Genomic DNA, 56,681 nt, shown 5'->3' on the forward strand with positions numbered 1-56,681 from the left:
GTCGACCGATGGCAAACCGCCACCCACTTCGAGCGTTTTCAAGACGACTTCGCTCACCAGTACCGCGAACTCGATCAAAAACTCGAAGGAATCAGCACCTCCGAAAGGAAAATCGGGGTGTTTTCAACCATCGATCCCATCTAACTCGTTTAGAAAGACGATTTTGCCCCTAACCCCAATGGGTAGACGATTTTACAGCCACTCCCGCCGTAACCCCAATAGAAAGACGATTTTAGAAAAATAGGGGGGAGGGGGGTACCCCACCCCGGCGTGTCGTAGGAAGACACTTCTGAAACGTCTCAGAGAACTGCTAGGATGTTCGCGCCATGCGATTCGCTTCCACCGCGCTGCTGATCCTCCTTGCCGCTCCTCTTCTCCACGCGCAGGGTCGCGGCGGTGACGACGACCACAAACCCGTCAACGACACCGCGACGATCCACTACACCTGCGCGGTCGACGGCGTGCAGATCGTCTCGGACAGTGATTCCGGCCAGCACTACACGGACACATCGCCCAAGGTGAAGTACATCCTGCCCATTGAAGGCGCACGCGCACGCGGCGAATGGAACGAGGTGGAGCGCCTCGCGCAGATGTCCATGGTCGCCGCGCCCAAGTGCTATCGACCCTACTTCAGCCACGCGCAATACCTCATGCACCAGTGCAAGCTGCCGGAGGCAAAGGTAGCCCTGGAAGACTTCCTCCAGAAGGCCGAACACGCGCCAGGATATGAGCAGTACGTGACCGTAGCGAAGAGCGCCATGGAGACGATCGACAGCGGCCGCGACCCAACTGGCTGCACTGCTCCGCCGAAGTAGGCCTTACTTCCGCCGCAGCTCTACGATGGCAAACGCCATCACTGCCAACGACCCAAGCAGGATCACCAGCATCACCGCAGTGCGCACTCCAGCGCTCACCCGCAACACGGGTGCAGACGCCTGCTGCTCGCGGTAAGCGGGATTGGGCGACATCGGTCCCATTGCAGCCAGCAACGGCTGCGCGCTGGGCTGGAAGCGGAGCGCATAGTCGTAGCGCGGTGGAAGCGCTGTCGCATCACCCAGCAGCATATGCACCGCTGACATGGACCGCGGCTGGTAGCAGATCTCCCGCCGACGCATCTCCAGCACAATGGCCTGCGGTGCACCGCCATGATCCACCACACGCACCAGTATGTCCGCAGGCTCCTGCAGGTTGGCCCCAATGGTGAACGGCACAACCGGCTTCTCCGCCGTCAGCACGGCACGCAACTCCTCCGCCTGCCTCAGGTTCATCCGGGCCGACGCGCGTAGGTCCACCGTCGCCTCTGCCTTGGGCGCTGGGACAATCCGCACCCGCTCTACCGGCACATGCGCGGAGAGCAGCGTCTCGTTGTAGTACGTGTCGGGCACATCGCCCATCAGCGTTCCGGCCACAGCGGCCGCAGGCTGCGGCAATAGCCGGATGGTCTGCACTGGCTCATACAGGGCGCGGTCATCCGCAGGTGGCGCAGCAGCATCGCCCACGCGGGTGTCGAAGCTCACGTCCATGGCGTAGGGCAGTTCCTGCCCATCCTGCACCAGCCGCACATCCCGCAACCCCGGCGCGGCATGGGCATACAGGTCGGCATCCACCACCACGCACTGCTCCGCCATGGGAGTAGCCGCAGGAGGCAACAGCACCCGCTGCCACCGCGAGGCGGCCCCATCCACCGGGCTTGACACCGACACACCGTGAACAGCCTCGTCCTGCGCCGTCACCCCCACCGCCCCCGTCACAGCAACGAAAGCAAAAGCAATGAAAGCAAAGGAACCGACAATGGCAACGGGCAACTTCATCACACTCAATTCAGCCGATTGTAGAACCCTGTAGAGTGCTTGCATGGAACGCCTTCTCCTGATTGACGATGACGAGACCACACGGGAAGTGCTGACGCTGCTACTCACCGCCGAAGGATGGGTTGTAACCGAAGCCTCCAGCGGCGAGGAAGCCCTCGCAAAGGCTCCGTCAATCGCACCCGAAGTCATCCTGAGCGACCTCCAGATGCCCGGTCTCAGCGGAGAGGAGCTGGCCTCCCATCTACGCTCCGCCTGCCCCAATAAGCCCGTCCTGCTGGCAATGACCGCCACGCCAAAGGGTCACATCTCGGGCTACGACGGCCTCCTGACCAAGCCCTTCGCCCCCTCCGAAGTCCGCCGCATCTCCAGGCCCCCAACGACCCAGGAACAGGACCAGACCATCGACCCGGCCACCTTCCAGCGCATACGGAGGGCCATGGCCACACCCCAACTCCGTGCCCTCTACGACTTCGCCCTCACCGACGCCGAGCAGCGGGTACACCGCATGGAGGCCGCCGCCACCGCCGACGACCCCACCACCCTCTGCAACGAAGCCCACGCCATGAAGGGCTCCTGCGGCATGATCGGTGCCACCCGGCTGCGCACATTGGCATCCACGCTAGAAGACGCCGGATTGGCGAGTTCGATGCCACCCCCCGTCTTTCCGGAATTTATTCGGGAAATCAATCACGTACGCCGTATGCTGGAGGAGCTTCTTTTGCGCGACCTTTAGCGCCATTAGAGAAAGCACGGCGATAACCGTTGGAGATAGGCTTTGCAGAAGAACGCATCCGGCGTGAATGGTAGTTCGCAGACGAGTTCTCGTTCCGGCAATTCCAGCATCCGGCTGGTAGTTGCGGACGATCATCCCGTAGTCCGGTTCGGCGTGAAGAACATGCTGACGATGGACCCAGGGTTCGAAGTAGTCGCCGAAGCTGAAGACGGCGAAGACGCCATTACCCAGACACTTGAACACGAACCAGACATCCTGCTGCTGGATCTGCAGATGCCCAAGCTACCGGGCCTGGAAGCCATGCGGGCGATCATGTCGAAGTCGCCGCGAGTGAAGATCATTCTGCTTACCAGCACAATCTCCACACAACAGGTGATTGAAGCACTGCAGATTGGCGCACGCGGCATTGTCCTGAAGGATTCCGTGGCGGGCGATCTGAGCGAAGCCATCCGTGCAGTCGCCAGCGGTGACTACTGGATTGGCGGCGAACGCGTCGTAAATCTGTTGCAGGCGCTGCACGGCCTGATGGTGCAGGCATCCGCCGTACCAGAGAAGAAGACCTTTGGCTTGACGCCACGTGAACTGGAAGTGGTGCAGTGCATCGTGGAAGGTTGCTCCAATAAGGACATTGCGAAGCAATTCACTATCAGTGAAGAGACTGTGAAGCGCCACCTCTCGAACACGTTCGATAAGACTGGCGTATCCACACGCCTAGAACTGGCGCTATTCGCCATCTCGCACAAGCTGGTGGAACCGGTTTAGCTCCGCCGTTCAACAGTCGTAGACTGGTAGGGATGCCGATTTCGCTTTTCAACTCGGACGATAAGCCGAGAAAGCCAAGTTTCTTTGAACGCGTTCGCTCCGCGGTAACCGGCGAGAGCACTGAATCTGCCACGCCTGCTCAGGAAGTCCCTCCCGTTCTGGAGGAAACGGCAGCTCCGCAGAATGCGTTTGAGCTGCCCGCAAGCGAGTTCGCAGAGACTCTACCAGCCGAAGCGTTGGTGGATCCCGTTCCCGTGATTCCCAACGAAGCCGTTGAATACACATCGGCACCGAAGGCGACGACGCCTGTTCCCGCTCGCGTGGCAGATACTCAGCGCAACGAGTTTGGTCTGAAGCCCATGACGTCCACGTTTTCGTTCGGCGGCTATGCCAGCGAAGCCGAGGAAGACGCCAGCTTCATGGGCAAGATGCGCGATGCGGTGGAACGCACGCGTTCACAGTTGGGAGCAGGGCTGGACAACGTTCTAGCACTGGGACGCACCGTTGATGAAGAAACGCTGGATGAGCTGGAAGCCGTTCTGCTGACTGCGGACATTGGCAGCAGCACTACCAGCGAGATCATGCGCAATCTGCGTCAGCGAGCGCTACGTGAGAAGGCAACTACGGACGAGTTGAAGCAGATGCTGAAGGAAGAACTTCGCGCCATCCTCGACTCCGTGGAACAGCCAACGAATCATCCAACACAAGCTCCCGAAGTGATCATGATGGTGGGCGTAAACGGCACGGGCAAGACCACTACCAGCGGCAAGCTGGCTGCGCTGTATGGCACACATGGACGCAAGGCGCTCCTATGCGCTGCAGATACTTTCCGTGCTGCGGCGATTGAGCAACTTGAAGTGTGGGCTCAGCGTTCCGGCGTGGACATCATCAAGACAAAGCAGGGCGGTGATCCCTCTGCCGCACTCTACGATTCGCTAACTGCAGGCAAGGCACGCGGGGCAGACATCGTGATCGTCGATACAGCAGGACGTCTACACAACAAGGCCGGCCTGATGGCTGAGCTGGACAAGATGCGGCGCACTGCACAAAAGCTCGTCCCAGGCGCACCACATCAGGTCTTTCTTGTGCTCGATGCAACAACCGGACAGAACGGTATGCAGCAGGCGCGCCTCTTCACGGAGAGCGCTGGTGTCACTGGCATCGTTCTCACCAAGTTGGATGGCACAGCAAAGGGCGGCATCGTTATCGCTATTGCTCGTGAACTCAAACTGCCTGTGGTCTTTGCTGGCGTGGGCGAAAAGATGGAAGACATTCTTCCTTTCAACAGCGACGCATTCCTTGATTCTCTGCTGGGTTAACGTATGAACGCCTTTACCATTAGCCTTCAGGTGCATCACGTATCGCGCGATCTGCACTTCCTGACAGAATCACTCGCCACACAACCGGTCTTCTGCATGACAGCAGGCCCACAAGTCGGCGGTTCCGTCCGCAAGACGAGCGTATGGCATGCTCCGTTATTCCAGGGCGCAAACCAGCAGCACTTCGATCTAGCACTGGAGGGTCTTCTTCACTTTGTTAAGGAGCACGAAGCAACACTGGCGGAATTTGCGGGTGAAGACGGATTGCTGGAGATGATTTTCACGTTCAAGGTGGACGCGTCCTCTGCGAAAGCCGGAGACCTGGCTCATTCGGTAAATTTGCTTCCATTTCTGCTATACGAGCTATCCTCGCGGCAGATTGGCGTGAAGGTGCAGACAGCCTACGCATAAGCGTCGTTCGGCCGTGCGATAGCATCACATGCACGGATGCCTTTTTCTGCTACAGATAAAGCCCACATGGAGCGCGCGCTGGAATTGGCGCGTGCAACGCTGGGACTCGCCTCACCGAATCCACAGGTGGGCTGTGTTATTGCACATGGCAATGAGATCGTGGGCGAAGGCGCACACCGTTACGACCTGCGTGATCATGCAGAAATTGTTGCCATGAAGCAGGCCGGTGAGCGTGTGCGTGGTGCAACGGCATATGTGACATTGGAGCCATGCTCGCACCATGGACGCACAGGGCCGTGCTCAAACGCACTGCTGGATGCAGGCATTGCGCGTGTGGTGGCAGCAACGCTTGACCCGAATCCGCTGGTTGCGGGCAAAGGCATGGCCATCCTGGAAAACGGCGGTGTCATTGCTGAACACGGCCTGATGGAGCGGGAAGCACGCCGCATGAATGATGCATTTGCACGGCACATCCTAACTGGCATGCCTCTGGTCACGCTGAAGTCTGCTTTGAGTGTGGATGGCATGTTAGCCCCGTTGCCCGTGCAACGCACCGCGAATGCTCCGTTCTGGTTGACCGGCACGGCCGCACGCGAAGAGGTACACCGCTTCCGTCACGCGAGCGACGCGATTCTTACCGGAATTGGCACCGTGCTGGCAGATGATCCTATGATGACGGACCGCAGCAATCTGCAACGCCGTCGGCGCTTGTTGCGCGTGGTACTGGACACACATTGCCGCTTGCCGCTGTCGTCGCGCCTTGCAGAAAGTGTGAACGACGACCTGATTGTCTTCTGCGCGAAGAGTGCGCCAAACGATCGTCAACGAGCATTGCGACAACGCGGAGTCACCGTGGAAACCATTCCCACGTTGACACCAGCTCAGCGCGGCACACAAGGACGTAGGTTGGAGTTAGATTTACGCGCTGTGCTGAAGCGACTGGGTGATCTGGACATTCTCAGTGTGCTGCTGGAGAGCGGCTCTGGACTGAACGGCGCATTTCTCAATGCAGGACTAGTCGATAAAGCGGTGCTCTTCTTCTCTGAAACGGAACTAGGCAGCAATGCGATTCCGTTTGCTTCACATGGTCCAACAGCATTCGGCCTGATTGAACAACTTTCCGATATCGACCGTTGTGATTTTGTAAGCGACCTGAGTAACGGCGCAAGACAGGTGGACGCATGTGTACGTGGCACACTCCACGATCCGTGGGCGGAGACATTTACGCTGACACCCACTCCCGCAGCTAGTCGCTAAAATAGAGCTATGTTTACTGGGCTGATCGCAGAGACGGGCACCGTAGTTTCGCTGGAGAAAAAAGTTGGCGTCACACGCATTCATGTTGCCGCCCCCACGCTGGCGAAGCAGCTTGGCACGGGCGATTCGATCGCAGTATCCGGTGTATGCCTTACTGCGCTGAATATCACGCCTGAGAGCTTCGAGGCGGACCTGCTGGAAGAGACCATCCGGCGCACGTCGCTGACACATCTTTCTCCCGGAACTCGCGTCAACCTGGAGCTGCCTACACCTGCCGGAACTCCGCTGGGTGGCCATGTCGTTCAGGGACATGTGGATGGCGTCGGTTATCTGTTATCGCTAACGGCCGTGACGTCCGACGCGGACTACACCGATTGGACACTGAAGATCGCCGCACCTGCTGCGCTATCGCCCTACATCGTTGAAAAGGGATCGATTGCCATTAACGGCATCTCGCTCACTGTGGCAAAGGTAGAGCCCGCAGCAGATGGCGCAAAGGAAGTGACAGTCGCTCTCATTCCGCATACTTACGCGGTGACGAACATCCACACGCTGCAGCCGGGCGATCCTGTGAATCTGGAAGTGGATGTTCTGGCGAAATATGCCGAACAACGGGCGAAGAAAAACGAAACCGAGTCGATTACCGAACTGTCACTGATCGCGGCGGGATTCTAAGGTAGATTTCTGCATTCGGGAGGACAATTGCCCGCGTAACCAGTTCTTGATGACGCTACGACTCCCCGCTCTTGTCTCGTCCGCACTGTTTTTCTTTGCCGCTCCAGTCTCTGAAGCACAGATTCCTTCACCTGATATTTCTAAGCCCACGCCGCTGACAGTGAGCGTGTGGGATCGTCAGCGCGTGAATGTAACGCAGTGGTTTTCCGCCACACCCAATGCAGAACAATATGCCCACGTCGATAGCCTTTTGCGCATCGCATTGCAGCAGCGCATCAAGCGCATTGACTGGACAGCCGAACTTTCGCAAAACAGCGAACTATGGCTGCCAAACGATGCTGTTTCGCCCGTGCCTGCACAGGGACATCTTGGCCTTGGCGGTACCTATTATGCGCACAATGGCAACAATCGTTTCCCCGCTGTTGCTTCATTCAAGCAGGGATGGATACGCTATCACTTTGCGCATGATTCCAACACCATTCGCCTGGGCCGTTTCGAATTCACTGATGGAACAGAAATTAAACCTACCGATAAGTCGCTTCAGTGGTTGCAGGCGAACCGCATCGCACAGCGCCTGATCGGCTCCTTTGGTTTCTCCAACGGCCAGCGTTCGCTGGACGGTGTGGAGGTAAAGGTAAACAAGGGTTCATGGGATGTAACTGCGATGGGTGCGCGCGCCGTGCAGGGTGTGTTCAACATGAACGCGAACCCGGAACTGGATGTGGATGCGCAGTATCTCGCATGGTCGCGTACAGCGGCGAAACAACACGTATTGGTGCGTGCGTTTGCCATCGGCTATCACGACGGGCGCACGGGCGTTACGAAAGTAGACAATCGCTCACAGACCGCACGCACTGCAGACCATAACAACATTCGAATCGGTTCTTATGGAACCAGCATGATCGCGGCTGTTCCTGTCTCAAAAAACGTGAAGCTCGACGGTCTGTTCTGGGGTGTTTTGCAAAACGGACGTTGGGGTGTGCAGGATCATCGCGCAGGTGCGGTCGCACTTGAAGGCGGTGTGCAGTTTACGCAGGTGAAATCTTCGCCGTGGATTCGTGGTGGATTTCTACGCACCACGGGCGATGAGAATCCCAACGAAAACACACACAACACTTACTTCCAGGTGTTGCCCACACCACGCAACTATGCGCGATTCCCTTTCTTCAACATGATGAATTCGAAGGAAGCGTTTGTGCAGTTGATGGATAAGCCGACACCTAAGCTGGATATCCGTACCGATCTACACTTCCTCGGCCTGACCAGTCGCAGCGATCTTTGGTATTTGGGTGGCGGCCCGCTGGATAAAACGACCTTCGGTTACACGGGGCGTCTCGCGAACGGAAACAGTAGTCTGGCCACGTTGTATGACATCAGCGCGGATTATCAAGTAACACCACGCCTCTCACTTACTGCTTATTACGCGCACGTATGGGGCAAAGACGTGGTGCGTGCGATCTATCCCGTAAACACACATGCGCAGTTCGGCTTTATGGAAATGAACTATCGATTCAGCCTGCCGCTACAACGCACTCATTAGGGGCTGGAACTATCTACTTTGTTCCAGCACGAGACTTCGTCAACGAAGCGGCACGCACGGCAGCTTCGTAAAGATTGATTCGAGAATAGAGACCGAAGGCAGAGCCATCATCCAGGAAACCACCACCTGGGCCTTCGGTCTCTGTCAGAATCTGATCCGCTTCTGCCAGCGTCAGCGACGGATATGCTGCCGTAAGAAGATATCCTGCTTCCGGCGCGATCTTGCCCACATCTTCTACCTTTGTGGCAGTCTCCGGATAAACCACTGGTAAGCCGTATGTCTGCGTCACCGCATAAAAAGCGGAGACTGCAGATGCATCGCTGTAACGGCTGGTATCTTCCGTGGCGCATTCAGCCACAGTCTTTCCGCAAGCACTTTCCAGCACATGACCCAAGTCTGTGCGAGCCTGAGTAACTGCCGCACGAAAATCTGAAACCTTACTGCTCTTGAGATAGGCAGGATCGTTTGCAAGAAGATGCGCCATATCGTGAAGTGCGAGAGTACGCCCGCCGAGTACGTCCATTGCATAGTGCGCGCCAACAATGATGCGGCTGTTCCCATACTCCGCGCCGCGCGCAATCATCTGCGGATAACGATCCGGCACTAACAGTCCGAGCACCAGCGATGCCGTATAGCCATAGGTGGTGTGACCGCTGGGATACGACGGACTATTAATCAGGTCCATCACTGGTCCGCGCGTATAGACGGTGTTGTCCGTAACTAAATTGAAATAGTCGCGGCCTACGATACGGCGAAACTCCGGCTCCGTTTGAAACGGACGCGAATTGCCATACGTGTCAGCATTCGGACTGCCCGCAGGCAGATGATACGCACGACCAAACGGATCAGTTACGCCGTTCGCTGCATGCATCGCATCTGCTGCAGGGCCGGTCGCTGCGGTTTTGCCATCGGTGGTGCCATTCGCGAAGAAGAACTTCGCAATAGCGGAATGCGTTCCGCTGGTGCTAAGCGCAACGTTGAGCACCTGCGTGACACTCTCTGACGCCACGGTGAAATGTGATCGATCAATGTAATGTGCACGCGCCACATACGCAGATCCAAGCGCCGTTCCGAGAGCATCGGCAAGCTGCGCCGCATTCGCGGAAGTAATCGCCGCATCGCGCAAAGCAAGCTGGCGCTGCTCTTCCGCGGGCAACAATGTAGGTTGCGGAATGGCGCCGGTTTGAATACCACCGGTCACAGTAAGGTTCGCACTCAGCGCCGCCTGCCCGTTTGCTGTCTTGTAGAGCGTCGTTACTGGAGACAAGCCACGGAGCGCAGTGTCATTGGGAGACTGCGCAATCGCAGAGACGCAAGCAATAGAAAGCGATGCGATCGCTACAAAGCGAAATAGACCTGTGGCAATTCGATAAGGACGATTCAGCATGGCAAACGGCTCCCTGGCTTCCATGGTAGCCGTAGAACCTAAACCGCGGTGACGACAGGCAAATCCATCTGCTCCGCAGTCTCTTCCACATACGGCTGAAAGTGCGCTCTGCAGCGAGCTTCATACATGCCCACGGCGCCCACCACAACCAACTCCTGTGAATGACCAAGCCGTTGCGTGTGTATAGCGGGCTGTCCGCAGACCATGCAAACGGCATTCAGCTTCGTGACCTTATCGGCAAGCGCCATCAGGTTCGGCACGGGGCCAAAAGGCTCATTCGCAAAGGTAGTATCCAGCCCTGCAAGAATCACGCGCTTACCCAGATGGATCAACTCCATGGTGAGTGGCAAAATGCCTTCATCAAAGAACTGCACCTCATCCAGCCCAATCACCTCAATGCGATCGACCAATCCTGTCGCGAACAGCTCTTCACGAAGACGGTCCGAATTCGGTGTCACTACAGAAGCTTCGTGCGTCTGTTCGGAATGCGATGCAATGGCCGTGCGGTGATAACGCAGGTCGATGTCGGGCTTAAAGCAGCCCACACGCTGTTTTGCAATGCGCGCACGCTTCAGCCGCCGGATGAGTTCTTCACTCTTCCCGGAAAACATGGGTCCAACGATCACTTCCAGCACACCCGGCGTCGCCGGGCAAGGAGAACTGGTTTCAGCCTGCATTGGCCTATCGTACCGGCAAGCGGCTTGTGAAAAATTGGGTGAAAATCTCTACTACTTCGCCCTCACCTTCACCACGAAATAACGGAAAGTGCTGCCGGGTTTCAGAATCATCTGATGCGGCGTGCCAGGTTCAATGCGAATGGCGTCACCTGCATGAAACGGCTGGCGTTTGCCACCACTTACACTATCGCCGCGCTTCTCTCCCGGCGCGGTGTCTTTAGCATTCACCACCGTACCGCCGGTCACCACTTCCGCTTCACCCTCCAGGCCGATCAAGACATCTGCGAAGTCCTGATGCCATTCTCCCTGGCCGCTCTTCACGCGCACGGCAAGCTGTTCCGCACCATCCGGACGCGTCAGCAAAACCTTGAACGCGATGCCGTCTTTCGAAGCACGCGCCTGTTTCAACAGATCATCGCCCGTGCTGCGAAGCGTAGCGGCGGTAACCATGTCACTGGGCGGCACGGCGGTCTGCGCGACGAGCGGGGATGCAACAACGGCAAGCGCAAACGTAGCGCCGAAAAGATACTTCATTCCAGACTCCCTGTTTTCAACCTACGACTAAGCTTCATCTGCAAGCGGCTGCCAGAGTTCCACACGATTGCCCTCAGGATCAACAATCCATGCGAAACGTCCGTAGCTAGCGTCGTCGCGATGAGGATCAATCTCCACGCCCGCTGCCTTCAACTTGTCCAGCAGAGCATCCATATCGTCCACGCGATAGTTGATCATCACGGCCTGATGGCTACCTTTGCCAAAGTAATCCGTGTTTTCCTTGAAGGCGCTCCAAGCAGTCATGCCGGTGCCTTTAGGGACCTCATCGGTCCACATAAACGTGATGCCGTGATCCGTCAGCGGAAAACCGAGGTGTTTGTGATACCAGTCCGTGAGCGCCTTCGGATCGCGCGCACGTAAGAAAACTCCGCCAACGCCAGTCACTCTGCCCGTTGAAGCCATGTTTGTCTCCTAGGAAATTGGTTCTACAACGACCGCAGTTCCATACGCCAACACTTCTGTAACGCCCTGCATCACTTCATTCGCGTCATAGCGAAAAGCAACAACAGCATTCGCGCCCATGGCAACGGCATGTTCTTCCATGCGCAAAAGAGCGTCTTGTCGCGTGCGTTCGCAAAGATTGGTGAACAGGGTAATATCGCCGCCCACCAGCGTTTGCAAGCTTGCGCCGATGGTGCCAAACACCGAACGCGATCGAACGACGATGCCTCGTACCAGCCCAAGACTGCGAACGATGCGATAACCGGGAAGTTCAAGAGCGGTAGTGACAAAAGCGGGATGAAGTGCCACGCGGACTCCTCTCTGATTTGCACCGCAATTGTAGAGCAAGCGCGTGATAGCGTAGTGGGTACGCGTATGAAATCCCCTGCGACTCATCTTCGGAAGCATCACTTTGTCACGGCGCTCGCAATATCCGGCATCGTTCTGCTGGGTTGTGCCAGCAAGGTGCAGATTCAGGTGCCTGCGAACTTTCACGGCCACGTGCACATCGTCTGCACCGGCATGACAAAAGACGCTTCCTCGAAAATCGTGGTGGATGACAGCGGCGCAGCGCAGGTAAATGATTGCCCGCTACGCCAGACAGACGCGGTTGTGACACAACCTGGTGCCTCCACTCCGCTCAACACGGCCATCATGTGGACCACCACGGGCGACGGCCTGGTGCGCGAAATTAACTTCGACATTCGCTAACGCTCGAAAACGCAATGTTTCAGATGGGAGAGAGCAAGCTACAATTTTGCCCTCCATGAATCTGTTTCCCTCATTGCTGCGAACCGGTGCAATCGCCTCTCTGGCGTGCGTCTCTCTTTTGCCTCACACGGTAACCGTGCACGCCTCCGGTGCCTCGCAATCAACGGATTGGAACGTGTATGGCGGAAACAAGGCTGGCCAGCGTTACTCGCCCCTGACTCAGATCAACCGCGCCAACGTGAAGCAGCTTCGCGTGGCGTGGACGTTTGACACAGGCGAATCGCCCGCAGGATTGCAGACACATCCGTTGATTGCTCAAGGCAGGATGTTCGTCTACTCGCCGCAACAAATCGTTTTCGGGCTGGATGCAGCCACCGGCAAACAGCTGTGGAAGTTTGACTCTGGCATCCGTACCGGCCAGCCTGCGCGCGGATTCGCATACTGGAAGAGCCCCGACGGCACCCACGACATCCTCTTGGCGCAGACGCTCTATGCCATCTGGGCTCTTGATCCATCCACCGGCAAACCGATGTTGTCTTTCGGCAAGGATGGACACATCGATCTGCGCAATGACCTTGGCCCTGAATCGCCGCAAGGCACGGTCGCCATCACCACTCCGGGGATGATCTACAAAGACGTCCTCATCACCGGCTTCCGCACCGGCGAAACAGAACCGTCGCCACACGGAGATATTCGCGCCTACAACATCCACACCGGCGCACTGGTCTGGAGCTTTCATACCATTCCTCATCCCGGTGAGCCTGGTTACGAAACATGGCCGAAAGACGCCTGGAAATACACCGGCGGTGCAAACAACTGGACAGGCGGCGTGCTGGATGAAGCGCGTGGCATCTTCTATGCACCAACCGGCTCAGCGGTAAGTGACTTCTACGGTGCAGATCGCGTGGGCAACGATCTATACGCGAACTCGCTGCTGGCTCTTGATGCCGCGACGGGCAAACTGCTGTGGCACTTTCAAGCCGTTCATCACGACATGTGGGATCGTGATTTTCCCTCGCCGCCAGTGCTGCTAACGCTGCATCGCAATGGCAGATCTATCGACGCCGTGGCACAAGTAACAAAGCACGGGCAGGTCTTCGTGTTCGATCGTGTCACAGGCAAGCCGCTGTTTCCTATCGAAGAAAAGCCGTTTCCCGCGAGCACTGTTCCCGGCGAAGCCGCATCACCGACGCAGCCGATGTCCACTGCCATTGAACCCTTCGCTCGACAGCGTTTAACAGCAGATATGTTGACCACACGAACGCCGGAAGCGCATGCGTGGGCCACTGAGAAATTCCGCACGTTTGTCAGCGATGGCCAATTCATTCCCTTCCGCGTGGATCAGGAAACCGTTGTCTTTCCTGGCTTTGACGGAGGCGCAGAGTGGGGTGGCGAAGCAGCCGATCCCCGTACCGGAGTGCTGTATATCAACGCTAACGATGTGGCCTGGACCGGTGGCCTGACCGCAGTCAAGAGTGGTGAAAGCGCAGGAGCGACGCTCTACAACGCACAATGCGCTGTATGCCACGGCACGGATCGCAAAGGTCAGGCGGACGTCTTTCCGTCGTTGATTGAAGCGACGAAAAAACTCACCGCGCAACAAATGACCGACGTGATTCACAATGGTCGCGGACGCATGCCAGGATTCACCAACCTTACGGGCGATCCTCTGAACGCGCTCCTCTCCTACGTACGCAGCGGTGACCTCACGCCAACCGACCGTAGCGACAAACAGGAAGCCGCATCCGGCGACGGCAAAAATGCCGCACCGCCAGCGAAATATCGTTTCACGGGATATCACAAGTTCCTTGATCCCGATGGCTATCCTGCCATCCAACCACCCTGGGGAACGCTGAATGCCCTAGACCTAAACACCGGCAAGTACCTGTGGCATGTACCGCTGGGTGAATATCCGGAGCTAGCAGCGAAGGGCATGAAAAACACAGGCAGCGAGAACTACGGGGGCCCTGTGCTGACCGCCAGTGGCTTGCTGTTTATTGGCGCAACTAACTTCGACAACAAGTTGCGCTGCTTCGATACCAAGACCGGCAAAGTGCTGTGGGAGTACACCATGGACTACGCTGGCAACGCCACGCCTGCCACATACATGGTGAATGGCAAGCAGTATGTGGTCATCGCAAACAGCAGCGCGCGCAACAGCAAGGCGAAACATGGCACAAAGTACGTTGCGTTTGCGTTGCCATAAAACACCCACGATGATTTGCCGATGTTTCCGCTACGGTGTCATGCTGGTAGGCATGAAGCGTCTTCTCAGCGCGACCATTGCCCTCCTGCTTTCCGTATCCGCCGTGGCGCAGGATAACGGTTACTGGAAAGCGACAAGCAACACAGCGCACTCCGTAACCGGTGACATCATCATCTCCGGTGAACGACTTTCCATCTACTTCCAGCCATTCACCATCGCAGACCTGCGCGAACTGAACGCGGAAGAGATCGCTGCAGTGTTCAACTTTGACAGTGCCGATGGTGTGCATGGCAAGCTGTATCGCCTCAGCATTGCGGGCGACCGAAAGTTCCTGCACAAGAACACGCTGTGCGGCGCTGAAGAGACGCAGTACATGGCAACTGCGGTTCAAGGTAAGACCATGCAGGTGGCCTTCTTTTCCGGCAGCAAGATGCCGAGCATGAAGGCAGAGGATCTGAACAACGCCTCTACGCTGTGCGGCACCTATACCTACTCGAAGTAATAGAAGGGCTGGAGAGTTATTCCCCAGCCCTTCCGTCTATGCGACAACACTGAGTCCAAGCCAGCGACCGATCGCTGGAACGCGCGACAGTACCGTCGATTCCAATAGCAAGACCGCAATCAACGAGAACGCCATCGCTGGCAGATAGATCGCAAGTGTAAGCACCGCGGCCACCAATGCGAAACTCCAGCGTGGACGTGCTAATGGCACGGGAGCGCCTAACACTCCAACATGCCGTCTTCTCCACCAGAGGATAACTGCGCTGACGCAAAGCAGAACCAATCCCATTGCCGTGCCCAGTCCCAGCAACTGGTTCATCAGTCCAAAGAGTTGACCTTCGTGCGCGGCAATCCCCGTTCCAACAACACGATCAAGAATCATCCCCTGATTGAAGTTCTTCCGGCTTACGATGGCTCCTGTCTCGGGGTCCGCTTGCAACACATCGCGTAGCGTGCGGTTCTGTGCGTCAGACTTGATCGTCCATGCACCGCCAGTCTTCATGGCAGGCATGATCTCCACCGGCGCGGCCAGATGTAGTGTTGCTGCGACTGGGACGAGCACGTTGAAGGGCTGGTATGGATCGGTGCCCATCATCATGTCGTCCACGCTTCCCATGTCGTGGCCCATATGGCCTGAGTGTTCCATGCCCGGCATGTCGTCCATGGCATTGCTCAGGCTGTTGCTGTTCTGTGCCATACGATCAGCAAGCGCATCGGCGCGGCTCGTGGTCCAATCCTGCTTGGTAGCGGATGTGCCTGTTACTTGCCGGACCTTCTTGAAGTAGCCTCCCCAACCTTTGGCCCAGGGAAGTCCGGTGAGGATGAGGAACAACGCGAGTGCCGAAACCCACAGACCAGTTACCGCGTGGAGGTCTCGCCAGAAGATGCGGCTGCCACTGCGTGTGCGTATCCACAGAACGCCCGCAAGCTTCTCCGTCTGTCGCGGCCACCACAGATACAAACCAGTAAGCAGCAGGACGATCGCCCATGAAGCAGCAAGCTCAACCAGGTACGAGCCTGGTGTTCCCACCAGCAACTCACCATGCATATGCTGAACCACTGTCATGAACCGGCGGTCTTCGCTGATGGTGTGCAGGATGGCAAGCGTCTGTGGATTCACGTAGACGCGATACTCCTTCTTGCCAATGCCCACGATTACTCGCACCGCAGCATCATCGCTTGGCGGCAGTTCGTAGTAATGCAGTGTTGAACCTGGAACTGCAATGACAGCAGTGCGAGCGATCTGCTCTGGCGTGGCGCGCGGGCCAGTGAGACGCAGATGGTTATAGGGACGATCCATCCAGCGTTCGATCTGCGGCTTGAATAGATAGATCGAACCTGTAATCGATAGCCATATGACAAGAGGGATACAGAAGATGCCAGCATAGAAATGCCAACGCCAGATGGTGCGATACAAGCGACGCCCTTGCTCTTCTACAGAGACGTTCGCGGCAGCGGTTGCCATGAAAGGTTTCCTTCCTTCGATGTAAGCGGAGACGAAGACTCTGCTGCATTGCCGGGCAGCAGAACTCGACAGAGTTACCGATTTAGGAAGGAGGGAGGGCCGCGTTTTCCGCGCGCTCGATCATGCGCAATGCGTTGACTAAGTTCTGCTTGCGTAACAACCGTCGATTGCCCCTGTAAAGCCGTGAACAGCAACGGCGCAGAAGGAGGTGCGAGGAGGTTGGTGCCGGTGCCAAGGCTTAGCACTGCTGGACAGCAGGGGCACTTCTCCTGCAGGACTGAGACGTGGCGGTGATCCGTTGGCTGCTCGTCCTGTTGCGCCATCTGCGTGCAGTGGTGCATGCCGGCGCGGCGGCAGCAGGCAGGCAGCGACGCTTCACTTCGCGGGGTGAGTGCGAAGAGCGACGATGCCAACGGCAAGCCGAAGACAACCAGCAACAGGATGGCGAGAAGCTTACGCAATATCGCTATGGAACCACACGCGTGCGTTCACGGCAATGGATTACGCACAGAAGTCCAAAGGGACGCCCGAAGGCGTCCCTTTTTGCATGGAGAGAACTAGGCTGGTTTGCGAGGAAGTGGTGCGATCGTCGCCGCCCTTCGCAAGGGGTCCGCGCGAAATCAACCTTCTTACCGGCGACGACGACGGCGGAAACCGCCACCACCACCGTTACCACTGCCGCCGTTGCGGCCATTTCCGTTGCCACGGCCCGCGTGATTGCGGCCCTGCGGTACGGGTGCGTCTTCCAGGCTGGTGCCCTGCTGGTTGGTCTTCCAAGCCCGGGTCTCCAGCTGCATCAGATCGCCTACGTTGTTCAGGTCAAGGGGAGCATTGCGCTCTTCCTTAGCCAGATTCTTGTCGGCTTCGCGCCAGAGGAAGCTAATCTTCAGCTCCCGCTCAATGCGGCGCGCATCGCTGCGCTCCTGCGGCATCACGAAGGTAGTAGCGAAGCCTTCCTTGCCTGCTCGGCCGGTACGGCCGATGCGGTGGACAAAGTCTTCACTAGCGTTGGGGAGATCATAGTTCACAACGTGCGCAATGTGGGAAATATCTATTCCACGCGCTGCGACGTCCGTTGCAACTAGGATTCGGCTCTTGCCCGTGGCGAACGCCTTCAGGGCCGAGGTGCGCTGGGACTGGGAACGGTCACCGTGGATGATGCTGGCGGTATAGCCCAGCTTCTCCAGCTTGCGGCCGATACGGTCTGCACCGTGCTTTGTACGGCTGAATACGAGGAACGTACCTTCTTCCTCGTTCAGCATCTGGTCCAGCAGGCCGAGCTTCTGGTCCTGCATGACCGTGTAAGCACGGAGTTCCACACGCTCATTGGGCTTGGAAGTGGTGCCGATCTCGATGCGGACAGGCTTCTGTACGTAGTCGCGCACGATCTCGGCGATGTTGGCGTCGAGGGTGGCGGAGTAGCACATGGTCTGGCGGGTCTTCGGCAGTGCGCCGACGATGCGGCGGATGGCCGGGAGGAAGCCCATGTCCAGCATGCGATCCACTTCGTCCAGTACGAGCATCTCTACGTGGCGGATGCTGATCTCGCCGCGCTTCAGGTAGTCCTCAAGGCGTCCGGGCGTGGCAACGACCAGGCGCGGACCACGGCGGAGAGCGTCAAGCTGTGCGCCTTCGCTTAGGCCACCGCAAACCAGCACGGCATCGTTCTTCTGGCCGGGCATCAGCTTGGCGTAGTTGTCGAGCACCTGCATGGCCAGCTCGCGGGTGGGGAGCAGGATGAGGGCGCGGATGGGCTTGATCTGGCGCTTGCCCTGCTTCTCGCCGGGAGCGGGAACTGGAAGCGGGGTCGCGTCCATGCGCTCGATCATCGGGATGAGGAAGCTGAGGGTCTTGCCGGTGCCTGTGGCAGCGGTGGCGAGTACGTCACGGCCTTCCAGGGCGGGAGCAATTGCCTTTGCCTGCACGGGCGTAGGCGTGACATAGCCTGCCGCGGCAAGACGGTCCTTCAGACGCTGGGAGAGGTTGAAGTCGGTGAAGAGGGGGGAAGAAGTGGTGGTTTCGGTGGAGTTAGTCGGAACGTTCTGTTCTGCGACTGCAGTATTGCCAGTGTTCAAGTGTGATCTTTCTCTGTCTGTGTGCGGCGGTGTCCTTGTTCAGTGCGGACAGCCTGCCTGCCAGTTCGTTGTAGTGATGCAGGTGTGTTTTCACTCCTTAGGCGTGGAGCGGAACACTATGGATCGATTCGATCAGCATTGGTTTGATAGGCCTTTGCTGCTGCACGGCGAGATCGTTATCCCTGCTGCTCCGGTCTGGTAAACGCCTGATGCGCTTATCTCTCGAGAGTCCAGGTGATCTTCAAAGCCAGAGCAACCAACGCTTCCCTCTCTCTTGTTCAAGGGATGGCATGCAGCGGTGGGACAGAACATCGCGGTCTCTGGCCAGCCCCAATCCACTTCGGGCCGTTCCCTGCGACGTACAGAGCAGAATCACTCTGTGGAAATTGTAGCACAACTCATGGGTACCCCCTCCCCCTCTTTTTCTAAAATCGTCTTTCTATTGGGGTTACGGCGAGGGTGGCTGTAAAATAGTCTGCCCATTGAGGTTAGGGGCAAAATCGTCTTTCTAAAGGAGTTAGTTCAATACCTGTTAGCTTTTCGGTTCCCCTTGTTTCTATTTTAGAAGTTTCGGGGAAATACCATGCCAACTCTATTTCTTTTGGTTTGTTGGGGTTGGATGGATTCGGGGCTTGACACGTTTTGATGCTGTTTCGTTTGTTGGCGGCGGGGTCAGTCTTCGCAGGCCAGGGCGTCCAACACCTCAAGCCTCGTAGCGTGCCATGCGGAATACGCCCCAGCCAGGAAGAAGACCGTTGCGGCAATGATTCCGGCAGGTAGCCAAAAGCTGTATGGCGTGCGCAATACAAACAGACCACCAAGAACCGTTGAAATCAGCCACTCATGAAGGTAGGCAAGGATGATTCCGACAATCGTTCCAGGGAGAGCAATCAGGATTGTTTCCTGAAGAAGTAGTACGAGGATGAAGGTGAACGCTCCGCCCAAGACTCGGTATATCGCGAATTGCCGCGTCCGTTCCCTGACCTGGGAGAATCTGTTGATCGCCAAGAAGAGGAAGGTGGCGCCAGTTGCAGCCCAAGCCACGCCAACGACCATGGCCCGGACCGCGATGATGAATCGATTCGGATGACTGGCGGGGTCGAGTGATGCCCCGGCTATTGTCAGCACCATCATGACCGCTAACCCGATTGCCAGCGCATTCAAGTACGCCTGCTGAGCGTTATAGCGAAGGTGTCCCGTTACCAGAGGATGGACTGAGAGCATGTGGCTCGTAGCATAGCAATCCGCATATCCGGAGGGAAGGTGACGGTAGTCGCCGTCAGTCTTCGAGGGTGATGAGTTCTACTGTGGGGATTTCGCGGCCGAGGAAACGGGGGGCGAAGCGCTGGAATTTGGCGGCTGCGTCTGTCGCTAGGAAGTGCAGCCTGGGTTCCGCACTACCGGGGTTTGCTGCGGTGGGTAGCAGGGTGACGGTGTGGCGGGCGGTGGCCTCGGCGGAATCGACGATGGGGATATTGCCGTCAAGCTTGGCGATTTCTCTTTGGAGCAGCGGGCGCAGCAACGGGTAATGCGTGCAGCCCAGGACGATGGCCTGTGGTGGCTGTGGTGCGGCGGCCAACGCCTCTTGCAGGTAGACGTCTGCGATCTGTTCCGTGATGGGACCGTCTGTCCAACCTTCTTCTACCAGTGGGACGAAGAGTGGGCAGGGCTTTTCTACGGCCTGGAGGCCGTGGGTGGCGCATGCCTCTGCGTACGCGTGGGAGTTGCAGGTGCCTTCGGTGGCCAGCACGAGAACTGTGGAGTCTGGTGGGACGATGGCTGCGGCGGCTTCTGCGCCGGGGCCGACGACGCCTACGAGTGGCACGGGGGCGTTGTCCTGAAGCGATGGCAGTGCCAATGCCGAGGCGGTGTTGCAGGCGATGACGACGAGTTCTGCGCCGCGGCTGACGAGTTCGCGAATGGCGGCGCGGGTGTACCGCGTGATGGCGGCCTGCGATTTGGAGCCGTAGGGCAGATGGGCCGTGTCGCCGAGGTATAGGAAGTCTGCACCGGGGAGATGGTGCAGGAGTTCGCGGAGCACGGTGAGGCCACCGAAGCCGGAATCGAAGACGCCGATGAGCGGGCGGTTAGTCATGTGTGGCGGTCTGTACGGGCGCGGTGATGGAGGCGTCTACGTCGAAGATGCGGTCGAACTCCACGCTGCCTGCGAGGGTGTCTCGCGGTTTGCCGTCGACGAGGAACTTCACCTTGGTGATCTCTGGCAGGTTGGCGTGCAGGGTACCGACGATGGACTGGATGGTGAGTGTCTCTGAGGTGATACCGGCGGGATGACCGTCAACCCAGGAGGAGCGCAGGTTCACGACGGCGAGTTCTCCGGTGACCTGTGTCAGCGGGTCAGCCTGCGCGTCTTTGGTGAGCGGGGCGTGCTGCGCCGAACCCAGTGGAAGCGGCACGAGGAAGACATCGTCAACGGAGATGCCGCCATCGAGCGGATGGTTCGAGCGCGGCAGAGAGTACTCCGCCAGAAGATGTTCCACGAGAGCGCGTGCGCGGACGGCGGGGGTTTGCGGCAGTGCGATGGAGCGCACGGTGGGGGTAAGGGTGAAGTCGGAGTCGTCTGCAAGATCCAGCGTGACCTGTTCGGAGGCGGAATAGACCGGCGCCTCAAGGGGTGTGTGGTCAGCGTTCTTTACGTCTGCAAAGTTTTTGCGGTGCATGTAGACGAGGAAGATGGCCATGAAAACCGACGCGCTTAGCAACACGATGAACAGGATGCGCTGGTAACGAGGGATCATTGCTGCGCTGCTCCTGTGGGTTTGGGTGTTGCTGGTTTTGGCGCGACTGGTGCTGCCTGCGGGGTGGCGGGCTTGGGCGCGGGTGTCGGTACGACAGGCTCCGGCTTGGGCGGTGCGGGCGGCGTCATGCTGCCGACTTTGTTGCGCCAGAAGAGGAGTACACCGGCGATGGTGTCAGCCACTCGGTTCTGATATGGCGGATCGTCGGCGGTGGTGCCGTCTTTCTGCGGTCCCATTTCAATGGCGACTGCCGGGCACTGCATGTTGTCGAGCGGGCGCGTCCATGTGGTGCCGCTGGCGATGGGGATGCGGGTGCGACCGAAGGCTTCACGCATGCCGCTGGCGAGGGCTTGCGAACGCGCGGCGTATGCGGATTGTGCTTCGTCCCAAACGACTGGCGCAGCGGGATCGACCATGGATGGCTGCGGCAGAGTCGTTGTGAAGAGATGAACGCCGTTGCCGGTGCTGGAGGCGTACAGCAGGATGCAGGCGATGGGATGTGTGGTGTTGGCGATGGAGGCGCGCTGGTCGTTAGTGGTGTCCACGTCGGATTCGCGGGTCATCTGCACGGCGAAGCCGCGAGCGCGCAGGAGATTGCCAAGACGCTGCGCCACCTGCAGCGTGACCTGCTTTTCTTCGACACGGTCTGCGATGTGCGAGCCGCCCTTGGACCCTCCGCGCGCGGGATCAATGAGCACTAACGGCTGTTGGGCGGCGGCGCTGACAGCGAGCAGGAGGGATGGGATAAGCAGCTTCACGTGATGGCTAAGTGATTGTAGCTGGTACTTTGTACCGTTCTCGACGCTTCGCGTGTTGTTCTATTTACTCAGAATGATGGACTTTTACTTTGCGTTTTCCGGTTTCAGGCCGGGTGCGGGGCCCACAGGTTGGGAGCCCTTGGGGAAGTAGCCGCTGCGGGTACGGACGGTGAGTTTGCCGAAGCCCTTGGCCTGAGCAGTGACGTGAACTGTGCGGTAGCCGCCAAGGCGCGCCGCTTTGGTGGAGCTGTAGGAGATGGTGTACTGCTGGCGGATATCCGCTGCGACCTGAGCGGCGATGGAGTCCACGTCTTCCAGCTTTTTGGGGAAGTAGGCGACGCCGCCGGTTTGTTCCGCGAGTGTTTCCAGAACGCGACGGGCGTGGCGGCTTTCGCGCTTGTCTTCGTCGGGGCCGAAGAGCAGGCCGACGCAGTAGATCACGGGGCCATCGAGTTCCTGCACGCGGCGGATGGTTTCTTCCAGCGTGGAGGAGGACGCGTTGTCGTCGCCGTCGGTGATGAGCAGGATGACCTGCTTGGGTTCTTTGGCGTTGCGCGAGAGATAGTCGGCGGAAGCGATGACGGCGTCGTACAGCGCGGTGCCACCGCTGGCCTTCACGTAGTTCAGGCCGTCTTCGAGCTTCTTGATGTCGTGGGTGAAGTCTGCGTCGATGTAGGGGTCGAAGGAGAAATCGACGAGGAAGGCTTCGTCCTTGGGGTTGGACAGCTTGATGAGATCGAGCGAGGCTTTGCCGACGGCGGCGCGCTTGTCGTACATGGAGCCTGAGGAATCGATGAGGAGGCCGAGTGAGACGGGCAGATCTTCATGACGCAGGCTGGCGACGGTTTGCTGCACGCCGTCTTCAAAGACGGTGAAGGCGGAGGGCTGCAGCGTTTGCACGGAACGGCCGCTGCCGTCGATGACGCTGGCGTTGAGGCGAACTTCACCGACCTCAGTGTGCAGCGTGTATGTGCCGCCGGCGCGCTGAATCTGATCTGTGGAGGGCTGCTGGCCTGTGGTGTCTGCACTGGCTGCGGTGGGGGCTGTCTCGGGGTCGGGCGAGGGGATGGGGTCGCGGTCGACGTTAAGAGACGGAGCCGAGGGCGCAGGGGCTTGCTGCGCGGAGAGCACGGGAAGCATCGTCAGAGTGGAAGCGAACAAAAGTGGTGCAAAACAGTTAATCCGACGGTGCATAGTAACCCTGGCGATTGTGTACGGAGAGCTGTGGCAATCCGGGTGGCGGATTCAGCTTCACCTTCAGCTTACGCCAGTTGCCATCGTGATGAAGGTCCGTGGGCTTGTATCCGATGACGTATTCATTTCGGAGCTCTGCGGAAATTCGCGACGCGATGTCTCCCAACTCTGCTACATCTGTGACGTGAAAAAGGCGTCCACCGGTTTGATCGCACATGTCCATTAGCAGGGCTGGGCCGTTGCGTTCTTCTTCGGTTGGCGCGTTTTGTTCAAAGATGCCGATGGCGTACATTTGCACGTCGCTTTCGCGGACGGCTTTGCGGAGTTCGCCTTCGGTGTAGCGCGAACGATTGTCGCCGCCGTCAGATATCACCAGCAGCGCCTTGCGTTCGTACTTGGCGTCTTTCAGCTTGTCGAGGCCGAGATAGACAGCGTCAATGAGCGCGGTGCGGTTCTGCGGCTTGAGCATGACCATGCGCGCGTCTACGTCGTCAACGTTGTTGGTGTAATCGACAACGATGTTGGGGCGGTCATTGAAGGCGACGACGAAGAACTCGTCCTGCGGGTTGCTGGTGCGCATGAACTCGCTGAGCGCGCGGCGAGAGCGCGTGTACTTGTTGTTCATGCTGCCGCTGAGATCGAAGATGATGCCGATGGAGATGGGCGCGTCGTCTGTGGAGAAGGTGCGGATAGTCTGCGGCTGGTTGTTCTCGTAGACGTAAAAGTTTTCGCGCTCGAGGCCGGTGACGAGGCGGTTCTGGTCGTCGGTGACGGTCATGGGGACGAGGACGAGGTTCGCTTCGACTCGGAGGGTGGCGCCGGGGCGGAGCGCGCCCTTGGCTGTGACGTCCTTACCTGTGATGACTTCACCCGCAGGCTGCTTGGGCGGATCAGGCTTGGTGGGGGTGTGCGGGTTTTGCAACGGATTTTCCTGCGCACGCAGTTTCCCTGCCGCAACGAACAGCAGCAAGAAGAAGAACAGTGACGCAACGACTTTACGGCCACGTGTTGACATATATCGCCCCCGGCTGTTCCTTACAGCGTTCGGCAAACCGTCTCGTCATTACTTGGACGGTTTCGGCCCGCAGAGGTTTTCTACGCCCCCGTGGGAAGACGATTGTACGCGATGGGGTTAGTGCCTTTGTCACAGTTTTTCTTCGGCGTGTTGCCGGATGAGGTGACAAAGACTTGCCATGCGTCGGCGACCTACAGTGCGGCTAAAACACTGCCAACGAGGGGTTTCCAGACGGCGGCGTGGGCTGAAGAGTGATACGGCGCAGGAAAAGAGAAGAGACCCTACCGGATCGCCCGCGGTGGAGACGCGTTTTGCAAAGCGCTAGTGGACGGCGCCTTCTGGTGCCTTTTCGCCGCCCTTTGGTTTGCTTAGAAGGAAGGCGAGAAAGAACATGCCTGCCGTCATCCACGCCAACATGCGATAGACATCGGCATAGCCCATAACGGCGGCCTGTTGGTTCAACTGTTGATACACGTTGGCCTGCGCGGCATATGGTCCTTGCGCCTGCCCTGCATGGATGCCGAGAAAATTGCCGACCTGTTGAATGCTGTTGTTGAACTGGTCGTTCGCGTAGTTCATGTAGTTCTGCAGGCGCGCTTCATGAAAGAGCGTGCGATTGGTGACTTGCGCACCCGAGAGAGCGATAAGGATGGAGCCGCCAATGTTACGTGCGAAGTTGACAAGGCCGCTGACCTGATTCGACGCTTCGCGCGGCAGACCCACGTATGCCGCATTCGTGATGGCAATAAAGCAGAACGGGATGGGTATGACCTGGATGACGCGGAGGAATGAGTTCTGGCCAAAGCTGATACCCAGCGTGATGTGCGTGGACATGTACCAGTAAGCAACGGCAAAGAAGACGAAGGCACAGGCGACCAATGTTCGCGCAGGAAGTTTGTCCGAGAGGATTCCGGCGATGGGGGCGCAAACGAGGAGAACGCATCCGCCAGCTGTGAGTGCCAAACCAGCGGTGGTGGCGTCGTAACCGAGCAGTTGTTGCGTGAATTGCGGTTGCAGCACCGTTCCAGCGTTGAGGATGCCACCGACCAACATCATGAGGAAGCAGCAGATGGCGAAGTTTCGGAAACGGAAGAGGCGCAGGTTCATGATGGGATTTTTGGCGCGCAGTTCCCACCAAATGAGCGCGATCATGCCGAAGACGAACATGGCTGCGAAGGTACGGATGAAGTTGGAGGCGAACCAGTCGTTTTCTTCGCCCTTATCAAGCGCGATCTGAAGGCCCGCCATGGAAATGGTGAGGAACGTGAGGCCGATGTAATCGACGTTCAGGAGGTTTTTCCTGTCGCCTTTAATCCATGGCGGATCGTCTACGAGGCGCGATACCAGCAGGAAGGCAAGGATGCCGACGGGGATGTTGATGTAAAAAATCCAGCGCCAGGAGTAGTTATCAGTAATCCAACCGCCGAGGGTGGGACCGATGGAAGGCGCGAGAACCGCCACCAACGCGTAAAGCGAAAACGCCGTTCCGCGCTGTTTGGGGTCGAAGGAATCGGCCATGATGGCCTGTGCCATGGGTTGCAGACCACCGCCGCCTGCGCCCTGCAAGACGCGGAAAAGCAGCAGCAAGGGCAGCGATGGGGCGATGCCGCAGAGGAAGCTGGCGATGGTGAAGATGGTGATGCAGAGCAGGAAGAAGTTTTTGCGACCGATGACGCTGGAGGCCCAGCCGCCCAAAGGCAACACGATGGCGTTGGACACCAGATAGCTGGTGAGCACCCATGTTCCCTGGTCCTGGCTGGCAGCCAGAGAGCCGGAAATGTGCGGCAGAGCCACGTTGGCGATGGAGGTGTCCAACACCTCCATAAAGGCGGCCAGCGCCACAGTACCGGCGATGAGCCAGGGATTAACCCTTGGTTTCCACTGTTCGTTCGCCATGATGTTTAGGTAGATGCAGAAAATTTTCAGGAGTATTCATGGCATTTGTGAACACTTCGAAAGAAGGGGAGATTTCAGGCCCGATAGAATGGAGTGGCACCGAATTATCGCAAGGAGCTCCTTCTCAAAGGCACGCATGCGTATTTATCCTTTCCGCGCCCTCCGTTACAACACACAAAAAGTACAGCTGGAAGACGTTGTTACACAGCCGTACGACAAGATCTCGCCTGCAATGCAGGAAGCGTATTACGAGAAAAGCCCCTTCAACCTGATCCGCGTGATCCTGGGCAAGCGCTTCCCTGCCGATACGGAGACGGAGAATGTGTACAGCCGCGCGGCAAAGACACTGCAGGACTGGCGCAAGGAAGCCGTGCTGGTGGAAGAGCGCGAGCCCGCCCTGTTTGGCTATGCGCAGCGCTACACCGTTCCCGGCACCAACGAAGTGCGCGAGCGCCGTGGACTGATCTGCCTGGGCCACCTGTACGACTATGCCGAGCAGGTGGTGTATCGCCACGAACAGACACTCGCTAAGCCGAAGAGCGATCGCCTTTCGCTGTTCAAGGCGACGCGCACGTACTGCGAACAGATTTATATGCTGTACAGCGATCCTTCGTTCACGGTGGAGAGCCTGGTGTTTGGCAATCGTACGGGTGAGCCGACGATTCCTGCGGACGAAACTGTGACCGATGAGTACGGCGTTGTGCACTCCGTATGGAAGGTGACCGATCCGCATGTGCTGAATCTGCTGGTGGGCGCGCTTTCAGACAAGAAGCTGATCATTGCCGATGGACACCATCGCTATGAAACCTCGACTGCGTACGCACGTGAACGCGCTGCGGAGCTGGGCGTTGCGGATTCGACGCGTCAGCACGAACACAGCGAGAAGCAGGTGGGTGAGGCAGACGAATCGCCGTCGAACGATGCGGATATGAAGGCGGGACCGCAGTTGCCGGTGCCTCCGTTCCCCGAAGCCGCGATGATGATGACGCTGGTAAACACGGATGCTCCGGGCATCACGATTCTGCCGACGCACCGCATTGTGTATGGACTGAAGGACTTTTCTTCGCAGGCGTTTCTGGATAAGGCTGCCGAGTTCTTCGATGTGAGCAAGGTGGAAGCGAAGGCTGTGGCCGCGGGTTCTGACGCCGAAGGTGTTGAGAGTGCCGCAGAGCGTCTTGCACCGCTGAATGGTACGGAAGGCGTTGCGTTCCTGGCTGTGATGGCCGATGGAACGTGGTTGCTGAAGGCGAAGAAGGCTGCGGTGGAAGGCGCGCTGCAGCATGTGCCGCCGCGTCAGCGTGTGATGGATGTGGTTCAACTACACGCGCTGGTGCTGGAGCAGTTGCTCGAGCTTACGCCGGAATCGATTCGTCAGCAGGAGAATTTGCGTTATCTGCGTAGCGCGGAAGATGCAGCAGCACAGGTGGCGCGCGGCGAGGCGGACATTGCATTCCTGATCAAGCCCGTAACGTTGGATCAGATGAAGGAAGTGTCGCTGGGTGGCGAAGTGATGCCGCAGAAGTCGACCGACTTTTATCCGAAGCTGCTGAGCGGACTTGCTTTCTACGCATTGGACTAATTGAAGTAAATGATTGAAAAACGGCTGAAAACACGCAGCGTGAATGGCACGATGGCGCTGGCGCAGAACATCATGGAATTGATGTTGCCTGCGCCGCGCCTCGTGATTCTGAAGGGCGATCTGGGCGCGGGTAAGACCACGCTAGTGAAAGGCATTGCGCAGTGCATTGGCGCGAATGCTGAGGATGTCACTAGCCCCACGTTCACGCTGGTGCATGAGTATCAAGGCACGAAGCTGAAGCTGTATCACCTGGATCTGTATCGTCTTGAAAAAGACGAGGAACTGCTTTCGCTTGGCATTGAGGAGATGGAAGCTGATCCGAATGCGCTGGTGCTGGTGGAGTGGGGCGAGAAGTTTCCGTCACTGCTGCAGCGGGCGCGCGGCGCGGTGGTGATCACGCAGGGCGAGGAGCCAGATGAGCGCTGGTTCTTTGTGCAGATGCTGTAGGCGCGTTCTCCCCTTCATAAAACCGATAAACTAGAACGATGCCGCCGATTCTTAACGCGCAATCCGTCTCGAAGCGCTATGGCGCACGTGTCCTGTTTCAGAATGTTTCGCTGGTTGTTTCTGATGGCGAACGGCTTGGCTTAGTCGGGCCGAATGGCGCTGGCAAGTCCACGCTACTGAATATTCTTGCTGGGCGCGAAGATGCCGACACCGGCGAAGTGGCCGTGCGCAAGCGCGCGCGTGTTGGCGTGATTCATCAGATCAGCGAGTTCCCTGCCGGCATGACGGTGCGCGGCGTTCTGGAGCGTGCGCTGGTGGACGGCAACGTGCCGGAGAACGAGCATGAACAGCGGCTGCGCGAGTTGATGGGCCGCACTGGATTTCCTGACGAGAACGCGGAGGCGCGGAGCCTGTCGGGCGGATGGCGCAAGCGGCTGGCCATCTGCGAAGGCGTCATCGTTGAGCCTGACGTGTTGCTTCTAGACGAGCCGACGAACCATCTTGATCTGGGTGGCATTGAGTGGCTGGAAGAATTGCTCAACTACATCCCCAGCGCGTGCGTAATTATTTCGCATGACCGCTATTTTCTTGAGGCTGTCAGCAACGAAACGGCTGAGCTGAACCGTGTGTATCCTGACGGCATCTTCCGCGTGCATGGTGCGTACTCAAAGTTTCTGGAAGAGCGCGAGTTGTACCTGGCAGCGCAGGCAAAGCAGACGGAGAGTCTGCGTAACCAGGTGAAGACAGAGATTGAGTGGCTGCGCCGCGGGCCGAAGGCTCGTACGACGAAGAGCAAGGCACGCATTGATAAAGCGCACGAGATGATTGGCGAATTGGCTGATCGTAATGCGCGCGCGCAGAAGGCATCCGCGAATATTGATTTTGTTGCTACGGATCGGCAGACGAAGCGGCTGATTGAAGCTGAGAATGTTTCCCTGGAGTTCGACGGGAAGACGGTAGTTCGTGATCTTAACTATGTGATGACGGCGCGAGCACGCGTTGGACTGGTTGGACCGAACGGCAGCGGCAAGACTACGATTCTGCGGTTGTTGACGGGTGAGTTGGAACCGACCAGCGGAACGATCAAGCGGGCGAATCAGCTTCGTGTGGTTTATTTTTCGCAGGCTCGTGAGATTGATACGTCGCTGACGCTGCGGCAGGCGTTGTCGCCTGAGGGTGATTCAGTTGTTCACAATGGGCGGCAGGTGCATGTGGCCAGTTGGGCTGCGCGCTTTCTGTTTACGGGTGAGCAGTTGAATCAGCCGGTGGAACGGTTGAGCGGTGGCGAACGCGCGCGTGTGTTGATTGCGCGGTTGATGTTGCAGCCTGCGGATTTGCTGCTGCTGGATGAGCCGACGAACGATCTGGACATCCCCACGTTGGAGATTCTGGAAGAGAGTCTGCTGGAGTATCCCGGTGCACTGGTGCTGGTGACGCATGATCGCTACATGTTGAACCGTGTGGCGACGACGGTGCTTGGCTTGGATGGCAAGGGCAACACGGAACAGTTTGCGGACTTTGCGCAGTGGGAAGACTGGATGAATGAGAAGCCAGTGGCTGCTCCACCGATTGTGGAAGTGGCAAAGCCCGTGGAAGTGGTGGAACCCGCTGCTGCGAAGAAGAAGTTGAGCTTCAACGAACAGCGTGAGTGGTCGTCACTGGAAGAGCGTATTGCCACGGCGGAATCGCGTGTGACTGCTGCGGAGCTTGCGTTGGCGAGTCCTGCGATTGCAGTGGATGCTGCAGCGCTGCAGGATGCGCTGCTGGAGCAGACGAATGCTCAAGGTGAGTTGGCGGAACTGTATGCGCGATGGGAAGTGCTGGCCGAACGCGCGATGTAATCAGCGCCACTCGGCGGGATCTTCCGCGTTGCGACGCAACGGGCGATAGAAGGTCAGATTGCAGATGACGCAGCGCCACGGATAGCGATGGAAGAACGGCATGATGTGCGTCTGCAGGATGCCTTCGCGAAGCACACGTTCGAATCGGTCGCTGCCGCAACGAGCGCAGATGCGCTTTCCCTGCTTGTCGTATCGTGCGCGAGTGAGGATGCTCATCGCTTGATCACCTCGCCATTTTTCATTACGAATTGCACGTGCGTAAGAGCGGAGATGTCTTTGATGGGATCGCCGGGAACAGCGATGACGTCTGCAAAGAAGCCGGGCTTTAACTGACCGATGCTGTTTTCCCAATCGAGAAGTTTTGCGCCGTTGATGAGGTCTGCGTGCAGGACGTCTGCAGCGCTCATGCCGTACTTCACCATGAGTTCCATCTCGCGCGCCTGTGTGCCGTGTGGGAATGGACCTACGTCAGAACCTACGGCGAAGGGGACGCCAGCCGCGATTTGCTTCTTGAATTCCGCAGCGTGAAAGGCTTCGCTTTCGCGGCGACGTTGCGTGGCTGTGGGTGATTCCGTGTGCTCTGCGAAGTATTCGCTGATGGCGAAGGTGGGCACGGCGAAGATGCCCTTCTCTTTCATCTGCTTCATGGTTTCTGACGAAAGAAAATCAGCGTGATCAACAGATGCCACGCCCGCGGCTACAGCGTAGCCCGTGCCGGGTTCTGCTGTTGCGTGGACGGCGACTCTGCTGCCGGTGCGCTTTGCTTCTGCGACGGCTGCGGTGAGTTGTTCCTGCGTGTATTGGTAGGGTGATGTGAAGACGCCGTCGTGCAGATTGTCGCGGCCGGTCTCGTACATCTTTACGAAGTCCGCGCCCTGCTTGCGCTGTTCGCGAATGGTGTGCAGGACTTCGTCTGTGCTGTCGGCGCGATCGGCATTGCTTAACAGATGTTGTTCTGGGTTCTTGCCACTGTTGTCTTCGTGGCCGCCGGTGATGTCGATGGCGTTGCAGGAGACGCGCATGCGCGGGCCGGGGATCAAGCCGCGATTGATGGCGTTGCGCACCGCAACATCCGCGCAGCCCGCGCCTTCGGTGCCCATGTCGCGTTCGGCGGTGAAGCCGGCGAGGAGGTCGTGCCTTGCTGCGTCGGCGGCGATGAGTGTGCGTTCCGGAACGCTTTCATCTACGGTTTGGTTAGCTTCGTTACCTACATGAAGGAAGAGATGCGTGTGTGCGTCGATGAGGCCGGGCATCAGCGTGGTGTCGCCGAGTTCAATGACTTCTGCACCGGCAGGATGCGTTACGTGGGTTCCTGCTTCCTTGATCCTGGTGCCTTCCACGAGCACTTCGCCCGGAGTAAGCGTCTTTCCTGCTGCTACATCGAGGATGCGTGCTGCGTGCAACACGACGGTGTGAGGCTGCTGTTGTGCAAGCAGCGCCGCGGGACAGAGCAGGGCGAAGGTTACGGAGGCAATCTTCATGCTTGTTTTCGCAGCATACGCGAGGCGATATCAGTTTTCTATGACAGTTTTTCACCCGAACGGCTTCAGCCTTTTGTCGCAAGAAGCGGCGTAGCAAGACCACGTGAGTGTTATGGCGTTGGAAGATTTACTAGCGGCGGAGCTTGGAGGCTATCCAGAACTGCTGCAGGATGTAGTTGTCTGTCATGCCTGCAATGTAGTCGGCGACGGTGCGGGGCAGGCCGTCGACGGCGCTTTCTTCGATGTAGCCTGCGGGCATGCGAGAAGGATCCTGCATGTAGAACTGGAAGAGCGTGGTGACGACGTGCTCCGCCTTGGAGTGCTCTGCTTCGAGGAAGTCGCAGGTGTAAAGCTTGCCGTAGAGATAGGCTTTTTCTTCCTGACGTTGTGCTTCCATTGCAGGAGAGAATGTGGCGACACGCTCCGGGCAGTTGCGCACATCGTCCAATGAACGCAGGCGATGCTGCATGACATTGGCCGCGGTGTTTTCAATGAGGTCGCAGGTGAGTTCGCTCTGCATGAGCTGCAGCGCTTCGTGAAAGTGGAACTTTTGCGAGACGCCGGGATGGATCTCCTGCACCTTTTCGTAAGCGCGACCCATGATGCCGATGTTGGCGCAGATGTGTTCGATTTCGAGGAGGCCGCTTTCTACGCCGTCATCGAGATCAGCGGTGAGGTATGCAATCTCATCCGCGAGGTCAATCAATTGCGCTTCGAGCGGTGGACGCTGATTGAGAAAGTATGGCTGCAACGCGGGATAGTCGATCGCGCTGTAATCGCGTGAGTGTTTCACGATGCCTTCGCGGACGCCGAGCGTGAGGTTCAATCCGCGATGCGCAGCGTACCAGTCTTCAAAGTGTTCGACGATGCGTAGCGCGTGCAGATTGTGATCGAAGCGAAGGCCGTGTTTGCGCAGGCATTGATCCAGCGCACGTTCGCCTGCGTGACCAAAGGGTGGATGGCCGATGTCGTGAACGAGTGCGAGGGTTTCAACGAGTTCTTCGTTCAGGCCGAGGCATCGCGCTACTTCGCGTGCGATCTGCACCACCTCAATGGTGTGCGTGAGCCGTGAGCGGAAGTGATCCGATTCGCGACTGGTGAAGACCTGCGTTTTGCCTGCGAGGCGACGGAAGGCACGCGCCTGCACCACGCGTTCGCGATCGCGTTCGAAACCGGGAGCACGAAGCTCCGCGGTCTCTGACCACTCACGCTGCAGCAATGCCTGCTCTGCCACGCCACGCACGCTGCATGAGCGCAGGTCGTAGCAGGCGTCGATTGGAGCAACAGTGCCTACGGCGTCACCTTCGTTCCCGCTGCGTTCTTAGCGAGTTTTACCTTTGCAGAATCAAGACGCTTGTGCAGATTGCTGACGTCGTCTGGCTCAATATCGGCGGGCAACGAGCGGCTGTACTCTGTCAGCGCGCGTTCCCACTGTGCGACTGCGGGCTTCAACTTGCCCTGTTTCTCTAACGCCTGACCAAGATGATCGTGGACGGTGGGATCGGTGGCGTTGCGTTCCACGGCCTTCTGCAACAGATCTTCCGCCATGGCGTACTCGCCCATCTTGAAGTACACCCAACCCTCGGTGTCGAGATAGGCGTAGTTCTGCGGATCAAGCTCAACTGCCTTCTTCACCATGCTGAGTGCTTCGGGCAGCTTTACGCCGCGCTCCGCGAACATGTAGGCGAGATAGTTGAGCGTCTGCGCGTTGTTGGGATCAACATCGAGCGACTTGCGGAACCATGTTTCCGCTTCGTCCTTCTTGTTTTCCTTGTCGTCAATGGTGCCGCGCAGGAACCAGAGGTAAAGCTTGTCTTCGTTGCGTGCGGAGAGCGGTTCAGCCTTATCCAGCGCGGCGTTCGCATCGTCATACTTGCGCAGACGAAGGTATGCCTGTGCCAGTGTGAGATACGTGATGCGGTCGTCCGGGCCTTTGCCATTCAACTGCTTCTTGAGCAGCGCAATGCCTTCTTCTGCTTTGCCGGTATCCGCAAGCTGGCCTGCCCAGAGCATCTGCGCATCGCGATCTTCCGGCGAAGCTTTTGCAGCTACGGCAGCGACTGCTTCTGCCTTGTCCCACTCATGCGCGTCACGATAGGCGTCAACTGCACCGCCTACACCGCGTGATTTGAACTCGCCGCCGAGCGACGTCATCTGCTTGTACGCATCCACAGCGAGGTCGATCTTGTTCTCTTCGCGATAGAGCGTGGCCAGACGATCAAGGAAGATGGCGCGGTTGTTGCGTTCGCCATCGGTGTAGCTGTTGTCAGACTTTGCGGTGGTCTGGAGAACGCCCTTCAATGCAGCTTCCGCATCCGCGTAGCGACCGAGAGCGTCGTACAGCAGAGCTTCGTTAAAGATGAGCTCTTCGTTGTCTGGAATGGAGGCTTTCGCCTTCTGCAGCGTGGCGAGGGCTGTGTCGTAATGACCCTGACGGCGCTGGATTTCGGAGATCTTGATGTAGGTCTGCGCATCCTGCGGTTCAGCGGCCAGGATGTTGTTGTAGGCCTTCAATGCATCGTCGAGCTTATCCTGCGCGAGAAGCGCGTTCGCAAGACCGTGCATGGCGTCCATGTTGTCGCCTTCGTCGTCCAACGCACGCTGGTAGGCTGCGGCAGCTTCCTTCGGCTTGTGCAACTGGTCGTAGCTGGCGCCGATGGCGAGTTCGATGCGTGCGGTGCGATCTTCAACCGGCAGAGCGGAGAGCGTGTTGACCACGCGCTGCGTGTCTCCCTGTTCGCTGTAGAGACGCGCGAGGTTCAACAGCGATTCTTCTGTGCCGCCATCGAGAGTCTGCGCTGCTTTGAACTGCTCTTCAGCCTTTACCGAATCGTGACTTACTTCGTAGAGCTGGCCAAGCAGAAGATGGTTCTCTGCGACGTTGGGCTCGAGCTTGACGAGCATTTCGTATTCGGCGCGTGCGAGGTCAACCATCTGTTGCTGCTGTGGGCCCTGCGCGTCGCCGAGCGAACGGTAGTAAATGCGACCGAGGAGGCGATGCGCTTCCAGGTCGTCGTTATTCTTCTTGATCTGGTCCTGGGAGACCTGCACGGCTTCACGGATGCGGCCAAGTTTGAAGTACAGACTTGCGAGGCCGTCCTGCAGATACGTGGAGGTGGGGTCGGCATCCAACGCGAGCTTGTACTGCTCAACGGCCTGCGTGGCATAGTCGCTACGGCCCTGCGTGGTGGCGAGTTCTTCGTAGATGTGCGCCAGGCCGTAATGGTAGTAAGCCGCGCTTGGACCTGAAGCATCCTGCGCGGCCGTAACCGGGGGCAGCGGCGCGGGTGCGTTCGTGTTCTTCTGAGCAGACAGCGGCGCCGCGGACACGAGGAGTGCCGCGGCGACCAGAGGCATCCAGCGCGAGACGCGCCGGAGGGAAGACGAGAGAACAACGTTCTGCGGACCAATCATCAGAAGAACCAATCCTTCTGCCCGGCGTCCGCTCGCTCGCGCGACCAGGCTTGCAACAGATGTGTGCTAGCAGGTTAGACGAAGACGGGGCTCCGGCGGATGCGTGCCTGCAGATACAGACACCTCAGCCGTGACGGAAGTGTCGCATTCCAGTGAAAATCATGGCAATGCCTAATTTGTCTGCCGCTTCGATGACTTCATTGTCGCGCACGCTGCCACCCGGTTGAATGATGGCGGTTGCGCCAGCGTGTGCCACTACTTCCAGACCGTCAGGGAAGGGGAAGAAGGCGTCAGACGCGGCCACCGTGCCGGTGAGCGGAAGGACTGCCTTCTGTGCGCCGAACTTTGCTGCGTCAACGCGGCTCATCTGACCTGCGCCGATGCCGACGGACTGGCCGTGGCGCTCATGCGTGCGAGCGTAAACAATGGCGTTTGATTTCACGTACTTGCAGACCGTCCACGCGAACTTCAGAGCGGTGAGTTCTTCCGGTGTGGGCTGGCGCTTGGTTACGACTTTCAGTTCCACGTCGGCCAGCGAGCCGCGATCCGCGTCCTGAAGAAGCATGCCGCCGGAGATCTGCTTGAGAGCGATCTTTGCGGGGGCGGGATCGATTTCGATGAGACGAAGGTTTTTCTTCTTTGCAAAAACTTCGACTGCTTCCGCCGTGAACTTGGGAGCGACGATGGCTTCGACGAAGAGCTTGGCGATTTCCTCTGCCGCATCTGCACCAACTTCGCGATTGATGCCGATGACGCCACCGAAGGCCGAGATGGGGTCTGCGGCGAGGGCGTTGCGGTAGGCGTCGGCTACGGTGTCGCCGGTGGCCACACCGCAGGGGTTGGTGTGCTTGATGATGGCGACGGCGGGTTCAGTGAACTCGCTGGCGAGGTCCCAGCAGGCGTCGAGGTCGACGAGGTTGTTGAAGGAGAGTTCCTTGCCCTGGAGCTGCTTCGCGTTGGCGATGCCCTTGTCTGTGCCGTCGGTGTAGACAGCGGCCTTCTGGTGCGGGTTCTCGCCGTAACGGAGCGTTCCCTTCAGAGGCAGGTTCAGGCGGAGGGACTTGGGCAGTACGTCTCCAAACGTCGCAGGCTGCTCGTGGGTGCCGTCGGGCTCGGGGAGCTTCTCCAGCGCGTTGGCGATGGCGGTGTCATACGCAGCGGTGGTGGCGAAGGCTGCCTTGGCGAGACGCCACTTGGTAGCCAGCGAGAGCGAACCGCCGTTGGCTTCCATCTCGTCGGCGATGGCGGTGTAGTCCGCTGCGTCGGTGACGATGGCGACGTCCTGGTAGTTCTTGGCCGCGCTGCGCACCATGCTGGGACCACCGATGTCGATGTTTTCGACGATCTCCGCCAGCTTGACGCCGGGCTTGGAGGCAGTCTTCTCAAAGGCGTAGAGGTTGACCACGACCATGTCGATGGGCTGGATGGCGTGCTCGTTCACTGCGGCGACGTGCTCGGCGTTGGAACGGATGTGCAAGATGCCGCCGTGAACCTTGGGGTGGAGGGTCTTCACGCGGCCGTCGAGCATTTCAGGGAAGCCGGTGAGATCGCTGATGTCGCGGACTGCGAGGCCACCGTCGCGCAGCATCTTGGCGGTGCCGCCGGTGGAGACCAGCTCCACGCCCTGCGCGTCGAGGCGCTTTGCAAAATCAAGAAGTCCTGTTTTGTCCGTGACGCTCAGCAGCGCGCGTGTGATCTTACCCATTTGCTTTACTTTCCTTCCGGAGCTTCAGCTCCGCTTCATGCATGCCGTTTTATCTCGGCATCTCATTCTGAATCAGCTAACCGATACTCGCTTCGTTCATTTCCAGAATGGGAACGCTGTTACGAAGCACTATGTTGCGGAAAACGTGAGGAAACAGATGCATGGCTACTGCGATACCGAATGTGCTGTTTTTCAGAAAGACAACAGTGAATGGATATCGCCCTTTTCAGGCCAGCCGCGTAGGTTTCAATAGCAATAGTTTAGCAAGCAGAAATAGACGCTAAGTGCGCAGACCACCGGTTAGATCGGCTGCGTTGGTCACTCCGTTGGCGGCGCACCAACGCTCGAGGCCGGTGCTGATCTTCTCTACGGCGCGGGGGTCGGCGTAGCTGGCGGTGCCCACTTCTACGGCGGTTGCTCCTGCGAGCAGAAACTCCACCGCGTCTTCTGGCTTGACGATGCCGCCCATGCCCACGATGGGGATGTTGACGGAGCGCGCTACCTCCCACACCATGCGGACGGCGATGGGCTTGATGGCCGGGCCGCTGAGACCACCGGTGACGTTGGCGATCTTTGGTTTGCGGGTTTTCACGTCGATTGCCAGCGAGAGGAACGTGTTCACCAGAGAGACGGCGTTTGCACCTGCCGCCTGGGCTACGCGTGCCATGCCGCCGATGTTGGTGACGTTGGGCGACAGCTTCACCATGAGCGGGCGCTTGGAGATGTTTTTGCACTGGTGAACGAGGTCGCCGAGAGAGTCGGGGTCTGTGCCGAAGACCATGCCGCCGTGTTTGGTGTTGGGGCAGCTTGCGTTCAGTTCGTACATGGCGATGCCTTCGGCGTCGTTCAGGCGCTCGATGACACCGAGACAGTCTTCAATGGTGTAGCCGAAGACGTTTGCGATGCAGACGACGCCGGGCATGCGGCGGATGCCGGGCATCTTGTCTTTGATAAATGCTTCAACGCCGATGTTCTGCAGGCCGATGGCATTCATCATGCCGGAGGAAGTTTCGATGATGCGGGGCGCCTTGTTGCCGTCCATGGGGTGGAGGGACAAGCCTTTGGTGACGAAAGCGCCGATCTTTGCGAGGTCGAGGATTTCCTCGAACTCCACGCCGTAGCCGAAGGTTCCACTTGCAGCGATGACCGGCGATCGCATTGCGACGCCGGCCACCTCTACTGTCATGTTGGGCTTGCTCACTTCTTCAGTGTAGTAGCTGGCACCGTGGTCCGTTCGGGTTTCAATGCTTCGATGCGTACTGTTCCCACAGCCGCGGAAGGGCGATTGATGCGCAGCAGTGAGGCGAATGTTGCTGCGATATCTACCGGCTGCACCATGTTGCGATAGGTGCCGGGCTGGAAGGGAGCGCCGTAGAAGTCCAGCGGCACGTGGCGGTCGTACGAGTTCTGCGAATAGTGCGTGGTGCCGGTTTCCGAACCGTAGTACTGGTATGCGCCGAAGTTCAGATGGACAGCCCAGCGGACCACGGGCGAGTAGCTGTGAAGTTCGCGGCGGCCCTGATCGGTGTCGGGGACCTGACCGTTGCGAAGCTGGGTTGCGGTGTAGACGTACTGCACGCGCATGGGTTCGGGGAGGCGTCCGCCAACGGCACCGGCGTGCTGCGCGGTGTCGCGTGGCTGGCTGACGAAGTAGTCAAAGACAGCCTTGGAAGTGGCTTCTTCTGCCTGCTCTTCCGTGATGCCCTGCGCCTCGAACGGTTCGGGATCGATCTGCAACCAGGGCGATTCGCCACCGAGGACGTACTTCACGTTGCTCTTGGGCTTGAACTTGTCGTGCAGTGCCTTTTCCACGAAGTCATACAGCGGCTTGGTGGCGATGCCACGTGCAGGCATGCCCATGCCGATGGCCGCGTTGACACTGGCGGAAACGCCGTGGTCGCCCGTGAGGGAGACGTAGACGTTCTTCAGGCCGACGGTTTGGTCGATCCAAGTGAAGAAGCGGTCGAGTTCCACGTCAGTTGCGTCGACCAGGGCGCGCTGGTGGCCTTCGTCCGGACCGTAGCGGTGACCGGCAATGTCAGTGGACGAGATGGAGATGGTGATGAGGTCGGTGACGCCATCGGGGTTATGGCCGAGGTGCTCGTTCTGGATGAGCGCCTTCGCGAAGTCGAGCTGGTAGGCAACACCCTGCTGCGTTGCACCTACGAGTTCGTAGAAGCTGCCTTTCGGGATGTTCGAAGCTGCGCGCGCCTTGGCGACTTCCTCGCCCTTATTGAAGTCTTCTACCCATGACGGGAGCTGGTTCATCCAGTAGGTGGAGGTGATCCAGCGGCCGGATTCATGGTCGGTCCAGAAGGCTGCCTTGGTGGCGTGGCCACTGGTGAGGATGGCAGCGCGGTCCTTTAGCGAGACGCCGTAGACGCGGGCTTTGCCGCCGGTCGCGAGAACGAGTTCATCGCCCAGTGTGGAAGCGACCTGGAAGTGGGGCGATGCGCCGGGGGAAGTCTTGGCCCCGGGGGCTTCGCCCACGATGGTGTAGCGGTCGTCGTCAATGGACTGGACGGAGCGAATCTTGCCGTCGGGGCCCTTCTCATACCAGTCGTTGACGGGGATGCCGTGGCCGTCTGTATATGCACCGGTGCCGATGGTGGAGTGGCCGGGGCCGGTGACGAGGTTTGCGTAGTCGTAATAGCAGTCGGTGTAATGCACGCCCTGCTTCAGGAACAGGTTCCAGCCGTTCTTTGCCTTAAAGTCGGTGCGCCAGCGGTCCAGGTAGTCGCCGCGAAACTGGTCGAAGACGAGTTCAACAACGAGTTTGGGCGAGCCGGTGTAAGCCTGTGCGTGGAGCGCGGGCACGGCTGCAGACGCAAGGGCAGCAACGAGCAGAGAGGCAGCAAAAGATCGGAACGAACGCATGCAGACATGGTACTGCGATGCTTGCGGCGAATCCTTACAGGATTCTGACAATTGCGTCAGAGACTGCCATCGGCGAGTTGTGACGCCTAAAGCGCCCGGAACCGATACCATAGAGGAATGCTTGATCTTGCATACGTCCGGGGCAATCTCCCGGAGGTGGAAGCTGCGCTTCGCCGCCGTAACGCTGACCCCGTCGCCCTACTGGGCGATTTTGCCGCCATCGACTCCGCCCGCCGCGAGGCCATTACTGCCGTGGAGCAGTTGAAGGCGAAGCGTAACCGCCTGTCAGAAGAGATTGGCAAGCTGAAGCGCACGGGTGGCGATGCCACTGCGCTTACCGAGGAAGTCCGCGCTCTGCGCGAGGAATCGGAATCACTGGAAGCCGCCGCCACTGCGCATGATGCGAAGTTGCGCAACATTCTGGAAGCTATCCCGAACATCCCAGACGCCAGCGTTCCTGATGGCAAGGATGAGACCGGCAACAAGCTGGAAAAGAGCTGGGGTGAGCCGAAGGCGCTTGCCCATGCGAAGCCGCACTGGGAGATTGGCGAAGCGCTGGGCGTGCTGGACTTTCAGCGTGCCGCGAAGATCTCTGGCTCGCGTTTTGTGGTGCAGGTGGGTGCGGGTGCTCGTCTGGAGCGCGCGCTGGCAAACTTCATGCTGGATCTGCACATTAACGAGCATGGCTACACGGAAGTGATGCCGCCGGTGATGGTGAACTCACAGTCGTTATTTGGGACTGGTCAGTTGCCGAAGTTTGCGGAAGACCTGTTTCACTGCGATGACAAGGGCGCTTACGTTCCGGGCGAGTTGCAGGACAACGATCACTGGCTGATTCCGACTGCGGAAGTGCCGGTGACGAACCTGTATCGCGACGAAACGATTGAGCTGAACCCGACGATCAGCTATTGCGCTTACACACCATGCTTCCGCAGCGAAGCGGGCAGCTATGGGCGCGATGTGCGCGGCATGATTCGTCAGCACCAGTTTCAGAAGGTGGAACTCGTCAAATTCACCACGCCTGATAACAGCATGGCCGAGCTGGACAAGCTGACGCTGAATGCTGAGGCTGTTTTGGAGAAGCTGGGACTTCCCTATCGCCGTATGCTGCTCTGCACGGGTGACATGGGTTTTGGATCGATGAAGACCTACGATCTGGAAGTTTGGCTACCGAGCCAGAACACGTATCGCGAGATTTCTTCGTGCAGCAATATGGGTAGCTTCCAGGCTCGTCGTGCGAACATTCGCTATCGTCCTGCGGGGCAGAAGAAGACGGAATTTGTGCATACGCTGAACGGCAGCGGTCTGGCTGTGGGGCGCACGTATCTTGCGATTCTGGAAAACTATCTGCAGGAAGATGGCAGCGTCCGTGTACCGGATGTGCTGGTGCCGTACATGGGCGGATTGACCGTAATTACCAAGCAGGCAGGGCTATAAGACGATGCTGAAGACACTACGCAGCTACCTGTTCTGGACGTATGAGCGCGGCAGCTTTCACTATGACGTGATGGTGACGCTGATTCTGTTGTTCATCTTTGTATCGCCGCACTTCATTAACTATCGTGATCGTCCGGTGTACAACCTGCCTTCGCAGATCATGGTCCAGAACGATGGGACAGGCAGCATTACCTACGAGGTGAAGCAGGCCGATGTGGAGCAGAGCCTGCAGCACGTCTCCGGCAACGACCCTGAAAAGCGTATGCGCAGAGCGTTGCGCCGGCTGATTGAGCCGATTGCAGGCGATGTTCTGATTGAACGCTATGAGCCGATCAATGGCGTAGATGGGCAGATTACGTCGTACCGCGTCTGGGCTCATCGTTAATATCGCAACGCCGCTGACGCAGCCATCCCGCTCAAACCTGTGTCTAATGAATTGGTTTGAGGGCCACAGGAGCAAGATGACTTTTTTTGCACGCACGACCGCCGCAGCCGCCATTGTTCTGAGCACCTTTACCGCCGCGCATGCGGCCAATGATCCGGCGCTGGATAAGACATTGCGCGACCTGGACGCGGCCTCCGCGAAGTTTCAGAGCGCCGAAGCTGACCTGCGTTGGGACCAGTTTGAAAAGGTAGTTCGCGAGACCACGTCGCAGTACGGCTCGATCTACTTTCTTCGCAAGTCCGGATATACCGAGACAGGTGCGATGCTTTCGCCCAAAGCTGGCGCGCCGACGACAAAGTATCTGCACTTTGCCAACGGCAAGGGCGATCTGTATGACACGATCTCAAAGAAGTCGACACCCTTCAACGCCGGGCAAGACAAGGCGCGCGCTGAGAGCTTCCTGACATTGGGCTTTGGTGGCAGCGGTAAGGACCTGGAGAAGGCCTGGACGATTACGCAGCAGGGCGTGGAAACAGTTGATGGTGTTTCGACTGCGAAGCTGGACCTGGTGCCGAAGGATGCGTCCGTGGCGAACATGTTCACGCACATCACGATCTGGGTGGATACGACACGCGGGATCTCGCTGAAGCAGCTTTCGTATACGCCCGAAGGTGACACGCGCACGGCGTATTACACGAACATTCGCTACAACAAGCCGGTGGATACGAAGAAGTACGCGAAGAAGTAGTCTCCCCCGGCTATTTCAATCCAAACAGTTTGGCGGCGTTGTCGTGCAGGATGGCTTTTTCTTCCTGCGCGGTGAAGCCCATGGAGCGGACGGCTTTGAGCGCGGCGCCGGGGTTGTCGACTGGCCAGTCGGAGCCGAAGAGGAAGTGATCGGTGCCGATCTTTCTGATTGTCCAGACGAGTTCCGGCACGACGGGCGAACCTTCATAAGCGACGGCAATCGCTGACAGGTCAAAGGAGACGTTCGTTGCCATGCCCAGCTTGCTCATCTGCGCAAAGGTGAGTGCTTCGCGGAATTGCGAGAAAAACATGTGCGCCAGGACGATGTGCGTCTGCGGATGCTGCACGGCCAGCAGCAGAAATTTGCCGGGCTGGCTGGGGTCCCACGGTTTGTAGGAATCGAAGAGGATGGCGATGCCCAGCTTGCCGCATTCCTCTGCCATCGCTCCGACTGCCGGGTCCGAGACGTCGAAGTTCTGGGAGTTGGGGTGGAGTTTGATCTCGTGAACGTCAAGTTTCGCCAGACGGCGGAGTTCTTCGAGGGCGGCTTCGCCGTCCAGTGGATGCACCGACGGGACGGCGTAGAAACGCCCCTGCGACGCAGCCGCTACTGCTAACACCTTGTCATTATTGGCGCGGGTCTGCTCTGGTTGCCCTTTGGCTGCGATGACGATCAGGGCGCTTTGGCGGATGCCAGCCTGTGTGTCCAACTGCAGCAGTTTTTCCGTGCCTATGGGCTGATCCGCTTTTAACGCATCGCCGTCGCCGAAGCGGATGTGGGCGTGCGCGTCAATTACTGGGCCTTTGTACTGCTGGGCGAAGCCGTGGCCACTGGAAATAGCAAATACAAGAAGTGCAACTGCTGCAGGGAGGATTCGTTTCATAGCTCGCGGATACGTATGGGATCGTGGGGCGGTTCCTGATTTTTCTTCTGATGTGCTGGCGTGCGGGCCGGAACTAACCTTTTTTGAGTTGCAGGGTCTATCACAACAAGATCGATCTTCTGGCTTCCGGAGTCAGCGCACGATGGGTACACAGGTTGTTGGCAGTGGTTTGGCGGCGGGCACTTTGAACGACCCGACCGTAGGAAGTGTTTTCAATGCAGGCGGTGCGTTCGCACCGGGCGTGGTCGCGGTAGAATCGCCAGCAGTGGCGAAAGTAGCGGCAGGTCGGGCAGGACGAGCGGCGCTAACACCGGCGCAGATCGAAGCGCGGGCGCAGCAACGTCTGGAAGATGACGAGTTGATCCGTCAGGCCCAGAAGGGCCAGCGCGACGCGTTTGACCAGCTTGTACGTCGGTATGATGGCGCCGTGCTTCGGCTGGCACTGCATATGCTTGGAAATGAACAAGATGCGCAGGACGTTCACCAGGAAGCGTTTCTGAAAGCGTACCGGCATCTGCAGAATTTTCGGTTTGAGTGCTCGTTTTACACGTGGCTGTACCGGATTGTGACGAATCTTTGCCTGGACGCGCTGCGTCGGCGTAAGAGCCGCCGCGAAGATCCGAGCATCGTCACCGACAGTTCGGGCGACACGATTGACCTGATGAGCAGCGTGAGCGACGACCGCGCCGGGGCCAATCCGGACCTGGAGCTGAAGCGCAAGACTTTGAACCGGCGCATTGAACAGGCGCTAGACCAACTGACCCCGCGCGAGCGGACAGTGTTTGAACTGAAGCACTACCAGGGCCTGAAGCTTCGCGCCATTGGCGAGATGCTGCAGACAACTGAAGAGACGGCGAAAAACACACTCTTCCGAGCAACACGTAAATTGCGCGCCAATCTGGCAGACGCATAAAAGCACCAAAGAACGCATCAAGACGTTCCCAGCACGACGCAGCACCACCCACCGGCAAAGTCCGGGGCAAATCAGACGGCAGGCGATAGCGTTTTCGAAACGTTACGACCCGCCGCCGCAAAGCAACAACTTTCAGGAAGCCATACACAAGGAACACAGCGTCATGAAGTGCGATGAGGTAAAAGATCAACTGATTCTGCTGGCTTACGACGAGATCCCTGAAGAGGATCACGCGGAGCTTCAGCTGCATCTGCGGAACTGTAGCGATTGCCAGGCCGAGGCGGATGCCATGGCCGAGCTGACCGCTCTTCTTGCTGAGCAGAGTCGACCCGAAGTCCCTGCCAACCTGCTGGCTGCCAGCCGTCTGCGACTGGATGAAGCGCTGGACGAAGCCAGCCAGAGCACGTGGCGGATGCGTTTGCGAAATACCCTGGTGGGTACTTGGCAGCATCTGTACGCCGCGCCCGCGCTGGCAACGTTGCTGGTGGGTGTTGGATTTTTGAGCGGCAACCTGCTCACGCGTTATCAGTTAGCCACCACCCCGATTCCCCAGCCTGCCGTGGTCTCCATGAACGACACGGAAGGTGCAGTCAGCAATATCAGCGGTATTCTTCCGTTGCCCGATGCTGACCGCGTGGAAGTTCGTTACAACCGCGTTGTCCCCATGACCATGCAGGGCCGTCTGGATGATCCGCAGGTGCGTCAGTTGCTGACGCTGGCGGCTCAGAAGGGCCTGAACAACGACGTGCGTGAAACCAGCGTGGACTTGCTGGCGAAGGAATGTGTTGCCGGACACCGCTGCGAACATGGTGACGGCGACCGCACGGGCGTACGTGATGCGCTGCTGGTAAGCCTTCGCTACGACAAGAGTGCGACGGTTCGTCTGCGTGCACTGGAAGGTCTTCAACGCTTCATTGGTGAAGATCAGCGCGTGCGCGATGCTGTGCTGGAAAGCCTGATGCACGATTCCAACGCCGATGTGCGCACGCGCGCCATTGCCATGTTGGAACCGGTGGAAGGCGATACCAGCGTGCGTCAAGTACTGCACACGGTTTCCACGCAGGACGATAACCCCTACATCCGCAATGCATCGATGCAAGCGCTGGGGAATATCGATGGCATTCAGTAACCTGGCTGCGGCTGCGATTTCCCTTACGTTGCTTGTAGCACCGGTTGCACAAGCGCAGGAAGTACTGGTGTGCTCGTTGGAGGCTCCGCCCATGTATGGCGCGGGTGCCGGCGGACACAACACACCTGTGCAGGGCTACCTGGGCATCATGTTTCACGATGTTTCGGACTCCACCTACAACTCGCAACACCTAAGAGACAAACGGGGTGCAGAGATTGTGATGGTGGATCATGACGGTCCTGCTGGTAAGGCTGGCTTGCGTGAGCACGACGTTGTTCTTAGTCTGAACGGCACTACCGTGGAAGGCGAAGAGCAACTGCGGAAGCTGCTGCATGACATGCAACCGGGCAGAACCATTTCAATTTCCGTCTGGCGCGATGGCACGGAGCGTTCGTTGTCCGCCACGCTCTCAACGCGTGAGGAAGTCGATAAACAGGCACGGTTGCAACGCTGGACTGTTCCCAATCCCGACGAAACTACAGCTTCTACGGAACCCGCTCCTCCCCCGCCAGCACCGAAGAGTAATAGTGTGTTTAGCCATTCGTTCATGTCCAGCCACCTGTTGCCGATGATGCCGGTTTATACCGGCGCCACGGTGGATACGATGGGACCGCAGCTTGCAGACTACTTTGGCGTGAAGGATGGCAATGGTTTGCTGGTACATGCCGTAGAAGGCAATAGCCCTGCCGCAGCCGCAGGCCTTCATGCTGGCGATGTGATTACTCGCATGAACGGCAACCGCGTGAATACCGAGAAGGATTGGACGCGGGCGCTGCATGAGGGCAAGGGCAAGCCCATCACCATGATTGTTGTGCGCGACCGCAGAGAACAGACGCTGACGATGGTGCCGGACGGCAAGAAACGCAGCGAAGTATCAGAACCCAAAATTGGTCCAGACAACGAACCGATGCTCATGATGCCGTAAGGTTTTCGCAGAGATAAAGAAGGGCGCGGATGAGATCCGCGCCCTTTCTGTTTGTGTGTATGCCGGCAGCTTAGTGACCGCCCATCTGCTCCGGATCGACCTTGGCGTTCTTCGGTGGCAGTCGCATCAACCAGACCAACGGCGACAAGCCCATAACCACCCATGCAAGCATGGCGAAGGCGTTCTTGTACGCGATCATGGTGGCCTGTTGCGCCATCTGTCCGAAAGCCGATGCCATGGCCATTGGTTGCGCCTGTGCGTAGGTTGTATGCGTGGCCGCAGCGAAGCGGCTTACATAGGCCTGCAACGCATAGCTGCCAGCGGTGATGTTCGCACCCAGGTTGCTCATGTGCACCTGCGCGGAACGTGCAAGGTACGTGGTGAGCAGCGCCGTTCCCGCCGATCCGCCGATGTTTCTAGCGAAGTTTGAGAGCGACGAAATCTGGTTGCTCTTCTCTCTCGGCACACCGACGTAGTTCAGCGTGGAGATGGGGATGAAGATGAACGGAAGGCCGATGACCTGCAACATACGCCACAGCGTTACTGTTCCGAATGAGCTGTAGAGGTCCAACCGCGTGAGGTTATACAGACCCGCAGCGACGGCGAGATAGCCAAGCATTACCGTCAGTCGCGGATCGCCTTTGCCCAGCGTTTTGCCTGCGACAGCCATCATGACCATCATGACCAGACCGGCCGGACTGAGCACTTTACCGGCAAGCTCAGCGGTGTAACCAAGCATCGTTTGCAGATACTGCGGGATCAACACAGTCGATCCGAACAGCACCATGCCGAGCACCAGTTGCAGGAAGACAGCTGTACCGAAGTTTCGGTTCTTCAACAGCTTCAAGTCCACGATGGGATCAGGATGATTCCACTCCCAGAAGACGAAGAAGATGAGGATGATGACGGCGAGTGCAGCGGTGAGTTGAATCTCACCGGAGCCAAACCAGTCCTTCTCCTGTCCCTTGTCCAGCGTGAATTCCAACAGGCCCACGCCGAGGGCAACGCTGATGAGGCCGATGAAGTCGACGGGATCTTTGCGCTTGGTGCGCGCGATGAGCTCTGGTGGGTCTTCCACCATGCGGTTCGACAGATACAGCGACAGCAGGCCGAAGGGCAGGTTGATGAAGAAGATCCAGTGCCAGTTGTAGTTGTCCGTTAGCCATCCGCCCAGCGTGGGGCCGATGGCGGGCGCCACGACGACTGCCGCGCCGTACATGGCGAAGGCCTGGCCACGTTTTTCAATGGGGAATGTATCGGCCAGGATGGCCTGTTCGCTGGGAGCGAGACCGCCACCGCCAAGTCCCTGCAAGATGCGGGCAAGGATGAGGAACGGCAGCGTGGGCGCGAGGCCGCACAAGAGCGAGCACGCCGTGAACATGACCACGCAGGTCATGTAAAAACGCTTGCGCCCGATGCGATTAGAGATCCACCCGGAGATGGGAAGGATGACGGCCGACGCAACCAGATAGCTGGTGAGCACCCAAGTGGCTTCATCCTGTGAAGCGCCCACGGAGCCTGCAATATGCGGCAGTGCTACGTTCGCAATGGATGTATCCAGCACCTCCATGAAGGTGGCGATGGTGACAGTCATGGCCACGAGCCAGGGGTTGTGCTTCGGCTTCCATACTGCTTCGTGATGGGTTGTAGTCGTTGCAGCCATATCAGGTTACTGATATATAGAGTATCAGGGACCTGATATCGATGCGGAAATCGAAACAGGAAATTCGGGACGAGGCGGCGCTTCGCATTTCGCTTGCGATGAAGCGGCTGGTCAGCACAGGACGCCTGCTGCTTGAGGCGGAACTGGAGCCCGATGGCATTACGCTGGCACAGTTGCGCATGCTGAAGACGCTGGAGGAGACCGCGGAGCTGTCGTCTGCGGAGCTGTCGCGCGCCTGTTTTGTGACACCGCAGAGCATGCAGACGCTGGTTGCCCGAGCCGAGCGCGAGGGGTGGATCAAGCGGTCCCCTTCACCGCAGAACCGCCGCATCCTGACCACGACGCTGACAGCGAAGGGGCGGGGTGTGCTGGAACGCGGCATGGAGCTGTGGAAAGTCATCAGCAGGGAGATGTGGGGCGGAATTCAGCTGTCTGAGATGGAAGAGCTGCACCGGATTCTGAATCTGGCTGTGGACCACCTGCAGCCTCGCCTGAACAACCTGCATGACCGCCCCATGCTGAAACATGGTCCTGTTTAGGTTCCCTCTGTCTGCATTAGGCGATTTACCCTAGTAGGCAGACGCAAATGCCATCCGTAAAAACTGAACTCGCCATTACACTTGCCGACGTGGAGGCCGCGCGTGAACGCGTGCGCGACGCCGTGTACTACACGCCCTGCGCCTTTTCACACACACTGACGGAACTTACCGGGCAGCAGGTCCACCTGAAACTGGAAAACCTGCAGATGACCGGCGCTTTCAAGGAGCGCGGTGCGCTGAACCGAATTAGCCTGCTCACGCCGGAACAGGCGCAGCGCGGTGTGATTGCGGCATCGGCCGGAAACCATGCACAGGGTGTGGCTTATCACGCAACGCGTCGCGGCATTCGGTCCACAATTGTGATGCCCGAGCCCACGCCGATGGTGAAGGTGAATGCGACTCGCCGATTTGGGGCGAATGTGATTTTGCATGGGCCGAACTACGATGCCGCCTATGCGGAAGCACGCAGGATCTGCGATGCAGATGGATCCACTTTCATTCATCCGTTTGACGATGCTGAGGTCATCGCAGGCCAGGGCACGATCGGCCTGGAGATGCTGGAACAGGTGGATGGGCTGGAAGCTGTCGTGGTTCCCATCGGTGGCGGTGGACTGATTGGCGGAATTGCCTGCGCGGTGAAGTCGCGCAATCCGAATATTCGCGTGGTGGGCGTGCAGACTTCGCGACTGCCCAGCATGAAGGCTGCGGTGGACGCGGGTCATCCCGTTACGATTGACGCTGCAACGACCATTGGCGACGGCATTGCCGTGCGCCGTAGCGGTGACATTACGCTGCCGCTGGTGCAGAAGTACGTCGACGAAATCGTCACCGTGGATGAGGACGAGATTGCTGCGGCCATCCTCGTTCTGCTGGAACGTGAAAAGACGTTGGCGGAAGGCGCGGGTGCTGCTGCGCTTGCTGCACTGCTGCAGAAACGGACTTCGCTGAAGAATGCGAAGACTGCTGTTCTGGTGGGTGGCGGCAACATTGACGTTACCCTGCTGAGCCGCATCATTGAACGCGGTTTGGTGCAGGATGGACGTTTGATCCGGTTGCGGATTCACCTGCTGGACCGTGCGGGCGCGTTGCAGGACCTGACCACGTTGATTGCGAAACATGGCGTCAATATTGTGGATACGCTCTATAACCGCGCTTATTACGGCGTAAACCTGGGCGACACCACGATCGACATCACCATGGAAACGCGTGGGCGTGACCAGGTGGAAGAGTTGTTGAATGCGTTGACCGAGGGTGGCTATCGGCACTCGCGAGTGCTGTAGGTACTTCGGTACTTCGTACCGTACTCGACGCCTTCGGCGTGATGACAAACGAAAAGGGATGCGAGTTAATCGCATCCCTTTTTCTTTTGTTGAGGATTGGATGATCAGAGGTTCAGCTTTTTGAAGACGGAGTCTGGGATGGCGCGGACTACGGCCATGATGGGACGCCACTTGGCGGGGACGTACATGACGCCGCCTTCACCCTTGGCGATCGCGTTGGCAATGTCCTTCGCTACGGCGTTCACGTCTGCGAACTTTTCACTGCCGGGCATGCCCGCCGTCATCGCGGTCTTTACTGGGCCGGGCTTGATGGTGAGCACTCCGACACCATCGCGGTCGATACGGTTACGCAGGCCGTCGACGAAAGCTGTCAGGCCAGCTTTTGACGCACCGTAGACATAGTTGCTCTTGCGGCCACGATCGCCGGCCACGGATGACAACACTGCCAACGTGCCGCGTCCCTGCTTCAAGCAGAAGTTCGCCAACCATGTGAGCATGCTTACCGGTGCAGTGAGGTTGGTGTGCAGAATCTGTTCGGCGTGGGCTACGTCCGTTTCTGCTTTGGGCTGTTCGCCAAGAATGCCGAAGGCGAGATACGCCACATCCAAACCGCCGAGTTGGGTGATGGCATGCGCCAGCAGGCCGGGATGATCTTCAAGACGGTCCAGATCTGTGGCGGCGATATCGACAAAGGCCGCGCCGCGAACGCGAAGATCGCCTGCCATGGCGCGCAGCTTCTCCTCAGAACGGCCTACGAGGAAGAGGTTGGCTCCCTCCGCGGCCCAGATGCGGCAGGTGGCTTCCGCGATGCCGCTGGTGGCACCTAAAACTAAGTAACGCTTGGGGTTATGCGAGAGATCGCGCGTTGGCAGGGGGGCTTCTAATACTGTTGCTGTTTCAGCCATCGTTCGTCATTCCTCAAAGAGGAGACTAACAAACGTCCTTTGCGGGCGGTTTATAACCGGCCTTGCGCAGAAGATTGATCAATGTCTGCTGCTCGTCGCGGCTGAGCTTTTCCATCAACAATTTGCTGGCTTCCAGATGCACGTCCAGCATGCGCTGGCTCAGGCGTTGGCCCGCTGGCGTGAGATGAACGCGCACGATGCGACGGTCCTCTTCCGAGCGTTGCCGAACCACCTGCTTCTTCTGCACCAGGCGGTTGATCACGCTAGTGGCCGTGCTGAGTGGGATGTCCATGAAATCCGCAAACTCTGACATAAGCGACGGCCCATGCTGATTCAGCCAGCCAAGCGCACGGCCTTCCTGTGGAGTGGTCTTGATTTTCTGAAGGGAACGAGAACCGGGTGCCAGAGACATTTGCCGGAACATGCCATACAAAGCGCGCAGAAACTCCATGGGGGTAGTTTCATCAACGGGCGGCGTGGCGGACGTGCGTGGCATCTTGGCTCATCCTAAGCGCACTTCTCCCCGCTTGAAAAGGTTCGATGCCGTAATGACACAAAATTTTCCAAAATAATACGGAACCGGGATACTTCGATTGTCGTACTATTGAAAAATCGAAGTACCGGAGTTGCTTCGCCATGGCCCTTACGGAAACTGCCCTTTCCCCCGCCGAAATCCTTTCTGAACGCCGCCGCATTGCTGCAGGCCTACGTCGCCAGGATCCGGACCTGCTGCAGGAATTGATTGACCGATACAAGCACCGCCTCATGCGTTACCTGTGCAGCCTGACTGGCCGAACCGATTTGGCCGAAGACCTCTTCCAGGAAACATGGATTCGCGTGCTGGAACGTGGCCATCAATACGACGACCGAGGCGACTTTGACGCCTGGCTGTTTACCGTGGCCCGCAATCGCGCGCTGGATCATTTCCGCCGTCGCAGCACGGTTTCGCTGGACGAGATGATGCATCCAGACGATGAGGGTTCCACCGCGTTCGACCCGCCCGCGGCAGATCTTTCGCCGCTGGAGGCCTTTCGGCTGGCCGAGCAGTCCTGTTTACTGCACGCCACCATGGACCGATTGCAGCCAATCCACCGGGAAGTGTTGCAGATGCACTTCTATGAAGACCTGACGATGCGTGAAATTGCCGAAAAGACCGGTATTCACATGCCGACGGTGAAATCGCGGCTGTACCGGGCAATTGGTTTCTTCGAGCAGTTTTTGCGGGAAGCGCTGACCGGTGGCGGTGCTCCCGTGACGATTGCATTGCACTAAATGTGCGTCCTTCGGACAAGACGGAACGGTTGGCTACAATAAAGGGGAACCTGTTTCATTCCGGACCGGTTGTTTTCGCCGCGTCCATGCACTGTTCCGTCCATCCAAGAAGGAAAATATCGCAGCGATGAAGATCGTACTTGCCGAAAAGGTTTCGCCCGCCACCCTTGCCGTCTTCCAGCAGGAACCAAGCTGGAAGGTTGTCACCGCAGACAAGATCACCAATTTGGAAGCTGAATTGGCCGATGCCGATGCGCTCGTCGTCCGTTCGGCCGTGCAGGTGACGGCAGAGTTGCTGGAGCATGCGCCGAAGCTGCGTGTGATTGGCCGCGCCGGTGTAGGCGTGGACAACATTGATGCGGACGCTGCCACCAAGCGCGGCATTGTGGTGATGAACACGCCGGGCGCAAACGCCGTGGCCGTCGCCGAGCTAACGCTGGGCCTGATGATCACCATGGCCCGCCAGATCCCCAAGGCAAACGCTGCGCTGCACAACGGCAAGTGGGAAAAGAAGTCGCTGCAGGGCACGGAACTGCGCGGCAAGACGCTGGGCATTGTGGGCCTGGGTCGCATTGGCCTGGAAGTGGCTCGCCGCGCACGTTCGTTCGGCATGGAGATCATCGGTTATGACCCGTTTGTTGCGCCGGTGATTGCGCGCGAGAACGGTGTGACGCTGGTCGACATTGACACCATCTTCAAGGGCAGCGACTACCTGACTCTGCATGTGGGTCTGACCCCGCAGACGGAAGGCCTGATCAACAAGCACTCCATCGCGATCATGAAGAAGGGCATCCGCATTGTGAACTGCGCACGCGGTGAACTGATCATGGATGAGGCGCTGGCGGAGGGTCTGACGAACGGTACTGTGGGTGGCGCGGCACTGGACGTCTTCCGGCAGGAGCCGCTGAAGGAGTCGCCGTACTTCGGTATCGACAACATCATTCTTACGCCGCATCTGGGCGGATCGACCGACGAAGCACAGGAAGCCATCGGCATCCAGTTGGCTGAGCAGGTCAGCGCCTATCTGAAGGATGGTGTGGTGCAGAACGCAGTCAATGTACCGTCGCTATCGCGTGAAGAATACGTAGAAGTGGCGCCTTACATTGATCTGGCGCAGCGCCTGGGCACGTTCCTTGGTCTTGCCACACCGGGCAACCTAGAGAACATGGACATTGCTTATGCGGGTCGCATTGCCACCGGCAAGACCGATCTGATCCGCAACGCTGTCATCAGCGGTGTGCTGAGCGATTCTGACGTGAACAGCATCAACGCGACCGCTGTAGCGAATGAGCGCGGTATCCGTGTGCAGGAAGACAAGAAGGAGTTTGCCAGCGGTGGCGCGGGTTCTGTGCTGAAGCTGACGCTGCATTCGGCTGAGGGCGATGCGTCTGCGTCCGCAACGGTGCTGCATGGCAACGCTCCGCGTCTGCTGTCGCTGGATGGCATTGACATTGAAGCGCCGCTGACGGGCACGCTGCTGGTCTTCCGCAACCATGACGTGCCGGGTGTTATTGGCCGCATTGGTACTGTGATTGGCGAACATGGCGTGAACATTGCCAACTTCGCACTGGGCCGCAGCGTTCGTTCGCAGCGTGTGCCACAGGGACAGGCCATGGCTGTGGTGCAGATTGAGGCTACGCCGGAGAAGGTGTCAGAGCTGATCCATGCACTGCGCAAGGTGGACGCTATTGCCAGCGTTCGCGCTGTCGAACTCTCGTAAGGCATTTCAGGAAAGGAGAAACCGATGCCACTGTACGAATACCAATGCCAGAACTGCGGCCGCACGCTGGAAAAGCGGCAGAAGTTCTCTGATCCGGAATTAACGGAATGCCCGCACTGCGCGGGCAGATTGGAAAAGCTGTTGTCCGCACCCGCGGTGCAGTTCAAGGGCGGCGGCTGGTATGCCGACCTGTACTCGTCATCGAAGGGCGCGAAGAAATCCGGTGGAGATACAAGTGCTGCAGCAAGCAGCACCTCTTCGTCAGATTCTTCATCGTCGAGCAGCAGCCCTGCTTCCACTTCGACGCCCAGCACCCCATCTACCAGCAGCAGCACGACGAAGTAATAAGCTGACAACGAAATAGAAGGCCGCAGGCAATGCCTGCGGCCTTCTTCATTTCGAATCAAAGGCTACTTTTTCTTCGGTGCGGGCGGAACTTTCTTGCCTGCCTTGCGCGCTTCGCTGAGGCCGATGGCGATGGCCTGCTTGCGGCTGGTGACCTTCTTGCCACTACGACCGCTCTTCAGAGTTCCCTTCTTCATTTCGCGCATTTCTCGCTCCACCTGCTTACCGGCTGCGGGTGAATACTTGCGAGTGCTGCTCTTCTTCGCGGCCTTCTTTGCCGTTGTCTTCTTTGCAGAAGTTTTCTTTGCCGCCTTCTTCGCGGGGGCCTTCTTGCTTGCTGTCTTCTTTACCGTGGACTTCTTTGTTGCGGCCTTCTTCACGGATGATTTCTTTGCCGTGGTCTTCTTTGCGGGGGATTTCTTTGTTGCGGATTTCTTGCTTGCCTTTTTCGTTGCCATAACTACTTCTCCCTGACTGCGGTACTACATTCGGTGCGGGTGACTTTGTTGCGTCATTGTTTGGCGCTGCGCCTTCTGCGCAGTACCCAGAAAACGAACCCCGTTGCAGCGACGATGCCGAGGATCGTCATCTGTTCGCCGGTAAGCACCACGCGGCGAGAAAGCGTTCCGTTCTGCCATGCTTCGTAGCTTCGCTGTACGTCGTCACGCAGACCGGGTACGGTGACCGAAGCATAGTTTGTCGTCGGAAGCGATCCGAAGATGCGCGCTGGATCCGGTGGTGCACCACTGGTGTCTTTGGGCACGGCCTCCATCAGCTTTGTGATTTCTCCGTCGGGTTGATCTCGGAATAACTCAGTCTGTGCGGTGCTGGGAAAGAGCGTGGTCTTCCCTGTCATCTTGAATTCGATCGCGTTCACGACGTCCTGACAGACGCCCAGTGTGTAATAGCCGCCGAAGGGTAACTGCGCATGCGCTGCGTGCAGATACGCGTAGGCACGCAGCATGTTGCCTGTCAGTCGAGTTACTTCAACTGCATCTGCGTCGCGATACTCATGCGCGTGACGGCCCATCACCCACGGTTGATTCTGTTCGTCGTTGGTACGGAATTCCGCGCGGCCGTCGATACCGAAGTAGAACGCGACGTTCGCATTGATCTTCGGTCCGCTGATTAGCCATTCGTATTCGGCATGCGCAACAGGGATCAGCAAGCGGCGCTTTGGTTGCCACCAGTGGTCGCGCGGGACCAGCAAGAGGCTGTCAAGGAAGAACGGCATCTCGACATCTTTGCCGTTGTAATGAAAGTGGCCGAAGTTTGCGAAGTAACGCGCGTCCGCCACGGTCACGGTATGGCCTGTGGCCACGAGCGCCTGCACTAATTCCTGCGGCGTGTGCGCGGTGTGCTGGTCCAGCGTGACGGTGAAGTTCGACGTATCGCGATAGCCATTCAGCGACAGCCGATTCATCACCTCTGCCAGACGTGCGCTTTCACTGTGCAGTGGCGCAATCTTGGGATCGGGACCGTCGCCGTGTGTTACGCCTCCAAGTAGCGGTGTAACGTCCGCCTGAAATTCCGGACGGTCGCTGGGAACATCCAGCGACTCTGTCTGCGACTGCGTCAGGTTGTATGGACCGATGTTCACGCCGGCGGCAACGTCATAGGGCTGGTTGTCTGTTTTGACCAGACGGCTGCCGATGTCTACCGTCTGCGTGACGTGATGAATCGTCCATCCCGGAAAACGATCCAGGCCGGTCCAGTCTTTGCCCAGGATCATCTCTCGCAGCGTGTCGAAGAGCTTCGGCGTTAGATATGCGCCGTTCTTACCGCCCTTGTTCAGATAACCCAGAAGTTGTTCTGTGAAGCCCGGCTGCGCCGAAAGCTCGCTCATCATCTGCGAAAGCGCAACGGTGTTTGGCGGCAACGCAGCCTGATCGTTGGCGATGCTCCGCGCAACATCCGCCTTAGTTGCACATCCGGCGAGAAGCAAGAGAGTGGAGAGTCGTAGAACGTCCCATGCGCGCATGCAACTAATACGATGCACCTTCGCATCGTGAAGGCGATATAGGCACGCACCAGAAAATGCAATGGGCAGAGTCATCTCTGCCCGTTGCACTGTTTCGTTCTTATGGATCTGGATCGTTATGCTTCGTTCAGCTTCTTCACGACAAGCTCATTCAACAGAGCGGGATTTGCCTGTCCCTTCGACAGACGCATCACCTGGCCAACGAAGAACGCGCTGACCGTTGTCTTTCCGCCCTTATACTGCTCCACCTGCTTGGGGTTTGCAGCGATGACTTCGTCGATCATCTTTTCAATCGCACCGGTATCGCTGATCTGTTCCGGCTTTTCGCGATCGTAGACGGTAGCGAAGTCTTCGTTCTTCTCAAAGCTGATGTCGAAGAGTCCCTTCAACTGCTTGGAAGAAAGCTTGCCTTCTTCGAGAAGATCAGCGGCCTGCACGATACCCTTCATCGACACGGGCGACTGCGCAAGTTCAAGTCCTGCGGCATTCAAACGTCCGATCAACTCACCGAGCAGAAGGTTCGCGACGCGCTTCGGACTCTTCGATACCTTTGCAGCAGCTTCAAAGGTATCGGCAAAGCTGCGGTCCGATGCGAAGGTCGCCGCATCCTGCACAGTAAGGTCGTATTCCGCGATCAAGCGTGCGCGCTTGGCTTCCGGAAGCTCCGGAAGGTTCTTGAGGATGGATTCCTTCCATGCGCTATCCACGATCAACGCAGGAAGATCAGGCTCAGGGAAATAGCGGTAGTCATGCGCGGCTTCCTTGCTGCGCATGGAATAGGTGCGGCCCTCGCCGGAGTTATACAGACGCGATTCCTGCACGACACGCGCGCCGCTCTCCACCACTTCCACCTGTCGCTCAATCTCGTAATGGATGGCGTCGCGGATGAAGCGGAAGCTATTGACGTTCTTCACTTCGGCCTTGGTGCCGTACTCGGCCGCGCCCTTCAGCATGACGGAGACGTTGGCATCGCAACGCAGCGAACCTTCTTCCATGTTGCAGTCAGAGACGCCCGTGTACAGAAGGATTTCCTTCAGCTTGGTCAGATACTCGTAGGCCTCTTCCGG

The 56,681-nt window shown here is 58.3% G+C and carries 56 protein-coding genes (2 of these 56 cut by a window edge); 26 read left to right on the top strand and 30 right to left on the bottom strand.

The genetic code is table 11. The annotated features are described in order from the left end of the window. Both BLT38_RS13995 and BLT38_RS14000 read left to right on the top strand, forming a co-directional pair. Positions 1–144, top strand: the final stretch of a protein-coding gene (locus BLT38_RS13995; RefSeq protein ID WP_083345736.1) for an antibiotic biosynthesis monooxygenase family protein. The gene continues 165 nt to the left of window position 1, outside the view; the window shows 144 of its 309 coding nt (coding positions 166–309); the start codon falls outside the window, past its left edge; it ends in the stop codon at positions 142–144. 182 nt (positions 145–326) lie between these two features. Then, complete coding sequence (locus tag BLT38_RS14000) at positions 327–815, top strand: hypothetical protein (RefSeq protein ID WP_083345737.1); 489 nt, start codon at positions 327–329, stop codon at positions 813–815. Between the two features lie 3 nt (positions 816–818). Here the strand turns inward: BLT38_RS14000 and BLT38_RS14005 are convergent, their stop codons facing one another. Further along, positions 819–1,856, bottom strand: coding sequence for a hypothetical protein (locus BLT38_RS14005; RefSeq protein WP_083345738.1), 1,038 nt, complete (start codon positions 1,854–1,856; stop codon positions 819–821). On the opposite strand from BLT38_RS14005, the gene BLT38_RS14010 reads away from it, so the two are divergent. The 7 genes from BLT38_RS14010 (at position 1,855) to BLT38_RS14040 (ending at position 8,508) form a co-directional block, all read left to right on the top strand. Further along, the gene (locus BLT38_RS14010) at positions 1,855–2,544 is read left to right on the top strand and encodes a response regulator (RefSeq protein ID WP_083345739.1); all 690 of its coding nucleotides are present in this window, start codon (positions 1,855–1,857) and stop codon (positions 2,542–2,544) included. The genes BLT38_RS14005 and BLT38_RS14010 overlap by 2 nt on opposite strands. Positions 2,545–2,607: 63 nt before the next feature. Next, positions 2,608–3,306, top strand: a complete 699-nt coding sequence (locus BLT38_RS14015) for a response regulator (RefSeq protein WP_083347099.1) — start codon at positions 2,608–2,610, stop codon at positions 3,304–3,306. 32 nt (positions 3,307–3,338) lie between these two features. Continuing rightward, positions 3,339–4,625, top strand: coding sequence for a signal recognition particle-docking protein FtsY (gene ftsY / locus BLT38_RS14020; protein ID WP_083345740.1), 1,287 nt, complete (start codon positions 3,339–3,341; stop codon positions 4,623–4,625). A 3-nt stretch (positions 4,626–4,628) separates the two neighbouring features. Then, positions 4,629–5,036: a hypothetical protein gene (locus BLT38_RS14025; protein ID WP_083345741.1), complete on the top strand. Its 408-nt coding sequence runs from the start codon at positions 4,629–4,631 to the stop codon at positions 5,034–5,036. Positions 5,037–5,072: 36 nt separating this feature from the next. Next, positions 5,073–6,293: a bifunctional diaminohydroxyphosphoribosylaminopyrimidine deaminase/5-amino-6-(5-phosphoribosylamino)uracil reductase RibD gene (gene ribD, locus BLT38_RS14030; RefSeq protein ID WP_083345742.1), complete on the top strand. Its 1,221-nt coding sequence runs from the start codon at positions 5,073–5,075 to the stop codon at positions 6,291–6,293. A gap of 9 nt (positions 6,294–6,302) precedes the next feature. Beyond that, a complete protein-coding gene (locus BLT38_RS14035) occupies positions 6,303–6,968 on the top strand; it encodes a riboflavin synthase (RefSeq protein WP_083345743.1) in 666 nt (221 codons plus the stop codon). A gap of 49 nt (positions 6,969–7,017) precedes the next feature. After that, the gene (locus tag BLT38_RS14040) at positions 7,018–8,508 is read left to right on the top strand and encodes an alginate export family protein (protein ID WP_083345744.1); all 1,491 of its coding nucleotides are present in this window, start codon (positions 7,018–7,020) and stop codon (positions 8,506–8,508) included. 13 nt (positions 8,509–8,521) lie between these two features. Here the strand turns inward: BLT38_RS14040 and BLT38_RS14045 are convergent, their stop codons facing one another. The 5 genes from BLT38_RS14045 to BLT38_RS14065 are packed head-to-tail and all read right to left on the bottom strand — an operon-like array spanning position 8,522 to position 11,877. After that, complete coding sequence (locus BLT38_RS14045; protein WP_083345745.1) at positions 8,522–9,895, bottom strand: phosphatase PAP2 family protein; 1,374 nt, start codon at positions 9,893–9,895, stop codon at positions 8,522–8,524. A gap of 38 nt (positions 9,896–9,933) precedes the next feature. Next, positions 9,934–10,572 (bottom strand): thymidine kinase, encoded by a 639-nt coding sequence (locus BLT38_RS14050; protein ID WP_083345746.1) that lies wholly within the window; start codon positions 10,570–10,572, stop codon positions 9,934–9,936. Positions 10,573–10,623: 51 nt separating this feature from the next. Next, positions 10,624–11,106, bottom strand: coding sequence for a cupin domain-containing protein (locus tag BLT38_RS14055; RefSeq protein ID WP_083345747.1), 483 nt, complete (start codon positions 11,104–11,106; stop codon positions 10,624–10,626). A gap of 27 nt (positions 11,107–11,133) precedes the next feature. Beyond that, entirely contained in the window at positions 11,134–11,529 is a 396-nt protein-coding gene (locus tag BLT38_RS14060) for a VOC family protein (RefSeq protein ID WP_083345748.1), read from the bottom strand. Positions 11,530–11,538: 9 nt separating this feature from the next. Beyond that, positions 11,539–11,877 carry a YbjQ family protein gene (locus BLT38_RS14065; RefSeq protein WP_083345749.1) on the bottom strand — a complete coding sequence of 113 codons (339 nt, stop codon included), beginning with the start codon at positions 11,875–11,877 and terminating at the stop codon, positions 11,539–11,541. 66 nt (positions 11,878–11,943) lie between these two features. Between BLT38_RS14065 and BLT38_RS14070 the strand changes: the two genes are divergently transcribed. From BLT38_RS14070 to BLT38_RS14080, 3 genes are read left to right on the top strand one after another with little or no spacing between them, the layout of a single operon-like run. Then, entirely contained in the window at positions 11,944–12,279 is a 336-nt protein-coding gene (locus BLT38_RS14070; protein ID WP_156785140.1) for a hypothetical protein, read from the top strand. 55 nt (positions 12,280–12,334) lie between these two features. Continuing rightward, positions 12,335–14,485: a PQQ-binding-like beta-propeller repeat protein gene (locus tag BLT38_RS14075; RefSeq protein ID WP_083345751.1), complete on the top strand. Its 2,151-nt coding sequence runs from the start codon at positions 12,335–12,337 to the stop codon at positions 14,483–14,485. Positions 14,486–14,537: 52 nt separating this feature from the next. Further along, on the top strand, positions 14,538–14,987 hold the full coding sequence (locus BLT38_RS14080; protein ID WP_083347100.1) for a hypothetical protein: 450 nt from the start codon (positions 14,538–14,540) through the stop codon (positions 14,985–14,987). A 36-nt stretch (positions 14,988–15,023) separates the two neighbouring features. Here BLT38_RS14080 and BLT38_RS14085 read toward each other — a convergent pair whose 3' ends face one another. From BLT38_RS14085 to BLT38_RS14130, 10 genes are all read right to left on the bottom strand, one after another. Beyond that, complete coding sequence (locus tag BLT38_RS14085; RefSeq protein ID WP_083345752.1) at positions 15,024–16,451, bottom strand: PepSY-associated TM helix domain-containing protein; 1,428 nt, start codon at positions 16,449–16,451, stop codon at positions 15,024–15,026. Between the two features lie 74 nt (positions 16,452–16,525). Beyond that, positions 16,526–16,912 carry a DUF2946 family protein gene (locus BLT38_RS14090; protein WP_083345753.1) on the bottom strand — a complete coding sequence of 129 codons (387 nt, stop codon included), beginning with the start codon at positions 16,910–16,912 and terminating at the stop codon, positions 16,526–16,528. 168 nt (positions 16,913–17,080) lie between these two features. Beyond that, on the bottom strand, positions 17,081–18,526 hold the full coding sequence (locus tag BLT38_RS14095; RefSeq protein ID WP_083345754.1) for a DEAD/DEAH box helicase: 1,446 nt from the start codon (positions 18,524–18,526) through the stop codon (positions 17,081–17,083). Between the two features lie 672 nt (positions 18,527–19,198). After that, positions 19,199–19,690 carry an FtsX-like permease family protein gene (locus tag BLT38_RS14100; protein ID WP_172838284.1) on the bottom strand — a complete coding sequence of 164 codons (492 nt, stop codon included), beginning with the start codon at positions 19,688–19,690 and terminating at the stop codon, positions 19,199–19,201. A 115-nt stretch (positions 19,691–19,805) separates the two neighbouring features. Beyond that, positions 19,806–20,621: a glutamate racemase gene (gene murI / locus BLT38_RS14105; protein ID WP_083345756.1), complete on the bottom strand. Its 816-nt coding sequence runs from the start codon at positions 20,619–20,621 to the stop codon at positions 19,806–19,808. After that, positions 20,614–21,282, bottom strand: a complete 669-nt coding sequence (locus tag BLT38_RS14110) for a GerMN domain-containing protein (protein ID WP_083345757.1) — start codon at positions 21,280–21,282, stop codon at positions 20,614–20,616. Before BLT38_RS14110 ends, murI begins: the two co-directional genes overlap by 8 nt. Beyond that, positions 21,279–22,040 carry an N-acetylmuramoyl-L-alanine amidase family protein gene (locus tag BLT38_RS21055; RefSeq protein WP_083345758.1) on the bottom strand — a complete coding sequence of 254 codons (762 nt, stop codon included), beginning with the start codon at positions 22,038–22,040 and terminating at the stop codon, positions 21,279–21,281. The genes BLT38_RS14110 and BLT38_RS21055 overlap by 4 nt, the downstream gene beginning before the upstream one ends. Before the next feature lie 84 nt (positions 22,041–22,124). Next, a complete protein-coding gene (locus BLT38_RS14120) occupies positions 22,125–23,234 on the bottom strand; it encodes a VWA domain-containing protein (RefSeq protein ID WP_083345759.1) in 1,110 nt (369 codons plus the stop codon). Then, complete coding sequence (locus tag BLT38_RS14125) at positions 23,218–24,249, bottom strand: VWA domain-containing protein (protein ID WP_083345760.1); 1,032 nt, start codon at positions 24,247–24,249, stop codon at positions 23,218–23,220. The genes BLT38_RS14120 and BLT38_RS14125 overlap by 17 nt, the downstream gene beginning before the upstream one ends. Before the next feature lie 321 nt (positions 24,250–24,570). Further along, complete coding sequence (locus tag BLT38_RS14130) at positions 24,571–26,145, bottom strand: DHA2 family efflux MFS transporter permease subunit (protein WP_083345761.1); 1,575 nt, start codon at positions 26,143–26,145, stop codon at positions 24,571–24,573. 136 nt (positions 26,146–26,281) lie between these two features. Between BLT38_RS14130 and BLT38_RS14135 the strand changes: the two genes are divergently transcribed. Genes BLT38_RS14135 through BLT38_RS14145 form a run of 3 tightly spaced genes read left to right on the top strand, consistent with a single transcriptional unit; the run spans position 26,282 to position 30,012 of the window. Then, positions 26,282–27,724 carry a DUF1015 domain-containing protein gene (locus BLT38_RS14135; RefSeq protein ID WP_083345762.1) on the top strand — a complete coding sequence of 481 codons (1,443 nt, stop codon included), beginning with the start codon at positions 26,282–26,284 and terminating at the stop codon, positions 27,722–27,724. 9 nt (positions 27,725–27,733) lie between these two features. Beyond that, complete coding sequence (gene tsaE / locus BLT38_RS14140) at positions 27,734–28,171, top strand: tRNA (adenosine(37)-N6)-threonylcarbamoyltransferase complex ATPase subunit type 1 TsaE (RefSeq protein ID WP_083345763.1); 438 nt, start codon at positions 27,734–27,736, stop codon at positions 28,169–28,171. A gap of 38 nt (positions 28,172–28,209) precedes the next feature. Beyond that, a complete protein-coding gene (locus BLT38_RS14145) occupies positions 28,210–30,012 on the top strand; it encodes an ABC-F family ATP-binding cassette domain-containing protein (protein WP_083345764.1) in 1,803 nt (600 codons plus the stop codon). Here the strand turns inward: BLT38_RS14145 and BLT38_RS14150 are convergent, their stop codons facing one another. The 7 genes from BLT38_RS14150 to BLT38_RS14180 all read right to left on the bottom strand — a co-directional run bounded on the left by BLT38_RS14150 (position 30,013) and on the right by BLT38_RS14180 (position 39,489). Then, positions 30,013–30,228 (bottom strand): hypothetical protein, encoded by a 216-nt coding sequence (locus BLT38_RS14150; RefSeq protein ID WP_083345765.1) that lies wholly within the window; start codon positions 30,226–30,228, stop codon positions 30,013–30,015. Then, positions 30,225–31,493, bottom strand: a complete 1,269-nt coding sequence (locus BLT38_RS14155) for a metal-dependent hydrolase family protein (RefSeq protein ID WP_083345766.1) — start codon at positions 31,491–31,493, stop codon at positions 30,225–30,227. The genes BLT38_RS14150 and BLT38_RS14155 overlap by 4 nt, the downstream gene beginning before the upstream one ends. A 130-nt stretch (positions 31,494–31,623) precedes the next feature. Continuing rightward, positions 31,624–32,727: a dGTP triphosphohydrolase gene (dgt, locus tag BLT38_RS14160; protein ID WP_231966503.1), complete on the bottom strand. Its 1,104-nt coding sequence runs from the start codon at positions 32,725–32,727 to the stop codon at positions 31,624–31,626. Between the two features lie 56 nt (positions 32,728–32,783). After that, complete coding sequence (locus BLT38_RS14165; protein WP_083347101.1) at positions 32,784–34,907, bottom strand: tetratricopeptide repeat protein; 2,124 nt, start codon at positions 34,905–34,907, stop codon at positions 32,784–32,786. Between the two features lie 124 nt (positions 34,908–35,031). Beyond that, a complete protein-coding gene (purH, locus tag BLT38_RS14170) occupies positions 35,032–36,612 on the bottom strand; it encodes a bifunctional phosphoribosylaminoimidazolecarboxamide formyltransferase/IMP cyclohydrolase (RefSeq protein ID WP_083345768.1) in 1,581 nt (526 codons plus the stop codon). A 280-nt stretch (positions 36,613–36,892) separates the two neighbouring features. Continuing rightward, a complete protein-coding gene (locus BLT38_RS14175; protein ID WP_083347102.1) occupies positions 36,893–37,798 on the bottom strand; it encodes a dihydroorotate dehydrogenase in 906 nt (301 codons plus the stop codon). A gap of 11 nt (positions 37,799–37,809) precedes the next feature. Then, the gene (locus BLT38_RS14180; protein ID WP_083347103.1) at positions 37,810–39,489 is read right to left on the bottom strand and encodes an alkaline phosphatase family protein; all 1,680 of its coding nucleotides are present in this window, start codon (positions 39,487–39,489) and stop codon (positions 37,810–37,812) included. Between the two features lie 117 nt (positions 39,490–39,606). On the opposite strand from BLT38_RS14180, the gene serS reads away from it, so the two are divergent. From serS to BLT38_RS14195, 3 genes are all read left to right on the top strand, one after another. Beyond that, entirely contained in the window at positions 39,607–40,926 is a 1,320-nt protein-coding gene (serS, locus tag BLT38_RS14185; protein WP_083345769.1) for a serine--tRNA ligase, read from the top strand. A 4-nt stretch (positions 40,927–40,930) separates the two neighbouring features. Further along, the gene (locus BLT38_RS14190) at positions 40,931–41,311 is read left to right on the top strand and encodes a hypothetical protein (protein ID WP_083345770.1); all 381 of its coding nucleotides are present in this window, start codon (positions 40,931–40,933) and stop codon (positions 41,309–41,311) included. A gap of 76 nt (positions 41,312–41,387) precedes the next feature. Next, positions 41,388–42,059, top strand: coding sequence for a LolA family protein (locus tag BLT38_RS14195; RefSeq protein WP_083345771.1), 672 nt, complete (start codon positions 41,388–41,390; stop codon positions 42,057–42,059). 10 nt (positions 42,060–42,069) lie between these two features. Here the strand turns inward: BLT38_RS14195 and BLT38_RS14200 are convergent, their stop codons facing one another. Further along, on the bottom strand, positions 42,070–42,942 hold the full coding sequence (locus BLT38_RS14200; RefSeq protein WP_083345772.1) for an amidohydrolase family protein: 873 nt from the start codon (positions 42,940–42,942) through the stop codon (positions 42,070–42,072). Positions 42,943–43,084: 142 nt separating this feature from the next. On the opposite strand from BLT38_RS14200, the gene BLT38_RS14205 reads away from it, so the two are divergent. The 3 genes from BLT38_RS14205 to BLT38_RS14215 all read left to right on the top strand — a co-directional run bounded on the left by BLT38_RS14205 (position 43,085) and on the right by BLT38_RS14215 (position 45,909). Then, positions 43,085–43,855 (top strand): RNA polymerase sigma factor, encoded by a 771-nt coding sequence (locus BLT38_RS14205; RefSeq protein ID WP_083345773.1) that lies wholly within the window; start codon positions 43,085–43,087, stop codon positions 43,853–43,855. A 163-nt stretch (positions 43,856–44,018) separates the two neighbouring features. Further along, positions 44,019–44,984 carry an anti-sigma factor family protein gene (locus BLT38_RS14210; RefSeq protein ID WP_083345774.1) on the top strand — a complete coding sequence of 322 codons (966 nt, stop codon included), beginning with the start codon at positions 44,019–44,021 and terminating at the stop codon, positions 44,982–44,984. Further along, positions 44,971–45,909, top strand: coding sequence for a PDZ domain-containing protein (locus BLT38_RS14215; protein WP_172838285.1), 939 nt, complete (start codon positions 44,971–44,973; stop codon positions 45,907–45,909). The genes BLT38_RS14210 and BLT38_RS14215 overlap by 14 nt, the downstream gene beginning before the upstream one ends. A 70-nt stretch (positions 45,910–45,979) precedes the next feature. Here the strand turns inward: BLT38_RS14215 and BLT38_RS14220 are convergent, their stop codons facing one another. Next, positions 45,980–47,572 carry a DHA2 family efflux MFS transporter permease subunit gene (locus tag BLT38_RS14220; protein ID WP_083345776.1) on the bottom strand — a complete coding sequence of 531 codons (1,593 nt, stop codon included), beginning with the start codon at positions 47,570–47,572 and terminating at the stop codon, positions 45,980–45,982. Between the two features lie 41 nt (positions 47,573–47,613). On the opposite strand from BLT38_RS14220, the gene BLT38_RS14225 reads away from it, so the two are divergent. Further along, positions 47,614–48,111 (top strand): MarR family winged helix-turn-helix transcriptional regulator, encoded by a 498-nt coding sequence (locus BLT38_RS14225; protein ID WP_083345777.1) that lies wholly within the window; start codon positions 47,614–47,616, stop codon positions 48,109–48,111. A gap of 47 nt (positions 48,112–48,158) precedes the next feature. After that, positions 48,159–49,391 carry a threonine ammonia-lyase gene (locus BLT38_RS14230; RefSeq protein ID WP_083345778.1) on the top strand — a complete coding sequence of 411 codons (1,233 nt, stop codon included), beginning with the start codon at positions 48,159–48,161 and terminating at the stop codon, positions 49,389–49,391. 104 nt (positions 49,392–49,495) lie between these two features. Here the strand turns inward: BLT38_RS14230 and BLT38_RS14235 are convergent, their stop codons facing one another. Both BLT38_RS14235 and BLT38_RS14240 read right to left on the bottom strand, forming a co-directional pair. Further along, entirely contained in the window at positions 49,496–50,296 is an 801-nt protein-coding gene (locus tag BLT38_RS14235; RefSeq protein WP_083345779.1) for an SDR family oxidoreductase, read from the bottom strand. Positions 50,297–50,321: 25 nt separating this feature from the next. Beyond that, positions 50,322–50,792, bottom strand: a complete 471-nt coding sequence (locus BLT38_RS14240) for a MarR family winged helix-turn-helix transcriptional regulator (protein WP_083345780.1) — start codon at positions 50,790–50,792, stop codon at positions 50,322–50,324. Between the two features lie 140 nt (positions 50,793–50,932). On the opposite strand from BLT38_RS14240, the gene BLT38_RS14245 reads away from it, so the two are divergent. The 3 genes from BLT38_RS14245 to BLT38_RS14255 all read left to right on the top strand — a co-directional run bounded on the left by BLT38_RS14245 (position 50,933) and on the right by BLT38_RS14255 (position 53,633). Continuing rightward, positions 50,933–51,568, top strand: a complete 636-nt coding sequence (locus BLT38_RS14245) for an RNA polymerase sigma factor (RefSeq protein WP_083345781.1) — start codon at positions 50,933–50,935, stop codon at positions 51,566–51,568. A 127-nt stretch (positions 51,569–51,695) separates the two neighbouring features. Continuing rightward, positions 51,696–53,288, top strand: a complete 1,593-nt coding sequence (gene serA / locus BLT38_RS14250; protein WP_083345782.1) for a phosphoglycerate dehydrogenase — start codon at positions 51,696–51,698, stop codon at positions 53,286–53,288. Positions 53,289–53,312: 24 nt separating this feature from the next. Further along, positions 53,313–53,633: an FmdB family zinc ribbon protein gene (locus tag BLT38_RS14255; protein ID WP_083345783.1), complete on the top strand. Its 321-nt coding sequence runs from the start codon at positions 53,313–53,315 to the stop codon at positions 53,631–53,633. 65 nt (positions 53,634–53,698) lie between these two features. On the opposite strand, the gene BLT38_RS14260 is transcribed toward BLT38_RS14255, so the two are convergent. The 3 genes in view from BLT38_RS14260 to gatB are tightly spaced (at most 53 nt apart) and all read right to left on the bottom strand, a layout consistent with a single transcriptional unit that may run on beyond the window. After that, the gene (locus BLT38_RS14260; RefSeq protein ID WP_231966505.1) at positions 53,699–54,091 is read right to left on the bottom strand and encodes a DUF6496 domain-containing protein; all 393 of its coding nucleotides are present in this window, start codon (positions 54,089–54,091) and stop codon (positions 53,699–53,701) included. Positions 54,092–54,144: 53 nt separating this feature from the next. Next, the gene (locus BLT38_RS14265; RefSeq protein ID WP_231966506.1) at positions 54,145–55,689 is read right to left on the bottom strand and encodes a hypothetical protein; all 1,545 of its coding nucleotides are present in this window, start codon (positions 55,687–55,689) and stop codon (positions 54,145–54,147) included. 41 nt (positions 55,690–55,730) lie between these two features. After that, on the bottom strand, positions 55,731–56,681 hold the 3' portion of the coding sequence (gatB, locus tag BLT38_RS14270; RefSeq protein ID WP_083345784.1) for an Asp-tRNA(Asn)/Glu-tRNA(Gln) amidotransferase subunit GatB. It continues 531 nt past the right edge of the window; 951 of the gene's 1,482 nt are visible here — the last part of the coding sequence; the start codon falls outside the window, past its right edge; it ends in the stop codon at positions 55,731–55,733.

Origin of the sequence: Terriglobus roseus (assembly GCF_900102185.1) — a bacterium.
Taxonomy (GTDB): Bacteria; Acidobacteriota; Terriglobia; order Terriglobales; family Acidobacteriaceae; genus Terriglobus; species Terriglobus roseus_A.

Coding starts and splice junctions, on each gene's coding strand:
- BLT38_RS14000 (WP_083345737.1), top strand. CDS start 327: ATGCGATTCGCTTCCACCGCGCTGCTGATCCTCCTTGCCGCTCCTCTT.
- BLT38_RS14010 (WP_083345739.1), top strand. CDS start 1,855: ATGGAACGCCTTCTCCTGATTGACGATGACGAGACCACACGGGAAGTG.
- BLT38_RS14005 (WP_083345738.1), bottom strand. CDS start 1,856: ATGCAAGCACTCTACAGGGTTCTACAATCGGCTGAATTGAGTGTGATG.
- ftsY (WP_083345740.1), top strand. CDS start 3,339: ATGCCGATTTCGCTTTTCAACTCGGACGATAAGCCGAGAAAGCCAAGT.
- BLT38_RS14025 (WP_083345741.1), top strand. CDS start 4,629: ATGAACGCCTTTACCATTAGCCTTCAGGTGCATCACGTATCGCGCGAT.
- ribD (WP_083345742.1), top strand. CDS start 5,073: ATGCCTTTTTCTGCTACAGATAAAGCCCACATGGAGCGCGCGCTGGAA.
- BLT38_RS14035 (WP_083345743.1), top strand. CDS start 6,303: ATGTTTACTGGGCTGATCGCAGAGACGGGCACCGTAGTTTCGCTGGAG.
- BLT38_RS14040 (WP_083345744.1), top strand. CDS start 7,018: ATGACGCTACGACTCCCCGCTCTTGTCTCGTCCGCACTGTTTTTCTTT.
- BLT38_RS14045 (WP_083345745.1), bottom strand. CDS start 9,895: ATGCTGAATCGTCCTTATCGAATTGCCACAGGTCTATTTCGCTTTGTA.
- BLT38_RS14050 (WP_083345746.1), bottom strand. CDS start 10,572: ATGCAGGCTGAAACCAGTTCTCCTTGCCCGGCGACGCCGGGTGTGCTG.
- BLT38_RS14055 (WP_083345747.1), bottom strand. CDS start 11,106: ATGAAGTATCTTTTCGGCGCTACGTTTGCGCTTGCCGTTGTTGCATCC.
- BLT38_RS14060 (WP_083345748.1), bottom strand. CDS start 11,529: ATGGCTTCAACGGGCAGAGTGACTGGCGTTGGCGGAGTTTTCTTACGT.
- BLT38_RS14070 (WP_156785140.1), top strand. CDS start 11,944: ATGAAATCCCCTGCGACTCATCTTCGGAAGCATCACTTTGTCACGGCG.
- BLT38_RS14075 (WP_083345751.1), top strand. CDS start 12,335: ATGAATCTGTTTCCCTCATTGCTGCGAACCGGTGCAATCGCCTCTCTG.
- BLT38_RS14080 (WP_083347100.1), top strand. CDS start 14,538: ATGAAGCGTCTTCTCAGCGCGACCATTGCCCTCCTGCTTTCCGTATCC.
- BLT38_RS14085 (WP_083345752.1), bottom strand. CDS start 16,451: ATGGCAACCGCTGCCGCGAACGTCTCTGTAGAAGAGCAAGGGCGTCGC.
- murI (WP_083345756.1), bottom strand. CDS start 20,621: ATGACTAACCGCCCGCTCATCGGCGTCTTCGATTCCGGCTTCGGTGGC.
- BLT38_RS14110 (WP_083345757.1), bottom strand. CDS start 21,282: ATGATCCCTCGTTACCAGCGCATCCTGTTCATCGTGTTGCTAAGCGCG.
- BLT38_RS14120 (WP_083345759.1), bottom strand. CDS start 23,234: ATGCACCGTCGGATTAACTGTTTTGCACCACTTTTGTTCGCTTCCACT.
- BLT38_RS14125 (WP_083345760.1), bottom strand. CDS start 24,249: ATGTCAACACGTGGCCGTAAAGTCGTTGCGTCACTGTTCTTCTTCTTG.
- BLT38_RS14130 (WP_083345761.1), bottom strand. CDS start 26,145: ATGGCGAACGAACAGTGGAAACCAAGGGTTAATCCCTGGCTCATCGCC.
- BLT38_RS14135 (WP_083345762.1), top strand. CDS start 26,282: ATGCGTATTTATCCTTTCCGCGCCCTCCGTTACAACACACAAAAAGTA.
- tsaE (WP_083345763.1), top strand. CDS start 27,734: ATGATTGAAAAACGGCTGAAAACACGCAGCGTGAATGGCACGATGGCG.
- BLT38_RS14145 (WP_083345764.1), top strand. CDS start 28,210: ATGCCGCCGATTCTTAACGCGCAATCCGTCTCGAAGCGCTATGGCGCA.
- BLT38_RS14150 (WP_083345765.1), bottom strand. CDS start 30,228: ATGAGCATCCTCACTCGCGCACGATACGACAAGCAGGGAAAGCGCATC.
- BLT38_RS14155 (WP_083345766.1), bottom strand. CDS start 31,493: ATGAAGATTGCCTCCGTAACCTTCGCCCTGCTCTGTCCCGCGGCGCTG.
- BLT38_RS14165 (WP_083347101.1), bottom strand. CDS start 34,907: ATGATTGGTCCGCAGAACGTTGTTCTCTCGTCTTCCCTCCGGCGCGTC.
- purH (WP_083345768.1), bottom strand. CDS start 36,612: ATGGGTAAGATCACACGCGCGCTGCTGAGCGTCACGGACAAAACAGGA.
- BLT38_RS14175 (WP_083347102.1), bottom strand. CDS start 37,798: ATGACAGTAGAGGTGGCCGGCGTCGCAATGCGATCGCCGGTCATCGCT.
- BLT38_RS14180 (WP_083347103.1), bottom strand. CDS start 39,489: ATGCGTTCGTTCCGATCTTTTGCTGCCTCTCTGCTCGTTGCTGCCCTT.
- serS (WP_083345769.1), top strand. CDS start 39,607: ATGCTTGATCTTGCATACGTCCGGGGCAATCTCCCGGAGGTGGAAGCT.
- BLT38_RS14190 (WP_083345770.1), top strand. CDS start 40,931: ATGCTGAAGACACTACGCAGCTACCTGTTCTGGACGTATGAGCGCGGC.
- BLT38_RS14195 (WP_083345771.1), top strand. CDS start 41,388: ATGACTTTTTTTGCACGCACGACCGCCGCAGCCGCCATTGTTCTGAGC.
- BLT38_RS14200 (WP_083345772.1), bottom strand. CDS start 42,942: ATGAAACGAATCCTCCCTGCAGCAGTTGCACTTCTTGTATTTGCTATT.
- BLT38_RS14205 (WP_083345773.1), top strand. CDS start 43,085: ATGGGTACACAGGTTGTTGGCAGTGGTTTGGCGGCGGGCACTTTGAAC.
- BLT38_RS14210 (WP_083345774.1), top strand. CDS start 44,019: ATGAAGTGCGATGAGGTAAAAGATCAACTGATTCTGCTGGCTTACGAC.
- BLT38_RS14215 (WP_172838285.1), top strand. CDS start 44,971: ATGGCATTCAGTAACCTGGCTGCGGCTGCGATTTCCCTTACGTTGCTT.
- BLT38_RS14220 (WP_083345776.1), bottom strand. CDS start 47,572: ATGGCTGCAACGACTACAACCCATCACGAAGCAGTATGGAAGCCGAAG.
- BLT38_RS14225 (WP_083345777.1), top strand. CDS start 47,614: ATGCGGAAATCGAAACAGGAAATTCGGGACGAGGCGGCGCTTCGCATT.
- BLT38_RS14230 (WP_083345778.1), top strand. CDS start 48,159: ATGCCATCCGTAAAAACTGAACTCGCCATTACACTTGCCGACGTGGAG.
- BLT38_RS14235 (WP_083345779.1), bottom strand. CDS start 50,296: ATGGCTGAAACAGCAACAGTATTAGAAGCCCCCCTGCCAACGCGCGAT.
- BLT38_RS14240 (WP_083345780.1), bottom strand. CDS start 50,792: ATGCCACGCACGTCCGCCACGCCGCCCGTTGATGAAACTACCCCCATG.
- BLT38_RS14245 (WP_083345781.1), top strand. CDS start 50,933: ATGGCCCTTACGGAAACTGCCCTTTCCCCCGCCGAAATCCTTTCTGAA.
- serA (WP_083345782.1), top strand. CDS start 51,696: ATGAAGATCGTACTTGCCGAAAAGGTTTCGCCCGCCACCCTTGCCGTC.
- BLT38_RS14255 (WP_083345783.1), top strand. CDS start 53,313: ATGCCACTGTACGAATACCAATGCCAGAACTGCGGCCGCACGCTGGAA.
- BLT38_RS14260 (WP_231966505.1), bottom strand. CDS start 54,091: ATGGCAACGAAAAAGGCAAGCAAGAAATCCGCAACAAAGAAATCCCCC.
- BLT38_RS14265 (WP_231966506.1), bottom strand. CDS start 55,689: ATGACTCTGCCCATTGCATTTTCTGGTGCGTGCCTATATCGCCTTCAC.